The organism is Castellaniella denitrificans (assembly GCF_027214045.1).
GTDB classification, from domain to species: Bacteria; Pseudomonadota; Gammaproteobacteria; order Burkholderiales; family Burkholderiaceae_B; genus Castellaniella; species Castellaniella denitrificans_A.
In genome coordinates, this window is sequence record NZ_JAPWHE010000003.1 from 1 (window position 1) to 57,125 (window position 57,125).

Below are 57,125 nucleotides of genomic sequence, written 5' to 3' on the forward strand. Positions count from 1 at the left end.
GAAAGTAGGTCATCGTCAGGCTTTTATTCCGCAAAACCCCCGCAGAGCTCCTCTGCGGGGGTTTTGTCTTTGTGGCGCCATAAAAAGCCCGAGATCCAAAAGCACAAGATCCGGACGCCCCCCCGCAGAGGACCGGCCTGGACTTCGTTATCTCCCCGCTTCGCGCCTTTTGCCAGGCCCCCAGATTCGACGGACGCGGGCCAGTCCGCTACGGACGGACTCGTGCCCGCGCCCATCCCTGATAGAATGAACTTTTCAAACGCCGGCGCAGGGCCTGCGCCCACGCAGGAGATCTCATGATTCAAGGCGACGATACCCCCGACATGGATAAGGGCCTGAGCCAGCGGCAGCTCGTTCATCTGATGTATGGCCTGTTTGCCGTGGGCATCCTGTCCGCGGGAATTTTCGGTGCGGCCGCGCTGGCAGCCGTGGTGCTGGCCTATCTGAAGCGTGGCGACATGGTCGGCACCGTCTATGCCGGACACATCGACTGGATCATCAGGACGTTCTGGTGGGGTCTGCTGTGGTTGACGTTGAGCGCCCTGGGCAGCCTGATCTTTGTCGGCTTCGTCACGGGCCTGGTTGCCGTGATCTGGATCATCTACCGCATCGCCAAGGGCTGGCTGGCGCATTGGGCGGGGGAAACACCGCTGCCGGGGCTGTGATCAGCCGCTGAACCGCATGGCGGGTTACAGGGCCTTTGCCGCCGTGCCTGGTCATGCAGGCTTTGGTCCCGGCCAGGGGCCGGTCTGGATTCAGCGTGGACAGGCGGGGCTGCCGCGACAGCCCGCCGCAACCCTGCTTATTTCAGGTGTTGGCTGACCAGCTTGGTCAGTTCGAACATCGAAACCTGGTCCTTGCCGAACAGGGGACGCAGCTTGGCATCCGCATTGATGTTGCGACGGTTCGCGGGATCCTGGAGATCATGCTTCTTGATATAGTCCCAGACGCGCTTGGTGACTTCGGTGCGGGGCACGGCTTCGTTGCCGATCACGGCCGCCAGGGTGGCGCTGGGGGTCAGGGGCTTCATGAATGCCGCATTGGGTTTGCGACCGGACTTTTCGGTGGTTGCCATGTACGCAGGCTCCTACAGTGTTGAGTGAATAGCCCTCGCAGCATACCGCGTGTTTCCTCGAAAGACAAAACAGGATTGTCAGACCGTGTCACAGACTTCTGCCCATGTTTCCACGAACCGCGATGCACCCATGGCCGGGCCCTCCGGCCCGGCCGCCCGCATCCGCTTGATCAGGCCTGACGACTGGCATCTGCATCTGCGCGATGGTGCGGTGCTGCGCGACGTCGTGCTGGACTCCGCACGGCAGTTCGGGCGCGCCATCATCATGCCCAACCTGAAGCCCCCTGTGCTGACGACAGCGGATGCGCACGCCTATCGCGAGCGCGTCCTGGCCGGCCTGCGCGAAGCCTGCGAGCGGGTGGGCGTCGACGAGACGCCGTCCTTCGATCCTCTGATGACCTTGTATCTGACGGACCGGACGACGCCGGATGAGATCCGTCGGGCGCGCGACAGCGGTTTCGTACATGGGGTCAAGCTCTACCCGGCCGGGGCAACGACCCATTCGGACGCCGGGGTGACGGATTTGCTGGGACAATGCCGCCGGACGCTCTCGGCCATGCAGGATTGCGGCATGCCGCTGCTGGTCCATGGCGAAGTCACCGATCCGGCGGTCGATCTGTTCGACCGCGAGGCCGTCTTCATCGAACGGGTCATGCTGCCCTTGCGTCGGGCTTTTCCAGCACTGAAAGTGGTGTTCGAGCACCTGACCACGGCGGACGGTGCGGCCTATGTCACCGAAGCGGATGGCCCTGTCGGCGCGACGCTGACGCCACAGCATCTTTTGTATAACCGCAATGCCCTGTTCAAGGGCGGGCTGCGGCCCCACTGGTACTGCCTGCCGGTCCTGAAACGGGAAACCCATCGCCTGGCCTTGCTGAAGGCGGCCACCAGCGGCAACCCGCGCTTCTTCCTGGGGACGGACAGCGCACCGCACCCGCGCGGGGCCAAGGAGCAGGATTGCGGCTGCGCGGGGTGCTACACGGCCCGCCACGCCATGGCGCTTTACGCGACGGCCTTCGAGTCCGTCGGCCGCCTGGACCGGCTGGAGGCCTTCGCCAGCCTGCATGGCCCGGCTTTTTACGGCCTGAAGCCCAACAGCGGTTCGTTGACGCTGGAACGGGCGACCGACCCGATTCCGCAGGAACTGCCGCTGGGCGACGACGTGGTCGTCCCCCTGGCCGCCGGCGAGTCCCTGCAATGGAGAATGAGTCAGGACGCGTGCTAGTCCCCGGGGACTAGCACGCGTCCGGGCGAATCGGAGCGTCTTGCGGGCGGCCGTTCATTCGCCGCGTTTGTCCTCCAGCAGGGTCCAGCGCTCGAACAGGGCTTCCAGCCGGTCCTCCAGTTCGCCCAGGGCCTGCTGGACGCGCTGTGCCTCTTCGGCGCCCTGGCTGTACAGGTCGGGGTCGGACAAGCGCGCCGCCAGTGCGGCCTGCTCCGACTCCAGCGCGGAGATCCGGTCAGGCAATCCCGCCAGTTCTTCTGCTTCCCAGGGGGCCAGGCGGTTCTTGCGCGGTTTTTCGGCGGCTTCGGGCGTGAGCGGCGGCGCATCGGTCGCGCGTTCCTTCGGGGCGGCGGGCGCGGACTGCCGTCCGGGGCGGGCCTGCGTCTGGGTTTCAGGCACGGCGGACCGTGGCCGCTGCGATTCCCAGTCGTCGTAGCCCCCCACGTATTCCCGCCATCGCCCGTCGCCCTCGGCGGCGATGGTCTGCGTGACCACATTGTCCAGGAAGCTGCGGTCATGGCTGACCAGCAGGACGGTGCCTTGATAGTCCTGCAGCAGGCCTTCCAGCAGTTCCAGGGTGTCGATGTCCAGATCGTTGGTCGGTTCGTCCAGCACCAGCACATTGTGGGGCTGGGCGAACATGCGCGCCAGCGCCAGGCGGGCGCGCTCGCCCCCCGACAGGCTGGATACGGGAGAATGGGCGCGCGCGGCGGGAAACAGGAAGTCTTCCAGATAGCTCATGACGTGCTTGCGCTGGCCGCCGATCTCGACCCATTCGCTGCCCGGACTGATGGTGTCTGCCAGGGTGGCGGATTCGTCGAGGCGGTCGCGCATCTGGTCGAAATAACCGATCGACAGATTGGTGCCCAGGCGCACGCTGCCGTGCAGGGGTTGCAGTTCGCCCAGCAGGATGCGCAGCAGTGTCGTCTTGCCGGCGCCATTGGGGCCGATCAGGCCGATGCGGTCGCCGCGCTGGATCAGCGTGCTGAAATCCCGGATCAGCATGCGGTCGCCATAGCCGTGGGTGACGTCCTGCAGTTCGGCCACGAGTTTGCCAGAACGCTGGCCGTCGGCCAGGGCGAAGCGCACCTGGCCTTGCTGGTCGCGCCGCGCGGCGCGTTCGCGGCGCAGGGCCTCCAGGCGGCGGACGCGCCCTTCGTTGCGGGTGCGGCGTGCCTCGATGCCCTTGCGGATCCAGACCTCTTCCTGGGACAGGAGCTTGTCGAAGCGGGCGTTGGCCTGCTGTTCGGCATCCAGCCATTGGGCTTTGCGCGCCTGCCAGGCGGAAAAATTCCCGGGGAAGCTGAGCAGCCGGCCCCGGTCGAGTTCCACGATGCGGGTCGCGACGGCATCCAGGAAGCGGCGGTCGTGGGTGATCAGCACGACCGCCGCACGCGTGGTGCGCAGCAGGTCTTCCAGCCAGGCGATGCCGACGAAGTCCAGGTGGTTGGTCGGCTCGTCGAGCAGCAGCAGATCGGGTTCCTGGACCAGGGCATGGGCCAGGGCCACGCGCTTGCGCGTGCCGCCGGACAGTCCGCGGATGAGTTGGTCGGGGCCGAGACCCAGAGCATCGATCAGCGCTCCGGCGCGCGCCGAACGTGGCCAGTCTTCCGTCGCCAGCAGGTCGCCGGACAGATAGTCGAGGATGGTCTCGTCCTCGGGCAGGTCGGGTTCCTGTTCGACGGTGGCGATGCGCAGGCCGCCGCGCCGCCGGATCTCGCCATCGTCGAGGCGGACGCGGCCGTCCAGGACGCGCAGCAGGGACGATTTGCCCGCGCCGTTGCGGCCGATCAGGCCGATGCGCTCGCCGGCCAGCAGATTCAGGTCGGCGTGATCGAGCAGGGGATGGTGGCCGTAGGCGAGCTGGGCCTGGGAGAGGGCGAGCAAAGTATCGGACATGAGGCGGGCGGCGGTGAGGCGGTCGCTGGTCTCGGCGGCGGGCCGGGACACAAAAGTGTATTGTCGCAGTTTGGCCGGGCGCGTGCCGGCGACGGCCGGCGCTGTCGTACAATGCCGTCGCGGGGCAGATCGGGCGATCGCGGTGCCGTCAGGCATCGAGGAAGGTCCGGACTCCATCGGGCGCGATAGCGGCTAACGGCCGTCCGGCGATCCTTTCGGGGAGAGCCGAGGACCAGGGCCACAGAGACGAGTCTGCCGCGGGGGTGAGCCGCAAGGCGCACACCGGTACGGCCATCTCCGTACCGTCCGTCCGGTTTGTCCGGGCGGTCCGCGGCAGGGTGAAACGCGGCAACCTCTATCGGGAGCAACATCAAATAGGCATGCGCCGGCTTCGTGCCGACAGGGCGGCCCGTCCGAGCATGCGGGTAGATGGCTAGAGCGGTCCAGCAATGGCCCGCCCAGAGGAATGATCGCCCGCCGGGGCAACCCGGCGTACAGAATCCGGCCTATAGATCTGTTCCGCCTTCTTCATAGGGAATTGTGCGCATTCGGCCGCCGTGCCGGCTGTGATACCCTGAATCATCATTTCGAACCGACGGCCCGCGGCGCGGATGCGTGCCGGGTACGCCGGCCGGATTCCTTCATGGAAATCCAGCAGGAGACATCGGTGGCGGATTCGACAGCATCATCCCTGTCGGAAACGGATGTCGGACAGCGGCCTCCGTTGCTCGAAGTCCGTGACCTGACGAAAAGCTTCGGTGGCTTGCGGGCCGTGGATCATTGCTCGTTCCAGGTGGAACAAGGCACCATCACCGGCCTGATCGGGCCCAACGGCGCCGGCAAGACCACGGTGTTCAACCTCATGACCGGTTTCATCCCCCCTGATTCGGGCCGGATCCTGCTGGGCGGCCAGGACATCGGTCATCTGCGTCCCGATCAGATCTTCGCCCGGGGACTGTGCCGCACGTTCCAGATCCCGCGTGAACATGGCACCATGAGTGTTCTTGAAAACCTCATGCTGGTGCCGCCCGGACAGTCGGGTGAACATTGGTGGAACGCCCTGCTGCGCCCGGGCCGTGTCCGGGCCGAGGAGGCCCGCCATCTGGACAAGGCGCGGGAAGTCCTGGAATACCTGCAGCTCACGCCCGTCCGGCATGAATACGCGGCCAACCTGTCGGGCGGCCAGAAAAAGCTGCTGGAAATGGGGCGCATGCTGATGGCGGATCCGCAGATCGTCCTGCTGGACGAACCGGCCGCCGGCGTCAACCGCACCCTGCTGCAAAGCATCGTCCGGAACATCCAGGCCCTGTCCCGCGAGCGCGGCATCACCTTCCTGCTGATCGAGCACGACATGAACATGGTCATGAACCTGTGCGATCCGGTCATCGTCATGAGCGAAGGACGCAAGCTGGCCGAAGGCGCGCCCGACACGGTGCGCGGCGACCCCGCGGTGCTGGAGGCTTACCTGGGAGGGCAATATGCCGCTGCTGCAGGTTGACGCCGTCACGGCGGGCTACGGCGATACCGAGATCCTGCGCGCGGTGTCCCTGCATGTCGAGGCCGACGAGGTCGTCGCCATCATCGGCCCCAACGGGGCGGGCAAATCCACCCTGATGAAGACGATCTTCGGCCTGCTGCATCCCCGCCAGGGGACGATCGCTTTCGACGGACACGACATCACGCATCAGGCACCGCACCGCATCGTGCGGCTGGGCATGTGTTACGTGCCGCAGGTGGCCAATGTATTCACCTCGCTGACGGTCGAGGAAAACCTGGAGATGGGCGCATTCCCAATGGGCAAGGTCGATCTGTCCGACAGCAAGGACCGGGTCTACGCGATGTTTCCAAAACTGCGCCAGCGCAGACGGCAACTCGCGGGCAAGATGTCCGGCGGCGAGCGGCAGATGGTTGCGATGGGCAGCGCCCTGATGATGAATCCCAGGCTGCTGCTGCTCGACGAGCCCACGGCCGCCCTGTCGCCCAAGCTCGTGGCAGAAATCTTCGAGCGCATCGCCGGGATCAACGACAGCGGCGTGGGCATCCTGATGGTCGAGCAGAACGCCCGGCAATCCCTGGGGATGGCTCATCGCGGCTACGTGCTGGCCAACGGCGAGAACCGGCACGAGGGCACGGGCCGGGACCTGCTCGAGGACCCGAACGTCGGGCGCCTCTACCTGGGAGGATGACACGATGATCGATAGGGCGCGGCCTGTGGCGGACGAGGACATGCCGGCGGACGCCCGGGATCCGGGCGGCGCCCGCAGCAGCCGCTTTGTCGGCGGCGTGCTGCTGCTGGTGCTGGCCGGCATGTGGATCGCCGGCTGGCTTTCAGGCACCAGCGCCGAGGACATGCTGTCCCTGACCGCGTGGGGCGTGATGCTGGGAGGCATCATTGCGTTGGGCGGCATCGGTCTCACCCTGTGTTATGGCGTCCTGAAGTTCCCGAATTTCGCTCATGGGGAATTCCTGACCCTGGGGGCGTACGTGACTTACGGCATGGTGCTCGTCCTGCCTCGGTCCGAGCCCATCTGGCGATTCTCTTTTGGATGGGAACTGGTCGTCGGCCTGCCGCTGGCGGCGGCGGTCACCGCCGTCGTGGCGATCACGATCGACCGGCTGCTCTACCGGCCGCTGCGCAGGCACCATTCGCCGCTCGTGCTGCTGGCCATGGCCTCGCTGGGCATGGAATTCCTCCTGCGGGGCATCGTCTACCTCATCTGGGGCTCGGACTTCCATTTCTATTATTCGGGGCGAGCCAATCCGGCACTGTATCTGCCTTTCGGATTGCGCCTGCAGGCGGACCAGATCTTCGTCTTCGCCCTGGCCCTGGTCCTGGTGGCGCTGCTGTATTGGATGCTCACCCGGACACGCATCGGCAAGGCCATGCGCGCGACAGCCGACAATCCCGACCTGGCCCAGGTGCGCGGCATCGACACTGAACAGGTCGTCGCCTGGACCTGGGCCATTGGCGCGGGCCTGGCCGCCGTCGGCGGCGTCATGTACGGGCTGGCCTCTCAGATGCGTCCGGACATGGGTTTCGTTCTGCTGCTGCCCTTGTTCGCCGCGGTGATCATGGGCGGGATCGGCAGCGCCTGGGGCGCGCTGGTCGGGTCGATCATCATCGGGGTCGCCATGCAGTTGACGTCCGCCTTCCTGAATCCGGCCTACGGGCCGGCGGTCGCTTTCGTCCTGATGGTGCTGGTGTTGCTCATGCGGCCCCAGGGGCTGTTCGCCCAGCGCTAGGAGCCGGATCATGGATCTTCTTCACTTCCTCAAGGCCTGCTTCCTGCTGGTTCCCGCTTTCCTGCTGGGCTGCCTGCTGTTCTCGCGCTGGCGCTGGCCGGCGCGCCTGTCGTCGGCCCTGGCGTTCGGCTGTCTCCTGGTGTTCGGTGTGGCGGCCTGGTGGCCGGGCGCCATGGATTACCTGGCGTCCTTCAGCATCGTGGCGATCATCTATTCGATCCTGTCGCTCGGCCTGAACGCGCAATGGGGGTACAACGGCCACCTGAATTTCGGCGTGGCCGGTTTTTTTGCCGTGGGGGCGTTCACCATGGCGCTGTTCGTCACCTCGCCGCCTTCCGGCCTGATGGCGGCCTATGCCCAGCAGTGGTTCGGGCTGGACGCGCCTTATCTGGTCGGCGTGGCGGCAGCCGGCCTGATGGCGGGCGCCGTGGCCTGGCTGATTGCTCAGCCCATCCTGCACCTGCGGGCGGATTTCCTGGCGATCGCCACACTGGGGATCGCCGAGATCATCCGGCTCGTCTTCCAGAACGAGCGCTGGCTGGCCAACGGACCGCAGCCCATGTCCGGGATTCCCCAGCCGCTGTCCTGCGTCTTCGACGACGCGGGCTGCGCCTGGTTGCCCGATGCCCTGCGGTCCGCGCTGTCCGTGATGCAGCCCAGGGATTACGGTTATCTGTACCTGGTGATCGTCACGTTCGCGATGGCCTTGGTGTATGTCGTGCTCGAGGCCATGGTGCGCTCCCCCTGGGGGCGCGCGTTGCGCGCCGTCCGGGACGAGGAAGAATCGGCCGCCATGAGCGGCAAGCACGTCAAGTCGCTGCGTGTGCAGTCCTTCGTCCTGGGCGCCATCGTCATCGGTGTGGCGGGCGCCCTGTACGCGCCGTACATGGTCACGATCGACTACAGCCACTTCAAGCCGCTGTTCGCCACGTTCCTGGTCTGGGTGATGCTGATGCTGGGAGGCAGCGGCAACAACAAGGGTGCCATCCTGGGCGCCTTCGTGATCTGGGCCGTCTGGAGCGGCACGGGATTCGTCACGGATTATCTGCAGGTCGCTTTGCAGGGGGTCGCCCCCGACGTGGCCTCGCGGATGTCCTTCCTGCGCTGGGCCTTCGTGGGGCTGCTGTTGGCGTTGATCGTGCTGTATCGTCCACAGGGCATCCTGCCCGAGCGGAAACGCGTGTCCCGCTTTCTGGACGGAGAGCCGGAAGACTGAGGGCGGTCCCGGGACGTATGATGCACAAGAGGCCGCTTTCCAGGCGGCCTCTTTTTTTGGGGCGCGGCGCGGATCAACTGGCCGGGATGTCCTTGGCGGCGACCATCTTCACCGTTTCGATCTTGTCCCCGGTGTATTTCCAGATGTTGACGGGCGTGATGACGTCGCCGTTCTTGTCGAAGTCGCACGGGCCGGCGACGCCGTTGTAGTTGATTTTCTTTTTGTCCTTCAGCGCCTTGAGCATGGCGGTGACGCGGGCCTGGTCTCCGCCGTCGATCATCTCGCCCGGCGGGTTGGAGACCTTGCGCAGTTCGTCGCGCAGCATCGTGCCCGTGATCCTGGCGGCATCGGTGGCCCCCGCTGCCACAACGGCGGCCATGGCCAGTCCCGCAACCAGGCCGGCGTCGTATGAGCAGGTGGTGAACGGCGGGAAGTGATCGTGCTTGTAGGTGGCCATGTACGTCTTGGCGAAGTCTTGGTAGGACTGTGTGGTGGTGTCTTCGCCGGGGGCCGTGCCGTAGCGGCCGTCCATGTCCTTGGCGCCGACCTCTTTGATGATGTCGATGCTGGCGTTGCCGTCGGTGAACTGCCATTGGGTGAAGTTGAAAGTGTCGCGGGATTCCTTGCAGATGGCGATGGTGTGCGCCGGATAACTGACGATGAGCAACAGGTCGGGCTTGTCCTTGAGTGCCTGTGAAAGCATCGACTTGTAGGTCGGCTGGACTTCTTCCGGATGCGGGACCTCGGCCAGGACGGTGCCGCCGCGCTTTTTGAAGGCGGCGGCGAAAGCGTTGGACAGGCCTTGTCCGTAAGGGTTGTTGATGTAGAGGGTGGCGACGCGCTTGAACTTGTAGTTCGGGTCGATTTCGCCGTTGACGAACTGGGCGGCCACCACCCCCTGCATGGCGTCGGACGCGCTGGTGCGGAACAGCAGGTCGGCCTTGGCGTCGGCGGGCAGCACGCTGACCAGCGGGGACGTGGTGCCGTTCCCGATCTGCAGCACGCCCGATGGGATGGTGACCGAGGTCGCGACGGCGACCGTGACACCGCTGGACCAGCCATTGATGATGACCGGTGTGTGCTGGGTGTCGATCATCTGGCGGGCCGCCTGGACGCCGACCGTCGGCAGGGTGGCGCTGTCGGCCGTGACATGGTGGGCGATGATGGGGCCGCCGAAGACTGCCGTGGCGGCGGTGTTGATCTGATCGACGGCGAGCCGGACCGCGTCGCGGTAATAGGGACCGAACTCGGCTGCGGAGCCCGTCATGGGCAGAACCTGACCAAGATTGATGGCGGGCGGGGCCCCTGCGGCCAGGGCGCGCCGCAACGGCAGGACGCCGCCAAGCATCAGGACGCCGCCGGTGGCCCCGACGGATTGCAGGAAATGGCGGCGTGATTGAGGAAGAGGGGTTGGATCCGACATGTGAAGCACTCCTTTCTGGTGACTGACGAGACGGCAGGCAAACGCAAAAAAGGCTCGGATGCTTTCGAGTCTGGCTCTCGGGCGCGCGGATGTTCCGGCCCGGGATGGTGGAAGTTCATTACATCGGCTGCTCTCCGGCATGTCAATCGGGAATTGGTGCAGGTTCGATCGGCGCCGGTCCGTGGCCGCAAAGGCCCCGACCTGACAAAGGACTTTCAGTTTAGTTCCCAATACATTGATTTTTCAGGTTTTTATTTACAGGTCGATTCGTAAAAACAGTTGTAAGTGCTTGTTGTCATTGAATAAATTTCAATTTTTGCCTTGACCGGCCTCGATCCATCCCGTAGAGTGGGGCAAAGTAGATTTTTGTGTCATGAAGTGGGAGAAACCCCTCGTGTTTCAAGGAAGCAGCGCGCTCACGCTGGATGCCAAGGGCCGGATGTCCATTCCGGCCCGGCATCGTGACGCCCTGCAGACACAGGAACAGGGGCGCCTGACGCTGACACGGCATCCGGACGGTTGCCTGATGATCTATCCACGCTCCACCTGGGAGGCAAAGCGCGAGCAGATCGCGGCGCTGCCGGCCTCGGCGCGGCCCCTGCAGCGTCTGCTGCTGGGCAACGCCCAGGACGTGGACATGGACGGGGCGGGCCGCATCCTGGTCGCGCCCGAATTGCGCATGGCGGCCGGCCTGAGCCGGGACGTCATGCTGCTGGGACTGGGATCGAACTTCGAATTGTGGGATCGCGCCCAATGGGAGGCGCGCTGCATGGCGGACGTGGGCAACCTCGATCCGGCCATTCTTGAACAGATTTCTTTCTGAACCCGCACATGGCGTATTCCCATCGCACCGTTCTGCTGGAACCGGCCATCGACGCGTTGTTGAGCCCCGCGTTCGGCCGCCGGTCGGCTGTGCCGGAGCAGGCGCCGCCGCTCGACGGCGTTTACGTGGACGGGACGTTCGGCCGCGGGGGGCATAGCCGCCTGCTGTTGAGCCGGCTGGCACCGGGGGCGCGGCTGCTGGTGTTCGACAAAGACCCCGCAGCCATCGCCGAGGCCCTGGCGCTGCGCGCCGACGATGCCCGGGTCGAGATCGTCCATGAGGGTTTCGCAGACCTGGCCGCACAGCTCGATCGACTGGGCATTGACCGGGTGGATGGCGTGCTGCTGGACCTGGGCGTGTCCTCGCCCCAGATCGATGAGGCGGAACGCGGATTTTCGTTCATGCGGGATGGCCCGCTGGACATGCGCATGGACACCAGCCGTGGACAGACGGCGGCGCAATGGCTGGCCGAAGCCGACCAGGAACAGATCAAGGAGGTCATCGCAGATTATGGCGAAGAACGGTTTGCTTTCCAGATTGCAAAGGCGATTGTTGCGCGCCGCCAATCCAGGCCGCTGCGCACCACGGGCGAACTTGCCGAGCTCGTCGCCGGTGCCGTCCGTACGCGCGAAAAGGGTCAACACCCGGCCACCCGCACCTTTCAAGCTGTACGGATTCACATCAATGAAGAGCTCGCGCAGCTCGCGCACGCCCTCCCGGCAGCGCTGACCCGCCTGCGCGCGGGCGGGCGCCTGGCCGTGATCAGCTTCCACTCGCTGGAAGACCGCATGGTCAAGCAGTGCTTCGCCGCCGCGGCCCACCCGGGACGCGATCGGGCGCGGCTGCCGATTCCAGAGCGGGACATGCCGCAACCCTACGTGACTTTGCTGGGCCGCGTTCAGGCGGACGCCGCCGAGGTGGCGGACAACGTGCGCGCGCGTTCGGCCGTCCTGCGGGTGGCCGAGCGGACCGCGGTGCCTCTGTCGCTGGACGAGGCCTCCGCTTTCGTCCGCCTGCCCGGTCGTCCGGTTTCGCAGCGCAGGGCGGGGAGGGCGGCGCGATGATCCGGCTGACCCTTTTCCTGGCGTTCATGCTGATGGCTTCGGCCATTTCCCTGGTCACGGTGCGGTTCCAGACACGCGAGCTGTTCGTGGCATCCGAGCGGCTGAAGTCCCGTGCCCATGAGCTCGATTCGGAGTGGAGCCGCCTGCAGCTCGAGCGGGCGGAACTGGCTCGCAATGCCCGCATCGATTCGCTGGCCCGCTCGGATCTGCATCTGGTGTCGGTGACGCCGGACCGCACGATCTACCTGCAGCAGCCGGCCCCCGTTGCGAGGGAGGGCCGGCCATGAAGCGTTTCGGTTTCCACGAAAGCCCCGTGCTGGCGAGCCGTCCGGCCTTCTGGCGCGCGCGGCTGGTGGTGATCATGCTCATGCTGGGTTTCGCCGCGTTGGCGGCCAAGGCGCTGAATCTGCAGATCCTGTCCAATGAATTCCTGCAGCGCCAGGGTGAACGCCGCTATGAGCGTACCCTGGTGCTGCCGGCTTCGCGCGGCAAGATCCTTGACCGCAGCGGCTCGGTGGTGCTGGCTTCCAGCGTGCCGGCGAAGGCGGTCTGGGCGATTCCGGAAGATTTCCACAAGGCCTCCGACGCCCAGGTTTCCGAGTTGGCGCGGCTGCTGGACGTCAAGCCGGCCGAGTTGCGTCAACGCACGCAGGACGAGGACAAGAATTTCGTCTATCTGCAGCGCCAGGTGGCCGTCGACAAGGCCAAGGCCATCCAGCAACTGAAGATCCCGGGGGTCCAGCAACTGGCCGAGACGCGCCGCTTCTATCCGGAAGGCGAGGTCATGGCGCACATCGTCGGCTTCACCAATATCGAGGACCGGGGCATCGAGGGCATCGAACTGGCGTTCAACGACCGGCTGTCGGGGCAGCCGGGGTCCAGGCGCGTGATCAAGGACCGGCTGGGCCGCGTGGTCGAGGACGTTCAGGCCGTGGTGCCGCCGGTCGATGGCCAGAACCTCCAATTGTCCATCGACGCCGGTATCCAGTTCGACACCTATACGGCACTCAAGGCCGCCATGAAAGAGCATCAGGCGCGCGCGGCGGCGGCCATCGTGCTGGATGCCCGTTCGGGCGAGATCCTGGCGATGGTCAATCTGCCGTCCTACGATCCGAACGACACCTCGGCGCGCACGGGCCAGGCGCTGCGCAATCGGGTGGTCACCGACACGTTCGAGCCCGGTTCCATCATGAAACCGTTCACGGCCGCGCTGGCCCTGGACGAGGGCAAGATCACGACGCATACGCAGTTCGACACGGGCAATGGACGCTACAACTATCAGGGCGCCGTGATTTCCGACGTCAGCCGCAAGGGCAACGGCGTGCTGGATGTGGGCGGCATCATCCAGCGTTCCAGCAATATCGGCATGACCATGATCTCGGAGCGGCTGTCGTCCCAGTCGATGTGGGAGAAGTTCTCGGCGCTGGGCTTCGGTCGTGCGCCTCAGACACATTTCCCCGGCATGGTATCGGGCCGCTTGCGGCCCTGGCAGCGCTGGCGGCCGATCGAGCGCGCCACCATGGCCTACGGCTACGGGCTGTCCGTATCCCTGCTCCAGGTCGCGCATGCCTACACCGTCTTTGCCCGCAACGGCGATATGGTCTCGCTGTCCCTGCTGCGGCGCGAGGGCGAACCCACCAGCGTCCAGGTCTACACGCCTGAAATCGCCCGATTGATGCGCGGCATGCTGGAAGCCGCCGCCGGGCCGGACGGCGCCAAGCGGGCGCAGGTCCAGGGATACCGGGTGGCGGGCAAGAGCGGCACCGCGCGCAAGATCGTCAATGGCCAGTACAGCAAGACCAAATACCGCGGGTCTTTCGTGGGTCTGGCGCCGGTGTCCGATCCTCGCATCGTCGTGGCCGTGTCCATCGATGAGCCGAGCGCCGGGGGGTATTATGGCGGCCGCGTGGCCGCACCTGTCTTTTCCGACATCGTTTCAAGCACCCTGCGCCGCCTCGGCGTGCGGCCGGACGCGCCCATGGATTCCCTCGTGGCCGTGGCGGGGCAGGGGGGAAGCACACAATGATCATGTTAGACATCATGGCCTGGCTGGATGAGCGGGTCGATCGCAAGGCGGATCTCTGCCTGGATTCGCGTCAGCTGCGGCCGGGCGATGTATTCTTCGCCTGCCCGGGGATCGCTTCGGACGGACGTGCCTATATGGCCGCCGCCGTGGCGGCGGGCGCGGCGGCCATCGTCCGGCAGGCGGGCGGCGATCACCCTTCGCCCACCGCCGTGCCGGTCCTGGAGGTCGAAGGTCTGGGCGCATTGCTGGGCGAGGTCGCCCACCTGTGGTACGGTCGTCCGTCCGACGCCCTGACTGTGATTGCCGTCACGGGCACCAATGGCAAGACGTCCACCACACAATGGATCGCGGCGGCGCTGAATGCCGAGGACATGCCCTGCGGCACCGTCGGGACGCTGGGCGTGACGCTCGCGGACGGCGGCAATCTGGGCGGCGCATTGACCACCCCGGATGTGCTGACGATGCATCGCAGCCTGGCCGCCATCGTGCGCGCCGGGGGCGTGGCGGCCGCCATCGAGGCGTCCTCGATCGGGATCGAGCAGGGCCGCCTGGACGGCGTCAGCATCCAGGTCGCGGGCTTCACCAACTTGACCCGCGACCACCTGGACTACCATGGCACGGAAGCGCGCTACAAACAGGCGAAGTTCGCCCTGTTCGCGCGCGCGGGCCTGCGCGGCGCGGTCATCAACGCCGACGATGCGGCGGGGCGGGAACTGCTTGCGGGCGCCGCGCCATCGGGGCATCGGGTGGGTTACAGTCTGCGGCGCGACGCCGAAGCGGCCTTCCGGGCCGAAGACATCCAGCATGGCGCCAACGGCCTGGTCTTCAATCTGGTCGCGCCCGACGGCCGCGCCCAGATCCTGACCCATCTGGTCGGGGAACACAATATTTCAAATCTGTTGCTGGTGGCCGGCGTGTTGCGCGAACTGGGCTGGGGGCTGAGTCGCATCGCCCGCGCCCTGGCCGTGCTGCATCCGGTGCCGGGACGCCTGCAGGCGGTCACGGCCTTGGGCGGCGCAAGTGCTTCCCGCCCCCAGCCACTGGTCGTGGTGGATTACGCGCACACACCGGACGCGCTGGAACGGGCGCTGGAGGCGCTGCGGCCGTTGGCACGGGATCGCGGCGGCCGCCTGCGTTGCGTGTTCGGCTGCGGCGGCGACCGGGATGCCGGCAAGCGGCCCTTGATGGGCGCCGTCGCGGCCAGGCTGGCCGATGTTGTCGTGGTCACCACCGACAATCCGCGTACTGAATCGCCCGAAACCATTGTCGAACAGATCGTGGCGGGCATGCCGGAGCGTCCGGAAATCCGGCTCGACCGGGCCGACGCCATCCTCGAGGGCATCTGGGGCGCGGGCGAACGCGATGTGGTGCTGCTGGCGGGCAAGGGCCATGAGACCTACCAGGAAGTCCAGCAGGTGCGCAGCGCCTTCGACGACCGTGAATGGGCGCGTTTCGCGCTGACCTGGCAACAAGGCGCGGAACTTTCCACCGATACCCGCGCGCTGTCCGCGGGCGCTTTGTTCCTGGCGCTCGAGGGCGAGCGCTTCGATGGTCACGATTACCTGGGCGCGGCCGCCGGGGCCGGCGCGCGGGCGGCCATCGTCGCCCGGCGGATTCCCGGCGCCGGCTTGCCGCAGATCGTGCTGGGCGACACACGCCTGGCCCTGAGGCGCGCGGCCACGGCCTGGCGGCGCCGGTTCCGCATGCCGGTCATCGCCGTGACCGGCAGCAATGGCAAGACCACGACCAAGGAAATGATCGCCGCGATCCTGGCGGCCTGGTGCGGCGAGACGGGCCGCCTGGCGACGCGCGGCAATTTCAACAATGAGATCGGTCTGCCGCTGACGGTGCTGCGGCTGCGTCCGGCGCATCGCGCCGCCGTCCTGGAGCTGGGGATGAACCATCCGGGGGAAATTTCCGTGCTGGCCGCCATCGCGCAGCCCACGGTCGCATTGGTCAACAATGCCCAGCGCGAACATCAGGAGTTCATGAGCACGGTCGAGGCCGTGGCGCGCGAGAACGGCGCCGTGCTGCAGGCGCTGTCCGCCGATGGCGTGGCGGTGTTCCCCATCGATGAGGACTACAGCGGCCTCTGGCGGGAGATGGCCGGCGACCGGCGGACGCTGCGCTTCGGTTTTTCGGATGCGGCCGACGTGTACGCCTCGCAGATCCGCGCCGGCACGGCGCAGACGGAATTCCGCCTGCACCTGGGCGCGGAAACAGTTCAGGTCGTCCTGCACGCGCCGGGGCGCCACAATCTGCGCAACGCCCTGGCCGCAGCGGCCTGCGCGTGGGCGGCCGGGGCGCCCGCGGCGGCCATCGCAGCGGGCCTGGCGGCTTTCGCCCCGGTGGGCGGTCGGATGCAGCCACGGCCGTTGTCTGACGGTTTCCAGTTGATCGATGACAGCTACAACGCCAACCCGGATTCCGTTCGTGCCGCCATCGACGTGCTGGCCGGACTGGACGGGCGGCGCATCCTGGTGTTGGGCGACATGGCCGAAGTCGGCGACCAAGGGCCGGCCATGCATGCCGAGGTCGGCGCCTATGCCCGCCAGTGCGGCGTGGATGCGCTGCTGACCCTGGGCCCGGCGGCCCGGGGGGCCGCGCAGGCCTTCGGCCCGCAGGCCCAGGCCTTCGACTCGTTCGACGAACTGCTGCCGCACCTGCTGGCAGCGCGTCCGGGCCACATCCTGGTCAAGGGCTCGCGCAGCATGCGCATGGAGCGCGTGGTGCAGGCGCTCGACACGGACGCGGCCGCGCGGGGGGACGATCATGCTGCTTGAATTGGCGCGCTGGTTGTCCGACGAGCATTTCCGCGCCTTCGGCGTGGTGGAATACATTACGTTCCGCGCGCTGCTGGCCTGCGCCACGGCGCTGGCCATCGGTCTGGTGGCCGGTCCTTGGCTGATCCGCCGGTTGACGGCCCTGAAGATCGGCCAGGCGGTGCGCAGCTACGGCCCGCAGACGCACCTGCAGAAGAGCGGCACCCCGACCATGGGCGGCGCGCTGATCCTGATCGGCATCGGCATCAGCACGTTGCTGTGGGCGGACTGGACCAATCGCTTCGTCTGGGTGGTGCTGCTGGTGACTTTCGGCTTCGGCTGGATCGGCTGGGCGGACGATTACCGCAAGGTCGTGCACCACGATCCGGAAGGCATGCCGGCGCGGCAGAAATTCTTCTGGCAGGCGCTGATCGGCGCCGTGGCCGCCGTCTACCTCAGTTTCGCCGTGTCGGCGCCGGCCAACACGGCGCTCTGGCCGCTGTTTCGTGAATGGATCCTGAGCGGCTTTGCCATGCCGCTGCCCGCGCGCGCCGACCTGATCGTGCCGTTCTTCAAGACCGTCAGTTATCCGCTGGGCGTGTTCGGCTTCGGCGCGCTGACCTGGCTGGTGATCGTGGGCACCAGCAACGCCGTGAACCTGACCGATGGCCTGGACGGCCTGGCGATCATGCCCACCGTGATGATCGGTTCGGCCCTGGGCATCTTCGCCTACGTGGTCGGGCGGGTGGACTATTCGAAGTACCTGCTGTTCCCCTACATTCCCGGCGCCTCCGAGCTGATGGTGATCTGCGCGGCCATCGCGGGCGCGGGTCTGGCTTTCCTGTGGTTCAACGCCTATCCCGCCCAGGTCTTCATGGGGGACGTGGGCGCCCTGGCGCTGGGGGGCGCGCTGGGCACGATCGCCGTCATCGTGCGGCAGGAAATCGTCCTGTTCATCATGGGCGGGGTGTTCGTGGTCGAGACCCTGTCGGTGATGCTGCAGGTCACCTGGTTCAAATACACCAAAAAGCGCTATGGGGAAGGCCGCCGGATCTTCCGCATGGCCCCGCTGCATCACCATTTCGAGGTGGGTGGCTGGAAGGAAACCCAGGTGGTGGTCCGTTTCTGGATCATCACCATGATGCTGGTCATGGTCGGTCTGGCGAGCCTGAAACTGCGATGACGAGCCCCCGCGACTTCCCCTCCCTGCGCCGCGACGGCCTGACCCTGATCCTCGGATTGGGGGAAACGGGCGTGGCGGCGGCGCGCTGGTGCGCCGCGCAGGGCGTCCGCCTGCGGGTGCTGGACACGCGCGCGCGGCCCGGCGGATTGGACGCACTGAAGGCGGACGGCGTCGATGCCGATCTGCGGCTGGGGCCCGATGCCCTGACGGCCGACGCGCTCGACGAAGTGCACACGCTGGTGCTCAGTCCGGGCCTGAGCCCACTCGAGGCGCCCGTGGCCGGCCTGCTGGCGGCGGCGCGCGAGCGCGGCGTCGAAATCCTGGGCGAGATCGAGCTGTTCGCCCGCGCCCTGGGCGACCTGCGCGCACAGGGCTATGCGCCCGCCTTGCTTGCGGTGACAGGCACCAACGGCAAGACCACGGTCACATCACTGACGCGTCATCTGGTCGAGACGTGCGGTCGCCGCGTACGCGCGGCCGGCAATATCGGCCCGGCCGCGCTCGCCAGCCTGAAGGATGCGCTGGAGCAAGACGACCTGCCGGAGATCTGGGTGCTGGAGCTGTCCAGCTTCCAGCTGGAGTCCACTTTCTCTCTGGCGCCCGATGCGGCCACGGTGCTCAACGTCACTCAGGATCACCTGGACTGGCACGGTTCGATGCGTGCCTATGCGGCGGCCAAGGCGCGGCTGCTGGAGATGGCGCGGATCGCCGTCGTCAACCGCGACGACCCGTTGGTGCGGGACATGGTTGGCGACCTGGACGACGAGCGCGTGCGCGGTTTCGGGGCGGATGCGCCGACCCTGGCGGGGGATTTCGGCCTGCTGACGCAACAGGGTCTGGTCTGGCTGGCGACTGCGCCCGAGGTCGAAACCGATCCGGTGGCTCAGGTTCCGGCCCGCCGCCGTCGGGCGGCGCGCGACGAAGCGCCCGCCCGGCGGCCCGCCGTGCCCGCCCAGGCGCTGATGCCAGCCGAGGCGCTGCGTATCCAGGGCACCCACAACGCGCTCAATGCGCTGGCGGCGCTGGCCCTGTGCCGCGCCATCGGACTGGAATGGGCGCCGCTGTTGCACGCCCTGCGCGGGTATCGGGGCGAGGCGCACCGCACGGAATTCGTGCGGGCGATTGCCGGGGTGGACTTCATTGACGACAGCAAAGGGACCAATGTGGGTGCCACGCTGGCCGCCCTGAAGGGGCTGGGCCGGCCGGTGGTGCTGATCGCCGGCGGCCTGGGCAAGGGTCAGGATTTCGCGCCGCTGGCGCCGGCCGTGCGCGCCCATGCGCGCGCCGTGCTGCTGATCGGCCAGGACGGTCCGCTGATCGGCCAGGCGCTGGCGGACTGCGGGGTGCCGTTGCGGGCCTGCGCCACGCTGGAAGACGCCGTGGCCCAGGGCCTGGCACTGGCGCGGCCGGGCGACGCCGTACTGCTGTCGCCCGCCTGCGCCAGCATGGACATGTTCCGCAACTACGCCCATCGCAGCGAATGCTTCGTCGAAGCCGTGCGCGAACTGGCGATCGAGCGTGGAGAGATCGCATGAGCGTGCTCGGCACCCTGAGCGGCGGCGTGAACGCGGTGCGGCCGGGCCGCACGGCCATGCCCAGCGTGGACGTGGGGCTGATCGTGGCGGTCAGCGCCCTGGTCCTGTTCGGCCTGCTGATGGTGTATTCGGCTTCGATCGCCCTGGCGGACGGACCGCGTTATGAAAGCTATGGCCGCTTCTATTTCGTCGGTCGCCATGCCGCATTCATTGTCATCGGCTTGCTGGCCGCGCTGTTCACCGCCAGCATTCCGATGCGGATCTGGCAAAAGGTCTCCATGCCCCTGTTCATCCTGGCGCTGGCCCTGTTGATGGTGGTGCTGGTGCCCGGCATCGGGCGCGAAGTCAACGGCGCCCGGCGCTGGCTGCCCCTCGGGCCGGTGAATTTCCAGCCCTCGGAGCTCATGAAGGCCGCCATCCTGTTGTACGCAGCCGATTACGTGGTGCGCAAGCAGGCTCATCTTCAGGGTTTCGTGCGCGGGTTCGTGCGCGGGTTCGCACCCATGGCGCTGGCATTGATGCTGGTCGGGGTGCTGCTGCTGCTGGAACCCGACCTGGGCGCGTTCATCGTCATCGGCGCCATCGCCGTCGGTATCCTTTTCATTGGCGGAATCAACCTGAAGCTGTTCACCCTGCTGCTGGGCGGGGTGATGTCCAGCTTCCTGATGCTGATCTGGCTGTCGCCCTGGCGCCGCGAACGCCTGTTCGTCTACCTGGATCCCTGGAATCCGGACAATGCCTACGGCAGCGCCTATCAGTTGTCCCATTCCCTGATCGCCCTGGGGCGGGGGGAATGGTTCGGCGTAGGCCTGGGCGCCAGCATCGAGAAACTGCATTATTTGCCGGAGGCGCATACCGACTTCATCGTCGCCGTCATCGGCGAGGAGCTGGGCCTGGTCGGGGTGCTGTGCCTGATCGCCGTGTTTGTCTACGTCGTGATGCGCGGCTTCGACATCGCCCGACAGGCGATGGTGCTGGAGCGGGTCTTCGACGGCCTGGTCGCCCAGGGCGTGGCGCTGTGGATGGGGGTCCAGTCCTTCATCAACGTCGGCGTCTGCCTGGGGCTGTTGCCGACCAAGGGGCTGACGCTGCCGCTGGTCAGCTACGGCGGCTCGGGCATCGTCATGAATCTGGCGGCCATCGCGCTGCTGCTGCGGGTCGATTACGAGACCCGCTGCATGATGCGGGGGAAGCGGCGATGAGCGCGCGCACGATCCTCATCATGGCGGGTGGCACGGGCGGGCACATCATGCCGGGCCTGGCCGTGGCGGAGGTCCTGGGCGCCGCCGGCTGGCGTGTGCTGTGGCTGGGCGATCCGGCGCGCATGGAAGGCCGCCTGGTGCCGGCGCGCGGCATCGAACTGCTGCCGCTGCGCTTCGGGGGCGTGCGCGGCAAGGGTGCCGGCGCGCTGCTGAAGCTGCCGTTCACCCTGGGCGCGGCCTGCCTGCAAGCGCGCCGGCTGCTGCGTGTGCATCGTCCCGACGTGGTGCTGGGCATGGGCGGCTACGCGGCCTTTCCGGGTGGCCTGATGGCGCGCCTGGCGGGCATCCCCTTGGTCGTGCACGAGCAGAACGCCGTGGCGGGCACCGCCAATCGCGTCCTGGCCCGTTTCGCCAGCCGGGTGCTGTGCGGTTTCCCCGGGGCGCTGCCCGACGCCCTGATGGTGGGCAATCCGGTGCGCGCCGCGCTGAAATCGCTCGTCCCTCCAGGCGAGCGCTACGCCGGCCGTCAAGGTCCGCTGCGCGTGCTGGTGGTGGGTGGCAGCCTGGGGGCGGCCCGTCTGAACGAACTGGTGCCCGAGGCCCTGGCGCTGTTGCCAGCGGCGTCCCGGCCGCTGGTGCGCCATCAGGCGGGGGAGCGCCACGCCGAGGCCGTGCGCCGGCACTACGAGCGCCTGGGTGTGACCGGCGAGGTCGCGGCCTTCATCGACGACATGGCCGAGGCCCTGGGCTGGGCCGACCTGGTCGTCTGCCGGGCGGGCGCCATGACGGTGGCCGAGGTCGCGGCCGTGGGCGTTGCGGCCCTGTTCATTCCATTGCCGCACGCCATCGACGACCACCAGACGGCCAATGCCCGCTATCTGTCCGAGTGCGGCGGCGGCTGGATGATGCCGCAGTCCGGTCTGGACGCGTCCGGACTGTCGGACTGGCTGGCTTTGCGCCAGCGGGCCGAACTGTCCGCCGTGGCCACCCATGCCCGTGAACATGCAAGTCTGAACGCCGCGCAGTTGATCGCCGATGCCTGCGTCCATAGTCTGGAGGAATCGGCATGAAGCATCGCATCCGCAACATTCATTTTGTCGGCATCGGCGGTTCGGGCATGAGCGGCATCGCCGAGGTTCTGCTGAATCTGGGCTATTCGATCAGCGGCTCCGACGTCCAGGAGACCGCCGTGACGCGGCGGCTGGCGTCGCTGGGCGCGCGCATTCTGATCGGGCATGCCGCCGAAAACATCCAGGGCGCAGGCGCCCTGGTCACGTCCACCGCCATCCACGCGGACAACCCGGAAGTCCTGGCGGCACGCGCCGCGCGCATCCCCGTGGTACCGCGCGCACTGATGCTGGCCGAGCTGATGCGCCTGAAGCGCGGCATCGCTATCGCCGGCACGCACGGCAAGACCACCACCACCAGCCTCGTGGCCAGCGTGCTGGCGGCGGGCGGGCTGGATCCCACCTTCGTCATCGGCGGGCGGCTGAATGCGGCCGACGCCAACGCGCGGCTGGGCCAGGGCGATTACATCGTCGTCGAGGCCGACGAGTCCGATGCCTCATTCCTGAACTTGTTGCCGGTGATGGCCATCATCACCAACATCGACCTCGACCACATGGACACCTACGGGCATGACGTGGCGCGTCTGAAGAGCGCCTTCGTCGAGTTTACCCAGCGGCTGCCGTTCTACGGCAGCGCGGTGCTGTGCGTGGACGATGCCAATGTGCGCGAGATCATTCCATTCGTGTCGCGACCCGTGACGACCTATGGCATCGACATGCCGGCCCAGGTGCGCGCCCGCAACCTGCGCGCCGACGGCACCGTCATGTGTTTCGAGGTCGAGCGCCAGGGCGCCCAGGGCGATATGCCACCCTTGTCCGTGCGGCTGAACCTGCCGGGCCGGCATAACGTGCTCAACGCGCTGGCCGCCATCGCCGTCGCCACCGAGCTGGGTGTTCCCGACGAGACGATCGCCGAGGCGCTGGCCCAGTTCCGTGGCGTGGGCCGCCGCTTCACCCAGGTGGGCCGCTTCCCGGTGTCGCCGAAGCACGGCGGCGGCGTGTACGCCGTGGTCGACGACTACGGCCATCATCCGGTCGAAATGGCGGCGACTCTGGCCGCCGCGCGCGGCGCCTGGCCGGACCGGCGCATCGTCCTGGCCTTCCAGCCGCATCGCTATACGCGCACGCGCGACTGTTTCGAGGATTTCGTGCGTGTCCTCGGTTTGGCCGATGCGGTGCTGCTGACCGAGGTCTATGCGGCCGGCGAGGCGCCATTGATCGCCGCCGACGGCCGCGCGCTGGCGCGCGCGTTGCGGGTTGCCGGCAAGGTCGAGCCGGTCTTCGTCGAAGACGTGGCCGACATGGCGGCCGCGATCGGGGATTTCGCCCGCGACGGGGATGTCGTGATCATCATGGGGGCCGGCTCCATCAGCCGCGTCCCCGCACAACTGGGGAGTCCGCTATGAGCCAGGCATTCGGCCGCGTGGGCGTGCTGTACGGCGGCAGTTCCGCCGAGCGGGAAGTCTCGCTGATGTCGGGCGAGGGCGTCTGCGCCGCGCTGCGCGAGGAGGGTGTCGATGCCCACCTGTTCGATACCGGGGAACGCAGCCTGGCGGATCTGGCGGCGGCGGGCTTTGACCGTGTCTTCATCGCCTTGCACGGGCGTTATGGCGAAGATGGCACGCTGCAGGGCGCGCTGGAATTGCTGCGGATTCCGTATACCGGCAGCGGCCCTCTGGCTTCCTGCCTGGCCATGGACAAGATCGCCACCAAGCGCCTGTGGCTGCAGCTCGGACTGCCCACGCCGCGCTTCGCCGAGTTGGCCTGCGATGCCGATCCGGCGGATCTGGCCGGCACCCTGGGCCTGCCGCTGATCATCAAGCCGCCGCACGAAGGCTCCACGCTGGGCCTGACACGGGTCGAGTCGGCAGGCCAGCTGCGCGAAGCGCAGGCGCTGGCCTGCCGTTTCGACGACCTGGCCCTGGCCGAGCAGTTCATCCGCGGCCGCGAGCTGACCGTGCCGGTCCTGGGCGCGGGCGCGGCCGCGCGCGCGCTGCCCGTGATCGAAATCATCGCGCCGCAGGGCAACTACGATTACGAACACAAGTACGTATCCAACGATACCCGTTATGAATGTCCGGCCCGCCTGCCGGATGAACTGACCCGCCATGTCCAGGATCTTGCCGTCCAGGCCTATCGGGCGCTGGGTTGCGAAGGCTGGGGTCGCGCCGACGTGATGCTCGACGAGCAGGCACGCCCCTGGTTGCTGGAAATGAACACCTCGCCGGGCATGACGAGTCATTCGCTCGTGCCCATGGGCGCCCGGGCCGCCGGCATGAGCTATGGCCGGCTGTGCGTGGAAATTCTGTCGACGGCGCGCTGCAAGCTGCGTCGGACGGACTGAGGGAGGACCCGGACGTGTTCGCCGAAGCCCGACTGACCAATCTGATCGCCAACCTGCTGGCCCTGCTGGCGGTGTTGTCGATCGTGGTCGGGGCCGTCGTCTGGACCATCCGTCGGCCGTATTTCTCGATTTCGCGGATCGAGCTGGCCCCGGCGGCCGGCTCGACCCTGCAATATGTTACGCCGCTGAGCCTGCAGACCGCCCTGGCGGGCCAGGTGCGAGGCAATTTCTTTCTGATGGATCTGGATGCGGCCCGGCGCCGCATCGAATCCGCGCCCTGGGTGCGTCACGCCATCGTCCGGAGAGTCTGGCCGGCGACGCTGCAGGTGCGCATCGAGGAACAGCAGCCGCTGGCCTACTGGAATGAGAACCAGATGATCAACACCTGGGGCGAGGCCTTCACGGCCAACCAGGGTGAACTGCCCGACGATCTGGACTTGCCTCAGTTGAACGGTCCGGTGAATTCGGAGCGGCTCGTGGTGCAGCGCTACGCCGAGATCGCACGTTGGTTCGCCCCGCTGGGCCTGAGCGTGCGAGAGGCGACCTTGACGCCCCGCTACGCCTGGGAAGTCACGCTGTCCGACGACGTCCGCCTGACGCTGGGCCGGGATCCGGCCGCCGACGTCGCCGACCCCCACGGGCGCTCCGGCGCACTGCCGTTCGCCGCCCGAATCGAACGCTTCGTCCAGGCTTGGCCGGAACTGACCCGGCGCCTGGGCGGCCGCATGATCGCCAGCGCCGACCTGCGCTATCCGAACGGATTCGCCATCACGCTTTCTCCCGAAACCTCAGCATCCTCCCGATCGACCAGACCATGACCCGTGACATCAAAGACCTGATCGTTGCACTCGATATCGGCACCAGCAAGGTGGCCGCCGTCGTTGCCGAAATCCTGCCCGACGGCGGGTTCGAGGTGCTGGGCCTGGGGCAGCACGAGTCCGAAGGCATGCGCAAGGGCGTGGTGGTCAACATCGAGTCCACCGTGAATTCGATCCAGCGCGCGCTGGAGGAAGCCGAACTGATGGCCGATTGCAAGATCCGCGAGGTCTACACCGGCATCGCCGGCAGCCACATCACCAGTTTCAATTCCAGCGGCATGGTGGCGGTCAAGGACAAGGAAGTCACCGCCACCGACGTCGCGCGCGTCATCGAGACGGCCAAGGCGGTCAACATTCCGACCGACCAGCAGGTGCTGCATGTGCTGACCCAGGAGTTCATCGTCGACGCCCAGGAGGACATCCGCGAGCCGATCGGCATGAGCGGCATGCGCCTGGAAGTGCGCGTGCACATTGTCACGGGCGCGGTCAGCGCGGCCCAGAACATCGTCAAATGCGTGCGCCGTTGCGGCCTCGAGGTCCAGGACCTGATCCTGCAGCCGCTCGCCTCCAGCCTGTCCTGCCTGACGACCGACGAAAAGGAACTGGGCGTGGTGCTGGTGGACATCGGCGGGGGCACCACCGATATCGCCATCTACACCGGCGGCGCGATTCGCCACACCTCTGTGATCCCGATCGCGGGCGACCAGGTCACCAGCGATATCGCCGCCATGCTGCGCACCCCGACGCCGGACGCCGAGGAAATCAAGCTGCGCCATGGCATCGCCAAGCAGGCCCTGGTCGACGCCGAGGAAATGATCGAGGTGCCGGGCCTGGGTGACCGCCCCAATCGCAGTGTCAAGCGTCAGGCCCTGGGCGCGGTGATCGAGCCGCGCATGGAGGAACTGTTTGGTTTCGTGCAACAGGTGGTGCGCGAATCCGGTTACGAAGAATTGCTGTCTTCCGGGGTTGTGCTGACCGGGGGGACGGCGCTCATGCCGGGCATGGTGGAACTGGCCGAGGACGTGTTCCTCAAGCCGGTTCGCGTCGCCGTGCCCATGTACGAGGGCAGTCTGGCAGACGTGATGCGCAATCCGCGCTTCTCGACGGTGATGGGTTTGCTGACCGAGGCGCGCATGCAGCGCGCCCGCGGCCGCAAAGTGGCGCAACAGAAGGGAAAGGTCAAGTCCGTTCTGGCGCGCATGAAGGAGTGGTTCATGAACTGAGGCGGCGCCAAGGCCGCCCGGAACGTGGGCTTTTCAGGGGAAGTTGTTCGTTTTTCCGTATGTGAGGGAGTCAATCATGATGAATTTCGAAATGCTGGATACCAGCAGAAACGGCACCGTGATCAAGGTCGTCGGTGTGGGCGGGGCGGGCGGCAACGCCGTGGCCCATATGATCCGTTCGGGCGTGCAGGGAGTGGAGTTCGTCTGCGCGAACACGGATTCCCAGGCGCTGGTCACCAGCGAGGCGCCGGTCCAGATCCGCCTGGGCCGCACCGGCCTGGGCGCCGGCGCCAAGCCCGAGCAGGGCCGTGCCGCCGCCGAGACCGCGCGCGAGGAAATCCGCGCGGCGCTGAACGGCGCCCACATGGTGTTCATCACCGCCGGCATGGGCGGGGGCACCGGGACGGGGGCCGGCCCCGTGGTGGCCGAAGTCGCCAAGGAACTGGGCATCCTGACGGTGGGCGTGGTCACCAAGCCCTTCGTCTTCGAGGGCGGCAAGCGCATGCGCATGGCCGAGGAAGGCATCCGTGAACTGTCGCGCCATGTCCATTCGCTGGTGGTCGTGCTGAACGAAAACCTGTACGAACTGATGGACGAGGACGCCACGCAGGAAGACTGCTTCCGCGCGGCCGACGACGTGCTGCACAATGCCTGCGCCGGAATCGCCGAGATCATCAATGTCGAAGGCAACGTCAACGTCGACTTCGAAGACGTGAAGACCATCATGGGCGAGCAGGGTCAGGCCATGATGGGGACGGCCGTGGCGTCCGGCGCCGACCGCGCCCGCATCGCGGCCGAACAGGCGATCGCCTGCCCGCTGCTGGAAGGCGTGGATCTGCACGGCGCGCGTGGCGTGCTGGTGAACATCACCGCCAGCCGTTCTTTGAAGATGCGCGAGACCCGCGAGATCATGGACACGATCGGAAGCTATGCCTCGGCCGACGCCACGGTGATCTTCGGCACGGCTTACGATGAGTCCATGGGTGAAAACCTGCGCGTCACGGTGGTCGCCACCGGCCTGGGCGCCGCAGCGGCCCGTCCGCAGCTGGTGTCGAACAACGCCGAGGCCCAGCGCACCGGTACGGACAACATGCCGGTGGGCGTCGGGCACGATTTTTCCGGTACGGATGTGCCGTCGGTGATCCGCAATCCGCGCACCCACGCCTCGGCCCAGGTCCGGGCACTGGAAACGGCCGGCATGGATCATTTCGACATTCCGGCGTTCCTGCGCAAGCAGGCCGACTGACCGGGCCCGCTTCGCGCGCAACCTCACATCGCGGCTGTCGTACAGCAGTTCGCGGCGCCTGGCGCGTCTTCCCCTGCCCCTGGGGGAAGGCGCGCCTTCGCTTTGGTTTTGCTTGCATCCATTTCCGGCCATGTTGCATTCGACTATCGTGGAAAACCCGGATATTGATTACAATACGTGAGATCAAGCCATGCGGACCGCGTTCCGCAGGGCCGTTTTCACGTCGAAAAAGAATCTCATGCTCCTGCAGCGCACCATCAAACAGTCCGTGTCTACCACCGGGGTCGGCTTGCACTCGGGTCGCCGTGTGGAAATCACCCTGCGCCCGGCCGAGCCCAATACCGGCATCGTGTTCCATCGCGTGGACCTGCCCGAAGTCGTGGATCTGCCCGCGCGCGCCGATGCCGTGGGCGACACCCGCATGGCCTCGGTCCTGCAGCAGGGCTCCGTGCGCGTGTCCACCGTCGAGCACCTGATGTCGGCCCTGGCCGGTCTGGGTGTGGACAATCTGCACGTCGATCTCGACGCCGAGGAAGTCCCCATCATGGATGGCAGCGCGGGCACGTTCGTCTACCTGCTGCGCAGCGCCGGCCTGCTGGAGCAGGCCGCGCCGAAGCGCTTCCTGCGGGTGCTCAAGCCCGTCGAAGTCCGTGAAGGCGAGGGCCCCGCCGCCAAATGGGCGCGGCTGGAACCCCACGACGGCTTCGCGCTGTCCTTCTCGATCGATTTCCGGCATCCCGCCATCGATTCCACGGCCAACGCGGCTGAAATCGACTTCGCCCGGGATTCCTACGTCAAGACCATCGCCCGCGCGCGCACCTTCGGCTTCGCCAGCGAAGTCGAGGCCCTGCGCTCCATGGGCCTGGCGCGCGGCGGCAGCCTGGACAACGCCATCGTCATGGACGAATACCGTGTCCTGAACGCCGACGGGCTGCGCTATGACGACGAATTCGTGAAACACAAGATCCTCGATGCCATCGGGGATCTGTACCTGGCCGGCAATCCGCTGGTGGCGCGCTACGTCGCCTGCAAGTCCGGCCATGGCCTGAACAATCAGCTGGTGCGTGCGCTGCTGGCCCGCCAGGATTGCTGGGAACTGGTCAGCTACGAGTCGCGCGACACCGCGCCCGCCGCTTTTACCCGCGACTGGCAGCTTGCCTGATTGCGGCTTGCCGTCGCCGGGCCTGAAGTCCTTTCACGAACGGTGGTGGCGCAGCAGCCGCCCAATGGCGTCGGCCAGCGGGCCGGGTGCCACTTGACGCTTCAGGTCTTCGAAAGACCGCAGAGCGTTTTCTCCCAGGGGTTGGGCTTCCCGCCTGGGCTTTTGTGTCCAGGTCCGGTCCATGCCGGCGTCGATCTGGACGACAATCCGTTCGACGGGCCAGCCGGCGTCCCGGATCCTGCGGGCCGCGGCTTCGGTCGTCTGGCGCAGCCGCGCAGCGTGCGCGGGTCCGGGAACCATCACGGTGATTTGCGGTCCATCAATCCGGGCGACCCGGATCCGGCGCGCCAGGGCGGGCGGCAGCGTGCCGGCCAGCGCAGCCTGGATGGCCAGCAGTTCGCGCGCCGTGCGCATCATGAGCGCGCCCTGGGGGGTGCGGTCCAGCCACTCCAGGGCCGGGGTGCCGGATGATCGGTTCCGCCGGGGCGGCATCGCCATGGACATGAGGAATTTTGAGTGACGAAATCGGAACACACTGCGCTCACCGCGCGCTGGCTTCATTCTAACGCGCGCCGCTTGCGCTGGCTGGGCGGGGCCTGCGCCCTGGCGCTGGCAGCCTGGAGCGGCGCCCAGTGGCAGGCCTGGCGCGCGCCAGTCCTGGATCCCGGTCAGCGCGAGGCGATCGATTCCCGGCTGCGGCAGGATACGGCGGTGCTGCAGGGCAGCATCGCGGGCCTGGCGGGCAAGCTGGGCGAACTGCAGGGGCGCGTGCTGGCCATGGAATCCGTGCGTGCGCGCGTCACCCAGGCCGCAGGCCTGAGCTACACCGCGCCGGAACTCGCCGCCTCGCCGGGCAGCGGTGCGGCGGGCGATGGCGGCACCTCGCATGACGATACGCAGGTGATGGACGACATTCCCGCCCAGACCCTGCCGGAGCCCGTCATCGGTTCCGCGGAACTGCTGGGGCGGCACATCGACGCGCTGGGGCGGCGCCTGGAGAACCAGGAGGACACCTTCGCGCTGGTGGATGCGGCCCTTTCCCGCCAGGCGGGCTTCCAGGCCAGCCTGCCCACCCTGTCGCCGGTCGACTACCCTGCGCTCAGCTCTTCGTTCGGCTGGCGCCGCAATCCGGTCAGCGGCCGCCATACGATGCACGAAGGCCTGGATTTCGTCGCTCCTCGCGGCACACCCATCCGGGCGGCCTCCGGCGGGCTGGTGACGCGGGCGGGTACTTGGCACGGCTATGGCCGGATGGTCGAGATCGACCATGGCAACGGCCTGCGCACCCGCTACGCCCATGCCTCCAGCGTGCTGGTGAAGACCGGCGACATCGTGCGCCAGGGCCAGTTGATCGCCCGCGTGGGCAGCACCGGCCGGTCCACCGGGGCGCACCTGCATTTCGAGGTGCGAATGGCGGATTATCCCCTGGATCCGGCGCTGTTCATCCAGGATGACGCCCGTACACGCCTGGCGATGTCGGATGATCGGGTGGCGCAGGCCGCATCCTCCGCCAATGCGCAGGCTTCCTCGCTGCGTTAAACTGCATCGTTTATCTGCGTTCGCCATGCGGCGTCCGCGCTTCACCACAATCTTTCGGTGTCCGATCCCCGCTCGGGCCCGCAGCGACGACACGATATGGTTTCTCTGCTCAAAAAAATCATCGGCAGCCGCAACGACCGGCTGTTGAAGCAGTACCGCAAGCAGGTCGCGCAGATCAATGCGCTCGAACCCTCGATGCAGGCCCTGTCCGACGACGCGCTGAAGGCCAAGACCGATGAATTCCGTCAGCGGATCGCGGAAGGCAAGTCCGTGAATTCATTGCTGCCCGAGGCCTTCGCCGTGGTGCGCGAGGCCAGCCGGCGCGTGTTCGGCATGCGCCACTTCGATGTCCAGATGCTGGGCGCGATCGCCCTGCACAATGGCAAGATCGCCGAAATGCGCACCGGCGAGGGCAAGACCCTGATGGCCACGCTGGCGGTCTACCTGAACGCCCTGAGCGGTCGTGGGGTCCACGTGGTGACGGTCAACGATTACCTGGCCCGCCGGGACGCCGAATGGATGGGTCGGCTCTACAACTTCCTGGGCATGACGGTCGGCGTGGTGGTGCCCCAGCAGGACAACGAGGAAAAGCGCGCCGCCTACCAGGCCGACATCACCTACGGCACGAACAACGAATACGGCTTCGACTATCTGCGCGACAATATGGAATTCCGTCCGGAAGACCGTCGCCAGCGCAGCCTGGCCTATGCCATCGTCGACGAGGTGGACTCGATCCTGATCGACGAGGCCCGCACGCCGCTGATCATTTCCGGCCAGGCCGAGGACAATACCGAACTCTATATCCGCATGAATGCGGTGCCGCCCCTGCTGACGCGCATGGCGGAAGAACCCAAGCCCCACGAGCCCGAGCCCGAGGGCGATTTCTGGGTGGACGAGAAGGCGCAGCAGGTGCACCTCTCGGAAGCCGGCCAGATCAAGGCAGAGGAAATCATGACGCGCCAGGGCATCCTGCCCGAAGGCGAGTCGCTGTACGACCCGCGCCATATCTCGCTGATGCACCACCTGCTCGTGTCCCTGCGGGCGCACAACCTGTTCCACCGCGACCAGCAGTACGTCGTCCAGGACGGCGAGGTCGTCATCGTCGACGAGTTCACGGGCCGCCTGATGGCGGGCCGCCGCTGGTCCGACGGCCTGCACCAGGCGGTCGAGGCCAAGGAAGGCGTGCGCATCCAGAACGAGAATCAAACGCTGGCCTCGATCACCTTCCAGAACTATTTCCGCATGTACGACAAACTGTCGGGCATGACGGGGACGGCCGACACCGAAGCCTACGAGTTCCAGGAAATCTACGGTCTGGAAACGGTCATCATCCCGACGAACCGACCCATGGCGCGCCAGGACCAGAACGACCAGGTCTTCAAGACCGACGCGGAAAAATACCGTGCGATCCTGGCCGACATCGTCGACTGCCACAAGCGCGGCCAGCCGGTGCTGGTGGGCACGACCAGCATCGAGAACTCCGAACTGCTGTCCAACGCGCTGAAGAAAGAAGGCCTGCCGCACGAGGTGCTGAACGCCAAGCAGCACGCGCGCGAGGCCGAGATCGTCGCCGAGGCGGGCAAGCCCGGTCACATCACGATCGCCACCAACATGGCAGGTCGCGGCACGGACATCGTGCTGGGCGGCAGCGTGGACAAGCAGATCGATCTGGTGCGCGCCAATCCCGACCTGTCCCCCGAGGACAAGGACGCCCGCATCGCCGCCATCCGCGCCGAATGGGCGCCGGCCAACGAGGCCGTCAAACAGGCCGGCGGCCTGCGTATCATCGGCACGGAGCGCCATGAATCGCGGCGCATCGACAACCAGTTGCGCGGCCGCGCCGGCCGTCAGGGCGACCCGGGCTCCTCGCGCTTCTACCTGTCGCTGGACGATTCGCTGATGCGGATCTTCGCCGGGGACCGGGTGCGCGCCATCATGGACCGCCTGCGTCTGCCCGAAGGCGAACCGATCGAGGCGCGCATGGTGTCGCGTTCGATCGAATCCGCGCAGCGCAAGGTCGAGGGCCGCAACTTCGACATCCGCAAGCAATTGCTTGAATACGACGACGTGGCCAACGACCAGCGCAAGGTGCTGTATGCCCAGCGCAACGAGGTCCTGGAAGCGGAGTCGGTCGCCGACACGATCGCCAACCTGCGTGACGCGGAGATCACGTCGGTGTTCCGCCGCTACGTGCCGGAAGAAACGATGGAAGAGCAGTGGGACGTCCCGGGCCTGCAGTCGTCCCTGGAGTCCGACTGGGCGATCGCCCTGCCGCTGGCCGACATGCTGGAAAAGGAACCCAACCTGACGGACGATGATCTGCTGGAGCGGGTGCTGGCCGAGGCCAGGCGGCTGTATGACGAGAAAGTCGCCCTGGTGTCCGAGGCGGGCTGGCGGCCGTTCGAGCGCTCGGTGCTGCTGCAGGCGCTGGACACGAACTGGCGCGCCCATTTGGCGTCCCTGGACCATCTGCGCCAGGGCATCCACTTGCGCGGCTATGCGCAGGTGGACCCGAAGCAGGCCTACAAGCGCGAGGCGTTCACGCTGTTTTCGGACATGCTGGACCGCGTGCGCAACGAGACGATCCGGGTGCTGATGACGGTGCGCATCCAGTCGCGCGAGCAGGTCGAGGTCGAGGAGCCGGCGTCGCCGGTGGAAAACGTGCGCTATCACCACGCCGACTACGACGCGGCGCTGCGCGGCGAGGACCTGGGCCTGGACGAGACGCCGGCGCCCGGCCAGAAGGCGGCGACCCCGGCTGGCGCGGTGCCCCGCGTAGGCCGCAACGATCCTTGCCCGTGCGGCAGCGGGAAGAAGTACAAGCACTGCCATGGGCAGTTGAAGTAAGGCTTCTTCGGGTGAGTGGAAAGGCCGGGCGCTGTGTCCCGGCCTTTTTCATTTCTGGTGCGCGGGCGTGTGGACGCGTTCCGGTCTGGAGGGTGTCGACTGTCGGTGCGCTTTTGCGAGGCCTCGGCGACGTCCTGTGGCCGCCGCTGCCAGTCATCCAGCAAGTTTCAGCTTTTCATCCCGAAGGTCGTGTGTGGGTCGATATCTCGGCCTGGGTTGCATGGCTCGTCGGTCGTGCATCTGTCAGACGGTTGGGCAGGCGATTTTCTACGGAGGTCATCATGGCGCTCCAGATCGAGAGCCCGAACTGGAAATCACGTCGGACCGCATGGCCCTCTTCCGGACGCGCTGTTCGAACCCGCCAGGCGGAGGGTCGATAGCCGGGAGGCAAGCGAGCCATCGTTCAAGCGGGACGCTTGTGATTCGTCCGGGGGACGAATCGCCCCGCGCGTTTGGCGAGCGGTCGAGATACAGCACAACAGACACTACCGTACAAGAGCCGCTACGCATGAAGCACGTGCCGCCCGCAGCCAAAAACTACAGCAAAAACAACGTCGCCAGTCCCAGGAACAGGAAGAACCCCAGCGAATCCGTGGCAAACGTCAGCAGCACCGACGAGCCCATGGCGGGGTCCTTGCCGAAGCGGTCGCGCAGCAGCGGGATCAGCACCCCCAGCGTTGCGCCGATCAGCATGTTGCCGACCATGGCCGCCATCATCACCCCGGCGACCGCGTAGGAGCCCGAGATCACCCAGGCGAAGGTGGCCGCCACCAGGCTGCCACAGGACCCCACCAGGAACGTCACCTGCAGTTCGCGCTTGACCAGTTGCGCGATGTTCGCGCCGGTGACGCGGCCCGTGGCCATGGCGCGGATGATCATGGTCATCGTCTGGTTGCCGGAATTGCCGCCGATGCCGGCCACGATGGACATCAGGAAAGCCAGGATCACGATGTGGCTGACCGTATCCTCGAAGCGCGACGCCACCAGCGAGGCGATCGAGGCCGTGCACAGGTTCACCAGCAGCCAGGGCGCGCGGTTGCGCAAGGCCGCCAGGACGGGCGCGAAGATGTCCTCTTCCTGCAGGCCGGCGCGCGACAGTTCCTGCTCCTGGGAGTCTTCCTGCAGCACGTCCACGACCTCGTCGATCGTCACGCGGCCGATCAGGCGGCCCTGTTCATCCACCACCGGGGCCGACACCAGGTCGTAGCGCTCGAAGGCGTTGGCGGCGTCGATGTCGGCGTCCATCGGGTTCAGGCTGAGGACGTCGGGCTCCATGACCGCGTTGACCAGGGTTTCGGGCTCGCTGAGCAGCAGGCGCGACAGCGACAGCGTGCCGCGCAACTGGTCTGCGCGGTCCACCACGAAGATTTGATCGGTGTGGTCGGGCAATTCATGCAGCCGGCGCAGGTAGCGCAGTACGACCTCCAGGGTCACGTCCTCGCGCACCCGCACCATGTCGAAGTCCATGATGGCGCCGACGGTGTCTTCCGGGTAGCCCATGGCGGCGACCAGTTGGGCGCGCTCGGCATCGGTCAGGCCCTTCTGGACCTCGGCGATGACGTCGGGGGGCAGGTCGGGTGCGAGATCGGCGATCTCGTCGGCATCCATGGCGCCCGTGGCCGCGATCAGATCGTCGTGGTCCATGGACTCGATCAGCGATTCGCGGACCCAGTCCTCGACCTCCAGCAGCACGTCGGCGTCGTGTTCCTGGCTGACCAGTTGCCAGACCGCCTGGCGTTGCTGCACCGGCAGGGATTCGAGGATGAAGGCGATGTCGGCCGGATGCAGCGTATTGACGATCTGGCGGATCTCGTCCTCGTGCTGGCGCTGCAACATGCCTTCCAGCAGGTTCGAGCCGTCCTCGTCCTCTCCTTCGTGCTGGCGCTGGGCGAGGGCGTCCACGACCTCCTGGCGTTTCAGGATGGCCTGCAGTTCCTGCAGCGCCAACTGGGCGTCTTCCGGGTCCAGGCGGCGTGGAATGACGACCGGGATGGCGGTCTCGTCGACGACGGGCAGATCGGCCATCGGTGCGGGCTCCTCAGATCGGGGGCAGGGGGCGGCTGTGGCGATCCTCGTCGGTGGCGACGTAGGTCAGTGTGGCCTCGGTGACCTTGACGACCTCGGCCTCCAGGCGCTGGCGTTCGGCGTAGACTTCGACCGACACGGTGACGGAAGTCCGGCCCGTGTGGGTGATCTCGGCGTAGAAGCTGAGCAGGTCGCCGACGAAGACGGGCTGTTTGAAGGTGAAGGCGTTGACGGCCACAGTGGCGACCCGTCCGCCCGCGCGTCGCGTGGCCGGGATGGAGCCGGCAATGTCCACCTGGGACATGATCCAGCCCCCGAACACGTCGCCATGGACGTTGGCGTCGGACGGCTGGGGCATGACGCGCAGCGTGACCGGGCGATCTGAGGAGGGCAGGGTAGTGGACATGGCGGCCTCGGGATGGATGCCGGGGCGCCGCGTCCGGATCGGAAGGCGCGCGTCGGCAAAGCGCGTATTTTAACCGTTCGGCATGAAAGGCTCATGACGATGGGCGGCCTTTTTCCGGGGTGTGGCCCGGTGGCCGAAACGCCCGGGCGCGGACCGGTCAGGCGGCGGAATCGAGAAAACGGCGCGACAGCAACACCCAGTAGGCGGCGCCGAGCGGGATGATGGCGTCGTTGAAGTCGTAGCTGCCGTTGTGCAGGGTGCAGGGCCCCAGGCCGTGGCCCGTCGTGCGGTGGTCGCCCGTGCCGTTGCCGATCCAGACGTAGCATCCTGGGCGGGCCTGCAGCATGAAGGCGAAGTCCTCCGCCCCCATGGAGGGCCGGACCTGGGCGTCGACCCGGTCGGCGCCGACCAGCTCGGTCAGTACCCGGGCGCAGAGGGCGGCCTGCTCGGGGTGATTGACGGTGGCCGGGTATTCGCGGTGGAAGCTGAAATCCGCCTCGCAGCGCAGCGCCTGCGCGAGTGGGCCCGCCAGGTCGCGCATGCGGGTCTCGATCAGGTCCAGCGTGTCCTGCGATAGCGTGCGCACCGTGCCGCGCAACACGGCCAGGTCCGGGATGACGTTGTCGGCCGAGCCGGTGTGGATCTGGGTCACGCTGATGACGCCGGATTCCAACGGGTCCAGGTCGCGGGTCAGGATGGTCTGGAAAGCCAGGGTGAGCTGGGCGGCCGCGACTACCGGGTCCACACCCAGGTGGGGCATGGCGCCGTGGGCGCCCCTGCCCCGCAGCGTGATCTCGAAGGTGCTGCTGGAGGCCATGATGGGACCGTCGGTCAGGCCGAAAGCGCCGGCGGGCAGGCCGGGCCAGTTGTGCATGCCGAACACTGCGTCCATGGGGAACTGTTCGAACAGGCCGTCCTCGATCATGTGGCGCGCGCCGCCCCCGGCCTCCTCGGCGGGCTGGAAGATCACGTGCACGACGCCGTCGAAGTCGCGGTGTCCGGCCAGGTAGCGGGCTGCGCCCAGCAGCATGGCGGTGTGGCCGTCGTGGCCGCAGGCGTGCATGACGCCCGGGTTGCGGCTGGCGTGCGGGAATGTGTTGGTCTCCGGCATGGGTAAGGCGTCCATGTCGGCCCGCAGGCCGATGGACCGGCCCGGGCCGCGTCCCGCGATGCGGCCCACCACGCCGGTCTCGCCCAGGCCGCGATGGACCTCGATGCCCCAGGACTCCAGCAGGCGCGCCACGGTGTCGGCGGTGCGGGCCTCCTGGAAGGCGAGCTCGGGCCAGGCGTGGATCGCGCGGCGGATGTCGGTCAGGTCGGGCAGCCAGCCGCCCAGGGTGTCGAGGAGCTGTCGTGTCATGTCATGTGTGTTTCTGGATCAGGTCGTCCAGCGCGGTGGCAATGTGCGGATTGCCGGCGTAGACGTAGCCGCCCTCGGGCCAGGGTTCCTGGTGGCGGATGTCTTCGCAGACCCCGCCCGCCGCACGGACCAGCGCCGTGCCGGCGGCCACGTCCCAGGGTGCCAGACCCATTTCCCAGTAGCCATCGTAGCGCCCGCAGGCCGTCCAGGCCAGGTCCAGGGCCGCCGAACCCTGGCGGCGGATGCCGCGGGTGGCGTGGATGGCGTCGTGCAAGGTCGGCATGTAGAGGGCTTCGAAGGAAAAGTCGCGGAAAGGAAAGCCCGTGGCCAGCACCGCCTGATCCAGCGTCGGCGTGGTGGAGCATTGGATGCGGCGCCCGTTGAGCCAGGCGCCCAGGCCATGCAGCGAAGAGAACAGTTCTTCCCGGTTCGGGTCGTAGACCACGCCGATCAGCGGGGTGTCCCGGGGCAGCGGATCACCGCCGTTCGCACGGCAGCCCGCGTGGCCGATCAGGGCGATGGACACGGCGTAGTGAGGAATGCCGCTGATGAAGTTGGTGGTGCCGTCCAGCGGATCGATGCACCAGGTTGCCTGGGTACCCGGCTGGCCGCCGGATTCCTCGGCGACGATGCCGATTTCCGGGGTACGGGCGCGCAGGATGTCGATGATGGCCTGTTCGGCCTCGCGGTCGGCCTGGGACACCAGGTCGTTGCGCATCTTGTGGTCGACCACCAGATCCGCGCGGTGCAGGGCGTGGGTTTGTAGAATGGCGGCTGCGGCATGCGCCGCCGTGACGGCGGCGTCCAGGCAGTCAGCCGACAGGAAGTGCGAACTGGACATGACGCGCTGATTCCCGTGATGCGCCCGCGAGGCCGCCAGCCGGCCCGCGTGGCGTGTTCATCCCATTGTACGTGACCATCGGACGAGTGTCCCCGCATGTCGGATTCCTATCAGATCCTGAAACCCGCCGCCTGGCACGAAGACGCGCGCAGCGTGCCGCGCAGTCTGGAATACGGGGACTTCTATCACGGCGAGGCCGGGGCGCTGCCCCAGGCGCGGCATGTCTTTCTGGGCGGCAACGGCTTGCCTGGCCGCTGGCGTGGCCGCGCGGCGTTCACGATTGCCGAGACCGGTTTCGGGCTGGGACACAACTTTCTGGCGGCCTGGCGGGCCTGGCTGGACGACCCTGAGCGCAGCGGCCAGCTGCATTATCTGGCGTTCGAGGCGCATCCCTTCACGGTGGCGGACCTGCGGCGGGCCTGGAGCCGGCTGCCGGCCGACCATCTGAATCTGGCCTGGGAACTGGCCGGGCACTGGCCCGCCCTGCTGCCGGGCGTCCATCGGCTGGATCTGCAGGAAGGCCGTGTCACCCTGACGCTCCTGTTCGGTGACATCCGCCGCCTGGCGCGTCAGGCGCAAGCCTGCGTCGACGCCTTTTTCCTGGACGGCTTCGCGCCCCGTGTCAATCCCGACATGTGGTCGCCCGCCGTCTTCGGCCAGTTGCGGCGCCTGGCGGTGAGCGGCGCCACGGTTGCCACCTGGTGCTCGGCCGGGCAAGTGCGGCGCGATCTGCGTGACGCCGGTTTCCTGGTGGAGAAGGTGCCGGGCATCGCCGGCAAGCGCGACATGACGGTGGCCGTGCTGCGTCCCGGCCTGGGCGCCGCGCCGCCCGACATGGTCCGGCGCCGGGTGGCGGTGGTGGGCGGCGGTCTGGCGGGTGCCGGGGTGGCGCAGGCCCTGGCCGGGCGGGGCCACCAGGTCGAGGTCTGGGATCCGCAGTGCGCCCTGGACGTCGATCCGGCCTTGCGGCGGCGCGGGGCCGCCGCCCTGGTGCCCGCCCTCAGTCCGGACGACGACACGCGCTCGCGCCTGAGCCGCGCCGGTCTGGCCCGGGCGCGGGCCCGTTGGTTGGATTTGGCCGAAGCGGCCCGGCCGCAGGCCTGCGGCGCGCTGGTCTGTGCGCAATCGGCGGCGCAGGCCGAAGCGCAGCGGCATGCTTTGGCGCGGCTGGGATTTCCCGAAGACTGGGTGCGCTGGCTCGATCCCGCCGGGGCGCGCCTGCGGGCGGGTGTCGGGGTGCCCGGGGGCGGCCTCTGGTTTCCGGATGCCCTGAGGGTATGCCCCGGCGAACTGATCGCCGCTTTGCTGAGCCTCCCGGGCGTGACGCGGCGGGCCGCAGCCGTCGGCGCGCTGGTCCCGGCGGACGGCGGCGGCTGGTCGCTGCAGGATGCGGGGGGGCGGGAACTGGGGCGTGCGGACCGGGTCGTGCTGGCCAATGCCCTGCACGCGCGGACCCTGCTGGCCACCGTGATGCCGGTCGAGCGCCTGCCGGTCCTGTCCGGGCTCGCGCCCCTCGCCGGCCAGGTCAGCCTGTATCCGGCCGGGGCGTCCGATGTGCCGCGCTGCGTCCTGTCGGGACACGGCTACTGCCTGCCGCCCCGGCAAGGCTGGGGCGTGGCCGGCAGTACGTACCGGCCCGACGCGGACGAGGCCGTGGCGGACGAGGCGGGTCATCGGGACATCCTGGCCCGTGTGCGGGACTGGGTCGACGCGCGGGACATCCCCTGGCTGGGGCGTGGCGCGGCCGCCGGCTGGGCCGGCTGGCGGGCCGCCACGCGCGACCATTTGCCGCTGATCGGCGCGGTGCCGGATCGGCCGGGTCTGTGGCTGGCGTGCGCCTATGGGTCACGCGGCCTGAGCTGGTCAGCCCTGGCGGGGGACCTGATCGGCGCCTGGATGGATGGCGAGCCCGTGCCCGTCGAGCGCGAACTGGTCCGGCGCATTGGCCTTCGCTGAATCAGGGATTTTATTTTATGGCGCAAATCCGTCAGAATAACGTCCTTTGCAAGACGCTTGCGGGTAGAGTGCCCAGAGGATCACGCTGTGTCGCCCACCATCGAATTGGCGGACCAAATTTTCGAGACCGGCCCGGTCGTTACGACGCCCTCTTGCGTCGAATGGGCGTTTCATGCCGATGAATGGCGTCTGCGGGTCGAGGCCCACGCGCCCGGGGTGTTCAGGCTGCGCTGTGGCCCGCGCGCCTGGCTGGAACCCGGAAAGCAGACGCTGCGCGCGCAACGCCAGGCCGATATGCTGCTGGCTCGTCAGGAACCCGTCGGGGAAATGGAATGCCATGCCCTGGCCTCGGGCGGCTGGCGCCTGACGCAGGGCGAGGCAGGCCTGGAGGTCGGCGGCGCCGATGCCGGTCTGCGCCTGTCCCGGAGCGACCAATGCGTGGCCCGGGCCAGACTGCCGATCCGGCCGTCCGGCGACGGCGGCGAAGGCCGCTGGTCGCTCGACTGGACGCTGGAATCCGACGAGGGGCTGTATGGCCTGGGCGAATCCTGCACCGCACTTGACCGACGGGGCGTCCGCCTGGTGTCCGATCTGCCGGCGGACCGGACCTTGCCCCTGGTCTGGAGCCCGCGCGGCTGGGGCGCGCATGTCAACACGCTCGATCGCGTGGAACACGATCTGCGCGCCGAAGGCGTCTATGCCGTCCGGGCGCGGGGCGCAGGTCTTGACCTGTTCCTGTTCGTCGGCGACCCGTCCGAAATCCTGAATCAGTACACGGCGCTCACCGGACGCGCCGGCCAGCCCAATCTGTGGCCCATGGGGGTCTGGCTGGACCAGGCGCCGGGCCAGTCCGTCGAATCCAGCTTGCAGCAGGTCCGCAGCCTGCGCGGCCAGGGCATGGCGCTTGACGCGCTGTTGCTGGCCGACCCGGCCATCCTGGGTTTCCAGGCCGACAAGCCCGTTTTCGAATGGTCCGACCGCGTCCCCGACTGGCGCGGCTTCGTGGCGGCGGCGTCCGCGCTCGACATCCATCTGGCCGGCGCCTGCATTCCCGGCGTCCTGCGCGGCACGCCGCTGTTCGAGGAATGGGAGGACCGGGGCTGGTTGCTGTCCGATGCCGAAGGGGAACCCTGGGTCTGTCCCGGTACGCCGGCTTCCGGCGGACACCCGTTCGGGCTGCTGGACCTGACACACCGGGATGCGGCCCGGCTGTGGACGGAACGTCATCTGCAGGCTGTCGAAGAGGGCTTGGCCGCGCCTGTCTGCCAGGCGCAGTTCGACTTGCCCGACGGGGTCGAGGCCCGGGGCGGAGAGACCGGCGCGGTGCTGCGCACGGCCTATCCCCATCTGACGCGCCGCGCCCTGTTCGACGCCGTCGCCGGCCCACGCACGCCCCAGGAGGGCGTCATGCTCAGCCGCGACCTGTTTCCCGGGGTGCAGCGCTTCGCCTGGCAGCAAGGGCCGTCCGTGGAGAATGACTGGGACGGCTACGCGGCCACCTTGCGAGCCGCCCTGACGGTGGGCAACAGCGGCGTAGCCGTGCAGGCTCACTGCCTGGGCAACGCCGGGCGCCCGACCGGCGCCATGACGCCCGAACTCTACCTGCGCTGGCTGGCGATGGGCGTGTTTTCCGCCAATTTCAGCTTTCAGGGGCTGCCGGCGCTGATGCCGGACGCCTTCGACGCCGACACACGGGCCCTGATCGCGCATTGGCTGCAATGGCGCTACAGGCTGCTGCCCTACGTCGCCGGGATCATCGACGACGCCGTGCGCACCGGCCTGCCGGTTCAACGGTCCATGGCGCAGGCCTTTCCCGCCGACATCGATGCGCATGTCTGGGATACACAGTATCTGTTGGGGCCCGCGCTGCTGGTGGCGCCGGTGATGCGGCCCGGCGGTGTGACGGAAGTCTATCTGCCCAAGGGAGACGCCTGGTGGGACCTGAACACGGGCTGGCGCTACGAGGGCGGCACCCGCTGGACGGTGCGTCCGGGCCTGGACACGCTGCCGGTGTTCGGTCGCGAGGGCCATATGTTGTGCCTGGGGCCTGCGGCCCAGCACACCGGAGAGATCAATTCGGCCCGCATCCTGGAAGAAGTCTGGATGTTCGGCATGCCGGAACACAATCCGGTGGTCATGCGCAACAAGATCCGTGTCATGCAGATGCAGGGCTCCAGCTACATCAAGGGCCTGGAAGGCCTGCGGATCCTGCCGTCAGAGGGGCTGGAGGTCAAGCGGCGCGGCGCCGAGGTCAGGATTTCCCGGGCCCGATAGGGCCCCCACGCTGCGCAGCCCAGGGCTGCTTGCTGCCCCCCCAAGGGGGCGCTTTTTGCCTTGGGGCGGCCCGGCGGCAAAAAGAGTCCCCCACGCTGCGCAGCCTACGCCCTCAGTGCTTCGGCGCGGCGGGGGACGTCGATACACAGCCCCGGGTCGAAGTCCGGGTTCTCGTTCGTCCCGTCGCGGCAGTAGCCGCGCGGATTGCAGATGACGCGGGCGCCGTATACCGAGTAGTCGAAGCTGTCGTGCGTATGGCCGTGAATCCAGAGATCGGCCCGGCCCAGCAGGCTCGCGCATTCGGACACGAAACCCGCGCTGACCAGGGATTCGGCGAAACGCGGATGGACGCTGCGCATGTTGGGGGCGTGGTGGGTGATGACCACCGTCGGTCCCGGATGGGGGGTGTCCAGTTGTGCGTCGAGCCAGTCGTATTGTTCGCGGAACAGCGCGGCGGCGTCCCGGGGAGTGAATCGTGAGCCATCGCCGTTGCCGATGACCTGGAAGTCGCGCATGAATTCCGCCGTGCGCTCCATGGCCAGGTCGCGCAGTTCCGCGCCGAACAGTTCGAAATCCGTCCATAGGGTGGCGCCCAGGAAGCGCACCTCGCCGATCACCACGGACCGCTGGTCAAGCAACTGGACGTCATGGGCCCGCGCCTGATCGGCCAGTTCGGCGCGCACGGCGGGAATGGTGCCGCCATAGAATTCGTGGTTGCCCGGCACGTACAGCACGGGGCGCGGGATCCGTCCAGCCCAGTCCATCGCCGCGCGGGGCCGGGCGATGTCGCCAGCGAGGATGGTGACGTCCGCCTCGATGTCGGGCAGATCCAGGCCCTGCTGGCTGAGATGCAGGTCGGACAGGATGTGCAGCCGCAGGGATGAACGGTCGGTCGGATCGGGCATGGGAATCTCTCGGGTTTCGGGGATCTGGTTTCCTGATGCTTGACGCTCTATGGATGCGATGTCAGAATATAGGGCTTAGTGGGTCGTTAGCTCAGTCGGTAGAGCACCGGACTTTTAATCCGTTGGTCGCGCGTTCGAGCCGCGCACGACCCACCAGATTTTCCTTGCGGATCAAACACGGACGCCTCCTTCACGGAGGCGTCCGCGTTTTTCGCGGTCGCTTTGCCGCAGGCCTGGCGTCACGCATGAGTCAGCCCATGTGGCAACCGAGGTCATTGTGCGACCGGCTTCGGGTGCTGTGTATCCGTACTTCCGCGCATCCTCCCGTCCGGCGCGGGCGCCGACCCGATCCGCGGCCGCTATCGCGGCGCGTGTGCCGTGCCGCTTGATCATTATTTTCAGTAATATGCTATCGAAATAATCCACCAAATCGGCATGGTAAATTCTTGTTTCGCATCCCGCTGATCCGGGATCGCGCCATTTAAGCGACTCCGTATCTTGATCGATCTCGAGAACATCCGTAAAACGTACGAATCCGCCGGCCGGGCGGTGAACGCGCTCGTCGACGTCAATCTGAACATCCGCGAGGGCGAGGTCTTCGGCATCATCGGGCGTTCGGGCGCGGGCAAGAGCACACTGATCCGCATGCTCAATTTGCTGGAGCGCCCCACTGCGGGCAGCGTGCGGGTGGACGGGCGCGACATCACGGCGTTTTCCGACGCCCAGTTGCGCGAATACCGGCGTTCGGTGGGCATGGTGTTCCAGCATTTCAACCTGCTGCGCTCGCGCACGGTGATGGACAACGTGTGCTTCCCGTTGCGCCTGTCGGGCATGCCGCGTCCGGACCGCGAGGCGCGCGCCCGCGAGGTGCTGAACCTGGTCGGCCTGGCCGACCAGGCGCACAAATACCCGGGGCAGTTGTCCGGCGGTCAGCAGCAGCGCGTGGGCATCGCCCGCGCGCTCGCCAGCAAGCCCCGTTTGCTGTTGTGCGACGAGGCGACCTCGGCCCTGGATCCCGAAACCACCCAATCCATTCTGCGGTTGCTGGGCGACATCAATCATCGTCTGGGACTGACCATCGTGCTGATCACGCATGGCATGGATGTGATCCGGGCGGTCTGCGACCGGGTGGCGGTGATCGAAGGCGGGCGCATCGTCGAGGCTGGCCAGGTGCTGGATGTTTTCCTTCATCCCCGGCATGACGCGACACGGGCGCTGCTGTCCGAGAGCGGCCTGGATGGAGGCGAGGGCTGGCGGACCCTGGCGCAGGGCGTACCGGGCCGTCTGCTGCGGCTGAGTTTCCGGGGCGACAATACGGCCAGCCCGCTGCTCAGCCGTCTGAGCCGCGACCTGGGCCTGGACCTGAGCATCCTGCAGGGGTCCGTGGGCCGGATCAAGGATACCCCCTACGGCCAGTTGGTCGTGGCGGCCGAAGGGGCCGCGGCCGGTCTGGACGGGCTCGCCCCCGCCCTGGACGCGGCGGGCGTCGATTACGAGGTGTTGCGGCCATGATGGCGAACGTGGATTGGTGGATGATCGGCGAAGCCACGATCGACACCTTGCTGATGACGGGCTTTTCCCTGCTGTTCACCGTGCTGATCGGGCTGCCGGTGGGCGTGCTGCTGTTCCTGTCCAGTCCGGGGCAGGCCATGGACAACCGCGCTGTCTACCAGACGGTCGCCTTCGTGGTGAACGTGCTGCGTTCGGTGCCGTTCCTGATCCTCCTGATCGTGATGATCCCGTTTTCCCGCCTGGTGGTGGGTACGGCGCTGGGGGTCCAGGGTTCGATCCCGCCGCTGGTGGCCAGTGCGGCGCCGTTCTTCGCCCGGCTGGTCGAAAACGTGTTGCGCGAGCTGGACCCCGGGGTCAACGAGGCCTGCCGCGCCATGGGCGCCACGTCCCGCCAGACGGTGCTGTGGGCGCTGCTGCCGGAGGCGACCACCGGCATCCTGGCGGCGATCGTGGTCACCGCCATCACCCTGGTCGGCTATTCGGCCATGTCCGGCGTGATCGGCGGCGGCGGCCTGGGCGACCTCGCGGTGCGCTACGGCTACCAGCGCTACCAGGGCGACGTCATGGCCGTCACGGTCGTGATCCTGGTGATCATGGTCCAGGTTTTCCAAGTGTCTGGCGACCGCTGGGTGGCCAGGCTCAACAGACGGTAGTTCCCGGAATTTTCAGGAGATCTCTCATGTTCAAGAAATTCGCGCCGGTCCTGGCGCTGGCATTGCCCCTGGCCTTCGCCGCTCCGGCTCAGGCCGCCACGCTGTCCGTGGCGGCCACTCCCGTGCCGCACGCCGAGTTGCTGGAATTCGTCAAGCCCGACCTGGCCAAGCAAGGCGTGGACCTGGACATCAAGGTGTTCACCGACTACGTCCAGCCGAACCTGCAGGTCTCCGACAAGCAGATCGACGTCAATTTCTTCCAGCATCAGCCCTACCTGGACTCCTTCAACAAGGAACACGGCACTCATCTGGTGTCGGTGGGCCTGGTCCACGTCGAGCCCTTCGGCGCCTACTCGCAGAAGATCAAGAACATCAAGGACCTGAAGGACGGCGCCCAGGTCGCCATCCCGAACGATCCCTCGAACGGTGCCCGCGCCCTGCTGCTGCTGCAAAAACAGGGGCTGATCAAGCTGAAGGATCCGGCCAACATCCTGGCGACCGCCCGCGACGTGTCGGAAAACCCCAAGCACCTGAAGTTCCGCGAACTGGAAGCCGCCACGCTGCCGCGTGTGCTGCCCGATGTGGACGTCGCGCTGATCAACACCAACTACGCGCTCGAGGCCGGCCTGAACCCGGTCAAGGACGCCCTGTTCATCGAGGACAAGGATTCCCCCTACGCCAACATCGTGGTCGCCCGCGCCGACCGCAAGGACGATCCCGCGATCCGCAAGCTGGTCGACGCCTTGCATACCCCCAAGGTCCGCGACTACATCCTGGAGCACTACAAGGGCGCCATCGTCCCCGCGTTCTGATCCGGCTGGAATGTGAATCCGGTGTCTGGGAAATCCCTGAAATCTTTAGGGGATTTCCCGAAAATCGCAGCCCGTGCCGGTAATTCCGGCCCTTCGGGCCACGGGCGCCAAGGGCATTTCAGTTAACATGGAAAATGACGCGGCGAATCGGCCGCAGCAGACGAATCCCACAAGGAGACTTCAATCATGATGCTGTCCAAGACCTTCAAGGCCGCCCTGGCGGGGCTGGCCCTCACCCTGGCGCTGCCGATGACCCAGGCCTCCGCCAAGGATCTGGTCGTTGCGACCGACACCGCCTTCGTGCCGTTCGAGTTCAAGCAGAACGGCAAGTACACCGGCTTCGACATCCAGCTCTGGGAAGCCATCGCCAAGCAGGCCGGCCTGAAATACCGCCTGCAGCCGATGGATTTCAACGGCATCATCCCGGGCCTGCAGACGCGCAACGTGGACGTGGCCCTGGCCGGGATCACCATCCGCGAGGACCGCGCCAAGGTCATCGATTTCTCCGAGCCCTACTATGAATCCGGTCTGGCGATCCTGGTCGCCAGCGACAGCCCCATCCAGACCGCGAAGGACCTGGAAGGCAAGACGGTGGCCGTGAAGATCGGCACCGCCACGGTGGACTACATGAAGGCCAACGTGCCTTCGGCCAAGCTCAAGCTCTTCCCGAACATCGACAACGCTTTCCTGGAACTGGCCACGGGACGCGTGGACGCCGTCGTGCACGACACGCCCAACGTCCAGTACTACGCCAAGACCGCCGGCAATGGCAAGGTCAAGGTCGTGGGCTCCCTCAAGAGCGGCGACTTCTACGGCATCGCCTTCCCCAAGGGCAGCGAACTGGTGCCTGTCGTCAACAAGGCCCTGTCCGAACTGAAGTCCAACGGCACCTACGACAAGCTGTACGAGACCTGGTTCGGCAAGAAAGCCAGCGCCATGAACTGAGCGCGGGCGATTGATCCGACGGCGGCGGCCGGATGCATGCATGCGTCCGTCCGCCGTTTTTCATCATTGATGAGGAAAGACCGTGACTTTTGAATGGTCCGCCATATGGGCCGCCTGGCCCGACCTGATGGCTGGTTCGTGGATGACGATCCAGATCACCCTGCTCGGCCTGATCGGCGGCACGATCATCGGCGCCCTGTCCGGGGTCGTGGTGACGTACGTGCCGGTGCCCGTGACACGCCGCACCCTGGCCTGGGGCGTCGTGGTCCTGGTGGCCGCCGTGGGGCTGCTGCGGCTGGCGTCCTGGCTGGGCGACGGCCCGCTGGCCGGCGTGCCCGACGGGGTCTGGTGGGCCCTGCGGCTGGCGGTGCTCGCCCTGCTGGCCTGGCGTTTCCTGTCCAGGATCCCGCTGGTGCTGTCCTTTCTGGCCCAGGTCTACATCCTGGTGATCCGGGGCACGCCGATCGTGGTCCAGGTGATGTTCATCTATTTCGCGCTGCCGTTGCTGGTGAGCCTGCGCATCGACGGCTTCACGGCCGCGACCGTGACGCTGATGATCAATTCGGGCGCCTACATCGCCGAGATCGTGCGCGCCGGCCTGCTGTCGGTACCCAAGGGTCTGTACGAGGCCGGCCAGGCCATGGGCCTGCCGTTCCACAAGATCCTGGCCCGCATCATCGGCCCGGTGGCGCTGCGGCGCATGATCCCGACCATGGGCAACCAGTGCATCATCAGCCTCAAGGACTCGTCCCTGTTCATCGTGATCGGAGTGGCCGAGCTGACACGCCAGGGCCAGGAAATCATCGCCGGCAACTTCCGCGCGGTGGAAATCTGGGGCGCGGTGGCGGTGATCTATCTGATCATGACGGGCTGCATCGCGCTGGCGTTGAAATTCATCGAACACAGGACGCGCATCGTATGAGCATCGTCGAATTCAAGAACGTCACCAAGCGATTTGGCGACAACATCGTGCTCGACGGCATCGACCTGAGCATCGACGCGGGCGAGGTGGTGGTCGTGGTCGGGCCTTCCGGGTCGGGCAAGTCCACGTTCCTGCGCTGCATCAACGTGCTGGAGACCATCCAGGGCGGAGACATCATCGTCAATGGCCACAGCGTCCTGGGGCCGCCGGCCCAGGTGCGCGAACTGCGCCGCGAGGCCGGCATGGTGTTCCAGCAGTTCAATCTGTTTCCGCAGCTCACGGCGTTGGAGAACGTCATGTTCGGCCCTCTCCATACCCGGGGCACGCCCCGGCCTCAAGCCCGGGAACAGGCGCTGGAGTTGCTGTCCAAGGTCGGGCTGGCCGAGCGGGCCGGCCATTACCCGGGGCAGTTGTCCGGCGGCCAGCAGCAACGCGTGGCCATCGCCCGCGCGCTGGCCATCAAGCCACTATTGATGCTGTTCGACGAGCCGACCTCGGCGCTGGACCCGGAGCTGCGCCATGAGGTCCTGAAGGTGATGCAGGACGTGGCCGAGGAGGGCATGACCATGATCGTGGTCACCCACGAAATGGAATTCGCCCGCAAGGTCGGCAGCCGGCTGATTTTCATGGACGCCGGCAAGATCGCCGAGGATGGCGATCCCGCGACGTTGCTCAGCCAGCCGCCCAGCCAGCGCCTGAAGGATTTTCTGCAGCACGTGACCTGACCGCGACGTCCGGTCCGCCGGAACATCAGGCGTCTTGGATCAGCGACCGGCTGAAACGAGGAAGGTGCGCGTGGCGATGACCTTGTCGGATCCGTCGGCCATGATCTGGATGGTGACCTGACGCGGCCGGAAGGTCTTGTTCGGCAGTTCCGCGCGGCCCGAGACGACAATGTAGCGGCCCATTTCCAGGGGCTGCGTGACCAGTTCGACGTGGGCCGCGTTGCCGTTGGGATAGGATCCCTGGGCGATCAGTCTGATCTGGCCCTTCAGGGTAGGCGCCTCGGACTGGCCTTCTGGCAGATCCTGGATCAGCAGGATGCGGTAGTCCACGCCTCCATCACGCGCGGTCATGTCGGCGCCGCGGATGCCGGGCGACGTCCCGCGCGGATCGGGGGGGATGGCCTCGATCAGGCTGGCGACGCCGGCCGCCATGTCGGCGGCCTGTTTGCGCGCCTGCTCGGCCAGGACGGTCTGTTCTTGCCGGTCCTGCAGCGCCTGCTTGATCTGGGACCGGATTTTTTCCGATTCGATGGACAGGCGCTGGTTTTCAAGGTTGGCGGTGTTCAGGTCCGTGCGCAGTTGCTCGGATTGCTCGACCGTGAGGCGCTGCGGGCCATAGCTGCGCTGCAGAAACAGCACGCCGCCGGCCCCCAGGACCACGCCGGTGATCAGCAGCAGCAGCCAGCGGGGGATCCCGCGACTGCGTCTGGTGTAGCCGTAGGGCGTGGGTTTGAAGGTGGGGCGTTTGGGGCCGAGCGACATGACGAAATTCCCGAATTGCTTGAAGCTTTCATGAAGCGCCGCGCAAAGCGCGCGGGTGCGAAACCAATTAGGATAAACGCTTTCGCGATCCCGCTGGGACGGCGCCTACATCCGGTTGCGATTTTACGGACGTGGTCAGACGTCCCGGGAGGCGTCCTCGCGATCCGTGAGTCCGGCGTCCAGCGCCGCCAGGCGTGCGGGTGTGCCGACGTCGACCCATTCGCCGGCGTGCCGTTCGCCGTCCACGGCGCGCGCCGTCATGGCCTGGCGCAGCAGCGGCGCCAGCGGGGCGGGCTGGTCCGGATCTGTGGCGGCGAACAGGGCGGGGCGGTAAATGCCGATGCCGGCGAAGGTCAGCGCCGGGCTTGCGGCGTCCTGGCGCGGCGTGACGAGCCCGTCGGCACGCAGGGTGAAGTCGCCTTCCGGATGATGGTCGGGATTGTCCACCAGGACCAGATGGGCCAGACGGTCCGGCGGCCAGGCGGCCACGAACCGGAGCGCCCGCGCCGGGTTCCAGTCGCACCAGACGTCGCCGTTCATGACCAGGAAGGGTCGGTCCTGGAAGAACGGCAAGGCGCGCGCGATGCCTCCCGCCGTTTCCAGTGCCGGGGATTCAGCCGAATAGCGCAGCCGCACGCCGTATGCGCGGCCGTCGCCCAGCGCGGCCTCGATGCGTTCGCCCAGCCAGGCGTGGTTGATCAGGATGTCGGTGATGCCGGACCGGGCCAGGCGTTCGAGGTGCCATGCGATCAGCGGTTTGCCGCCCGCCGGCAGCAGGGGCTTGGGGCAGGTGTCCGTCAGCGGGCGCATGCGTTCGCCGCGCCCGGCGGCCAGGATCATGGCGCGCATCAGAACGAGTACCCGTCCGCCCGAGGCACGCGTCCGGCCTGGTCCAGCAGCCGCAGCAGCGGGTGGAAGACCGCATAGCGGCCCGCGACCTGGCGCACGTAGGTCAGCACTCTGGGGATGTGGTCCAGATAGTGATGCTTGCCATCGCGGTGCGACAGGCGGGCGAAGACGCCGAGGATGCGCAGGTTGCGCTGCAGACCCATCCATTCGTAGTCGACGTGGAAGCTGGCGAAGTCCTCCGGGACCGGCAGTCCGGCCGCCCGGGCGTATTCCCAGTAGCGGATGGCCCAGTCGAGCTGGCGGGCCTCGTCCCAGGTCGTGCGGGCATCCATGGCCAGCGAGGCGATGTCGTAGCTGATCGGTCCGCTCAGCGCGTCCTGGAAGTCGATGATGCCGGGGGCGGAGTCTGGCGTATCGGCCCCGAGCATCAGGTTGGGCGAATGGAAGTCCCGATGCACGAGGACGCGCGGCTGCGCGGCCGCTCGCCGTGCCAGTAGATCGAAGATGTTCGCCAGCGCGGCCTCGGCGGTGTCGTCGGGAGTGTGACCCAGGTGGGTGCGCAGGAACCAGTGCGGAAAGACGGCCAGTTCCTCGAGCAGGCGGGCTTCGTCGTAGGGCGACAGGCCGTCGGCCGGGCATCGCTGCAGGGCGACCAGCGCGCGCAGGGCGCCCCGGTAATGGCGCTGCAAGGCGGCTTCGTCCCGGTCCAGGCCGTCTCGCAGGGCCTCGTAGAAGGTGCGGTCCCCCAGGTCGGACAGCAGCAGGAATCCCTGGTCGAGATCCTGGGCCAGGATATCGGGCACGCGCAGGCCGCCCCGGGCCAGCAGGCCGGCGATGCGCACGAAGGGCGCGCAGTCCTCGTGGGGCGGCGGGGCGTCCATGGCGATCACGGTGCCGTTCGCGGCATGCAGGCGGAAATAGCGTCGGAAGCTGGCGTCGCCGGAGACGGGGACAAGACTGTCCGGGACCAGTCCCAGACGGTCGGCGTGCAGGTCCAGCCAGCGGCGCAGGGAGTCCAGGCGGAGGTCCGGATGAGGTGTGGGGGTCATGCGCGGGTTTCGGAAAGAATTCGGGGAAATGAAGAAAAGACGGATCGCCCGGACGCGAGGTCGGGACACGATGCCGCCCGGCTTCTCTATAATACTGGGTCGCTGGTCGTCGCGGGTGGGCCGATCAGCCGTCGTCTCTCTCAACCATTTCGGGGAACCGGGTCTTGACGCATTGGATCGGTCGCATCATCTTCCTGGGCTTGTGCCTGCCGGCGCCGGTCCTCGCGGCGCAGCCCTCGCCGGATGCGAACGGTATGCGGATGGTCGGCAGCTTGCGGCTGCACCCTGGCCTCAAGGCCGATGAGCTGCCGTCGTTCCTGATCGGCGACGACATCAACCGCGACGCCCAGGGGCGGGTGATCCTGCGCGGCAACGCCCAGGTCCGCCGGCTGGATGCCGTGATCAAGGGCGATCGCATCGATTATCTTGAATCCACGGGCGAGGTCGACGTCCGCGGGAACGGCCTGGTGGTCCGCGATGGCAACATCGTGCGCGGGCCGCACCTGCGCTACAACGTCGATTCCGAACAAGGCCTGGTCGAGCAGCCGCGTTTCTGGCTGGGCGGTTCGGCCGGGGCAGGGAAGGCCGCCGAGGCGGAAATCCTCAGCCGCCAGCACATGCGCCTGAAGAACGTGCGCTACAGTGGCTGGACGGGGCCGGATCCGGCCTGGTACATCGATTCCAGCCGCGTCGATCTGTATCTGGACGAGAACGAGGGTGCGGCGCGCAATGGCGTGCTGTATTTCAAGGGCGCGCCGATCCTGTATTCGCCCTACCTGACGTTTCCGCTGGGCAAGGACCGCAAGACCGGTTTCCTGCTGCCGACCTACGGCACATCCAGCAACGGCGGGGTCGAGATCACCACCCCGTACTACCTGAACCTGGCGCCCAACTACGACGCGACCCTGTATCCCCGTTATCTCAGCAAGCGCGGCCTGCTGCTGGGCACCGAATTCCGTCATCTGAGCGCCGATTCCCATTCCGAACTGTTCGGCACCTACATCATGCGCGACCAGCAGACGGGCGACAAACGCTGGATGTATTCGGTGCAGCATACCCAGACGCTGGGCAAGGGTTTCAGCGCCTACCTGGATGCGCGCAAGGTCTCGGACGACAATTACTTCCGCGACTTCTCGTCTTTCGGTCTGACGGATGCGGCCATCACCTACATGCCCAGCCAGGCGATGCTGTCCTGGTCGGACAACCGCTACCTGTCCGGCTTCCTGCAGTTCTACCGCTATCAGACCTTGCAGGACAGCACCGGATCCTTTCTGGCGCCGCCCTACGACACCCTGCCCAAGCTCAGTTTCACCGCGCAACGCTATGGTTGGCACGGCCTGGACGTGGTGTCGGAAAACACCGCCGCGCGTTTCATCGCGCCGATCTATCGCGGCGACGCCTTTCCCGGCATGTCCGGCCAGCGCCTGATGCCCAATGGCTCGCGCCTGACTTCCTATACTTCGGTCGCGCGGCCCTTCATCCTGCCCGGCGCCTACCTGACACCGAAGATCGGCCTGCACATGACCCAGTACGAGACGGAATGGTTCTCCGGTACCCCGGGTATGGAAAAATTCGCCGGTCGTCCCCACAGCCAGTCCCGGGTGCTGCCGATCGCCTCGGTGGACAGCGGCCTGACATTGGAACGCGACGCCTCGCTGTTCGGCAACGCCGCCATCCAGACGCTGGAGCCGCGCCTGTACTACCTGTACGTGCCCTACCGCGACCAGTCCGACCTGCCCGTATTCGACACGGGCCTGGCGACCTTCAACTATCAGCAGGCCTTCGATGAGAACATCTTCAGCGGCGGCTGGGATCGCATCGCCAATGCCAATCAATTGACCGTCGGACTGACCAGCCGATGGCTGGACGCCGACACCGGGTTCGAACGCCTGTCCCTGTCGCTTGCCCAGCGCTTCTATTTCGACTCGCAGAAAGTGACCCTGTCGAGCGAGACACCGCGCAATGACACCCAGTCGGATTATCTGGTCGGCGCCAAGGCGGCGCTGACCGACAAGTTCTCGGTGTATTTCGACGGCCTGTTCGACCACGAGACCCAGAAGCGCAACCGGCTCAGCAGCGGCGTGCGCTGGACGCCCAAACGCCTGGCCACGGTGTCGCTGTCCTATCGCTACGAGCGCGACATCAACAGCTATGCCGATCCCTACGGGGTGCTGCCGTCGGGGACCGTCCCGACCAGCCGCGAACAGGTCAGCCTGAGCGCCCAGTGGCCTCTGTCCGTGCGCTGGTACGGGGTGGGCCGGTATGATTATTCACTGGCTGAAAAACGCAGCACGCAGTCCATCATGGGGCTGGAATACCGGGGCGACGGCGGCTGGGCCGCGCGCGTGGTGATGCAGCGCTACGCCGTGTCGGCCCAGAAGACCAACACAGCGCTGTTCCTCCAGCTGGAACTCACCGGCCTGGGTTCCCTGGGCACCGATCCGATGTCCCTGTTGACCGATCGCGTCATCGGCTATAAACCCGTGACGCCTCCTACGCCTGAAAAAACCGTTTTCGAGAGGTACGAATGATGTCTGGCTTGCGTCATCCCGTCCGCGCCTTGTCGCTGGCCATCGTGCTCAGCGTCTGGGTGTCGGCGTCCGCCCTGGCGGCCGGCAAGCCGGCGCCCCGCCCGGCCCCCGCCCAGGCCGCGTCCGAGCAATTCGTGGACGGCATTGCCGCCATCGTCGACAAGGAAGTCATCACGCTGGCCCAGGTCGACGCCAAGGCGGTCCAGGTGCGCCGCCAGATGGAGCAGCAGCGCATCCCGGTACCCGAGGCGTCCGTGCTGCGGCGCCAGGTGCTGCAGCAGATGATCAACGCGACCCTCCAGGATCACGAGGCCAAGCGTGTCGGCATTCGCGTGTCCGACGCTCAAGTCGATCGCGCCGTGCAGACCATCGCCCAGCGCAACCGCATCACGGTCGACCAACTGCGGCGTGAAATCGCCAACAGCGGCATGAGCTGGGACGATTACCGCGCCGACCTGCGTGCCCAGATCCAGGACGACATCCTGCGTCAGCGATTCGTCGAGGACCGCATCACCATCAGCGACAGTGACGTCGACGCCTTTCTGGCCATGAACGCCGGCCAGCCGATGGTCGCGCCGCGCGCCGCCGCGCCCACGAGCGAACCCGCGCCCGCGCCGACCGGTCCCGAGCTGGTCGAACTGGCGCAGATCCTGATCGAGGTCCCCGATTACGCCGCCGACAGCGTCGTCCAGGAAAAACGCAAGCAGGCCGAGGCCATCCTGCGCAAGCTGAAGTCCGGCGCCGATTTCGCCGGCGTGGCCGCGGCCTCGTCGAACGGGCCGCAGGCCCTGCAGGGCGGCAACATGGGCATCCGGCCGTTGCACGACTGGCCCGACCTGTTCTCGCAGGCCATCGCGAACACGCCGGCCGGCGGCATCAGCGGCGTCGTGCAAAGCGGTCGCGGCTTTCACATCCTGAAGGTCCTGCGCCGGGGCTATGCCCAGCGTCCCGCGCCCCAGTCCGCCCAGGCCGCGCCCGCCCGGTCCGCACAGGCGCCGGCCCCGGAGACCGACGCGACCCGCGCGCCGTCGCCCTCGGGTCCCATGATGGTCACGCAGACCCATGCCCGCCACATCCTGATCAAGACCTCCAAGGTCGTTGACGATGCCAAGGCGCGCGCCATTCTCGAAGGCCTGCGCACCCGCATCGAACATGGCGAATCCTTCGCCGAGCTGGCCAAGCGCTATTCCGAGGACGCGTCCGCGCCTCAGGGCGGCGACCTGGGCTGGCTCAATCCCGGCGAAACCGTGCCGGCCTTCGAGCAGGCCATGAACGCCTTGCAGGACGGCCAGGTGAGCGAACCGGTCAAATCGCCATTCGGCTGGCACCTGATCCAGGTCGAGGGCCGCCAGACCAAGAACATGGAGCAGGAATTCCGCCGCATGCAGGCGCGCCGTGAACTGATGCAACGCCGCATCGGACCGGCCTACGAGGATTGGCTCGACCAGCTGCGCGCCCAGGCCTACATCGACAATCGCCTGGAAAAGGTGGCCGGCGGGGAGCGCTGACATGGCTCATCAGGCGCGCAAACGCTTCGGCCAGCACTTCCTGGCCGACGAGTCGGTGGTGGACGCCATCGTGCGCGCCATCGATCCGCAGCCCGGCGACGCCATGATCGAGATCGGTCCGGGCCTGTCGGCGTTGACGGCGCCGCTGCTGGATCGGCTGGATCGGCTGACCGTGGTCGAACTGGACCGCGACCTGGCCCGGCGGCTGCGAAGCCGGTGGGGCGAAGACCGTCTGCGGGTGGTCGAGGCCGACGCCCTGACCGTGGATTTCGGCGATCTGTCGCCCTCAGCCGACGCTGGATCGGGTCCGGGCGCGGCGAACGCGCCCCGTCTGCGGGTGGTCGGCAACCTGCCCTACAACATTTCCAGTCCGCTGCTGTTTCATCTGCTGCACTGGGCCGGCCAGATCCGCGACCAGCATTTCATGCTGCAGCGCGAGGTCATCGACCGCATGGTGGCCCGCCCAGGCGACAGCCAGTACGGACGCCTGTCCGTCATGCTCCAGGCGCGCTACCGGATGACGCATCTGTTCGACGTGCCGCCAGAGGCCTTCGATCCGCCGCCGCGGGTCATGTCGGCCGTGGTGCGCATGCGGCCGCTGGCGACCGACGCGCTGCGCCGCCCCCGCGACGCGCGGGTGTTCGAACGGCTGGTGGCGCGGGTCTTCGAACAGCGTCGCAAGATGATCCGGGGCAGCCTGGGCGCCTGGGCGGAATGGCTGGACTGGGACGCCCTGGGCGTGGCGCCGACGGCGCGGCCCCAGGAATTGACGGTGTCGCAGTTCATGGACATGGCCGACGCCCTGTCGGCCGCCGGGGTGATCCCGACCGTCTGAGCGCAAGCGGCCTTTAGTCTTCGCGACCCGAGCGCTGGATCAGTTCGATCTTGTAGCCGTCGGGATCCTCGACGAAGGCGATCACGGTGGTGCCGTGCTTCATGGGGCCGGCTTCGCGCACGACCAGGCCGCCGCGCGCCTTGATGGTGGCGCAGGTATCGTAGGCGTCCTCGACCTCGATGGCGATGTGGCCGTAGCCGGTGCCGATCTCGTAACGGTCGGTGTCCCAGTTATGGGTCAGTTCGATGACGGCGCCGTCGGACTCGTCCTGGTAGCCCACGAAGGCCAGGGTGAAGCGGCCTTCCGGGTAGTCCTTGCGGCGCAGCAACCGCATGCCAAGGGTTTCCGTATAGAACATCAGTGAACGGTCCAGGTTGCCGACACGCAGCATTGTGTGGAGCAGGCGCATGATGGGATCCTCCGGTTGCGCAGCAATACGACATCATACTCAGATCAGCGGCAAAGTATCCGGGGGCTGGCGCCGCAGCGTGTCGCGCGCCGCCCTGAAATCCGGACACAGGCGTTCGACCTCGCGCCAGAAGGCCGGGCCGTGGTTCATTTCCTTCAGGTGGGCGATTTCGTGGGCGACCACGTAGTCAATCAACGCCGGGGCGAAATGGATCAGGCGCCAGTTCAGGCGAATGCGCCCCTGGCTGCTGCACGAACCCCACCGCCCCTGGGCGGATGACAGTCCCCAGCCGGCGATCGATCGTCCCGACAGGTCCAGGCAGCGCTGCAGACGCGCCTCGAAATCGATCCGCGCGCGCGCCTGCAGCCAGGCCTGTGCGCGCTCTTGTACGCGGCCGGTGTCGGCCGTGTCGGGCAGCGGCAGGAACAGCCGGTCGCCCTCGGCGGGGGCGGCGGGATCGCCGTCATAGCGGGCCGGCCGGGCGCCGTCCAGACGCAGTTCGATGGCGATGCCCAGGTAGGGGATGCGGCCGCCCGGGCGCCATTGGCCGGCTTGCAGGGCGAGTTGTTCCAGCCTCCGGTCGCGGTCCTGGAGCTTGTTCCGGATCCAGGTGGCCTTGTGGCGGATGGCGTCCTCGATCTGTGCGCGCGTGGCCCAGGCGGGGGCCTGGATCGCGAGGCCGGCGTCGCGGATGTGCAGCCCGATGGTCTTGCGGCGCGCCCGGCGCAGCACGTAGCCCAGCACCCCTCCATCTTCCAGTTCGAGCGTCAGCCAGCGCGCGCCCTGGGGCAGCGCGGACGGCGGCTGAGGGGGCGGGGTGGCGTCGGGGCGGCGGTGCGCGGGCGCCACCCGCTGACGGGCGGGTGGTTCGTGCATCGGATGAGGCGCGGGCCTGCCGGTGCCGGGACTGGCTGCGGGGTCTTC

Annotated in this window: 48 protein-coding genes, 1 tRNA gene and 1 other RNA gene (1 of these 50 running past the window's edge); 36 read left to right on the plus strand and 14 right to left on the minus strand. The window is 67.2% G+C overall.

Going from position 1 to position 57,125, the window contains the following annotated elements:
* Positions 1-296: 296 nt before the first annotated feature.
* Positions 297-665: a DUF4870 family protein gene (locus O4H32_RS05815; protein WP_269357579.1), complete on the plus strand. Its 369-nt coding sequence runs from the start codon at positions 297-299 to the stop codon at positions 663-665.
* Between the two features lie 137 nt (positions 666-802).
* Here the strand turns inward: O4H32_RS05815 and O4H32_RS05820 are convergent, their stop codons facing one another.
* Positions 803-1,075: an SWIB/MDM2 domain-containing protein gene (locus tag O4H32_RS05820; protein WP_043684703.1), complete on the minus strand. Its 273-nt coding sequence runs from the start codon at positions 1,073-1,075 to the stop codon at positions 803-805.
* Between the two features lie 130 nt (positions 1,076-1,205).
* On the opposite strand from O4H32_RS05820, the gene pyrC reads away from it, so the two are divergent.
* Positions 1,206-2,300: a dihydroorotase gene (gene pyrC, locus O4H32_RS05825; protein ID WP_269357910.1), complete on the plus strand. Its 1,095-nt coding sequence runs from the start codon at positions 1,206-1,208 to the stop codon at positions 2,298-2,300.
* 54 nt (positions 2,301-2,354) lie between these two features.
* Here the strand turns inward: pyrC and O4H32_RS05830 are convergent, their stop codons facing one another.
* Positions 2,355-4,199: an ATP-binding cassette domain-containing protein gene (locus tag O4H32_RS05830; RefSeq protein ID WP_269357582.1), complete on the minus strand. Its 1,845-nt coding sequence runs from the start codon at positions 4,197-4,199 to the stop codon at positions 2,355-2,357.
* A 121-nt stretch (positions 4,200-4,320) separates the two neighbouring features.
* On the opposite strand from O4H32_RS05830, the gene rnpB reads away from it, so the two are divergent.
* From rnpB to O4H32_RS05855, 5 genes are all read left to right on the plus strand, one after another.
* An RNA gene (gene rnpB, locus O4H32_RS05835) (RNase P RNA component class A) lies at positions 4,321-4,724 on the plus strand.
* Positions 4,725-4,842: 118 nt separating this feature from the next.
* Positions 4,843-5,697, plus strand: coding sequence for an ABC transporter ATP-binding protein (locus tag O4H32_RS05840; protein WP_269357584.1), 855 nt, complete (start codon positions 4,843-4,845; stop codon positions 5,695-5,697).
* The gene (locus tag O4H32_RS05845) at positions 5,678-6,385 is read left to right on the plus strand and encodes an ABC transporter ATP-binding protein (RefSeq protein WP_269357586.1); all 708 of its coding nucleotides are present in this window, start codon (positions 5,678-5,680) and stop codon (positions 6,383-6,385) included. The genes O4H32_RS05840 and O4H32_RS05845 overlap by 20 nt, the downstream gene beginning before the upstream one ends.
* 4 nt (positions 6,386-6,389) lie before the next feature.
* Complete coding sequence (locus O4H32_RS05850) at positions 6,390-7,442, plus strand: branched-chain amino acid ABC transporter permease (RefSeq protein WP_269357588.1); 1,053 nt, start codon at positions 6,390-6,392, stop codon at positions 7,440-7,442.
* A 10-nt stretch (positions 7,443-7,452) separates the two neighbouring features.
* The gene (locus O4H32_RS05855) at positions 7,453-8,658 is read left to right on the plus strand and encodes a branched-chain amino acid ABC transporter permease (protein ID WP_269357590.1); all 1,206 of its coding nucleotides are present in this window, start codon (positions 7,453-7,455) and stop codon (positions 8,656-8,658) included.
* 73 nt (positions 8,659-8,731) lie between these two features.
* Here O4H32_RS05855 and O4H32_RS05860 read toward each other — a convergent pair whose 3' ends face one another.
* Positions 8,732-10,081 carry an ABC transporter substrate-binding protein gene (locus tag O4H32_RS05860; protein WP_269357591.1) on the minus strand — a complete coding sequence of 450 codons (1,350 nt, stop codon included), beginning with the start codon at positions 10,079-10,081 and terminating at the stop codon, positions 8,732-8,734.
* A 394-nt stretch (positions 10,082-10,475) separates the two neighbouring features.
* Between O4H32_RS05860 and mraZ the strand changes: the two genes are divergently transcribed.
* The 15 genes from mraZ to lpxC all read left to right on the plus strand — a co-directional run bounded on the left by mraZ (position 10,476) and on the right by lpxC (position 28,536).
* A complete protein-coding gene (mraZ, locus tag O4H32_RS05865; RefSeq protein ID WP_269357593.1) occupies positions 10,476-10,904 on the plus strand; it encodes a division/cell wall cluster transcriptional repressor MraZ in 429 nt (142 codons plus the stop codon).
* Positions 10,905-10,912: 8 nt separating this feature from the next.
* The gene (gene rsmH / locus O4H32_RS05870) at positions 10,913-11,968 is read left to right on the plus strand and encodes a 16S rRNA (cytosine(1402)-N(4))-methyltransferase RsmH (RefSeq protein ID WP_269357595.1); all 1,056 of its coding nucleotides are present in this window, start codon (positions 10,913-10,915) and stop codon (positions 11,966-11,968) included.
* Entirely contained in the window at positions 11,965-12,255 is a 291-nt protein-coding gene (gene ftsL / locus O4H32_RS05875) for a cell division protein FtsL (protein WP_269357597.1), read from the plus strand. The genes rsmH and ftsL overlap by 4 nt, the downstream gene beginning before the upstream one ends.
* A complete protein-coding gene (locus O4H32_RS05880; protein WP_269357599.1) occupies positions 12,252-13,994 on the plus strand; it encodes a peptidoglycan D,D-transpeptidase FtsI family protein in 1,743 nt (580 codons plus the stop codon). The genes ftsL and O4H32_RS05880 overlap by 4 nt, the downstream gene beginning before the upstream one ends.
* A gap of 2 nt (positions 13,995-13,996) precedes the next feature.
* Positions 13,997-16,777, plus strand: coding sequence for a bifunctional UDP-N-acetylmuramoyl-L-alanyl-D-glutamate--2,6-diaminopimelate ligase MurE/UDP-N-acetylmuramoyl-tripeptide--D-alanyl-D-alanine ligase MurF (gene murF / locus O4H32_RS05885; protein ID WP_269357601.1), 2,781 nt, complete (start codon positions 13,997-13,999; stop codon positions 16,775-16,777).
* Positions 16,767-17,939, plus strand: coding sequence for a phospho-N-acetylmuramoyl-pentapeptide-transferase (gene mraY / locus O4H32_RS05890; RefSeq protein ID WP_269357603.1), 1,173 nt, complete (start codon positions 16,767-16,769; stop codon positions 17,937-17,939). The genes murF and mraY overlap by 11 nt, the downstream gene beginning before the upstream one ends.
* Entirely contained in the window at positions 17,936-19,474 is a 1,539-nt protein-coding gene (gene murD, locus O4H32_RS05895) for a UDP-N-acetylmuramoyl-L-alanine--D-glutamate ligase (protein WP_269357605.1), read from the plus strand. Before mraY ends, murD begins: the two co-directional genes overlap by 4 nt.
* Positions 19,471-20,676: a putative lipid II flippase FtsW gene (gene ftsW, locus O4H32_RS05900; protein ID WP_269357607.1), complete on the plus strand. Its 1,206-nt coding sequence runs from the start codon at positions 19,471-19,473 to the stop codon at positions 20,674-20,676. Before murD ends, ftsW begins: the two co-directional genes overlap by 4 nt.
* Positions 20,673-21,746: an undecaprenyldiphospho-muramoylpentapeptide beta-N-acetylglucosaminyltransferase gene (murG, locus tag O4H32_RS05905; protein ID WP_269357609.1), complete on the plus strand. Its 1,074-nt coding sequence runs from the start codon at positions 20,673-20,675 to the stop codon at positions 21,744-21,746. Before ftsW ends, murG begins: the two co-directional genes overlap by 4 nt.
* The gene (gene murC / locus O4H32_RS05910) at positions 21,743-23,149 is read left to right on the plus strand and encodes a UDP-N-acetylmuramate--L-alanine ligase (protein WP_269357611.1); all 1,407 of its coding nucleotides are present in this window, start codon (positions 21,743-21,745) and stop codon (positions 23,147-23,149) included. The genes murG and murC overlap by 4 nt, the downstream gene beginning before the upstream one ends.
* On the plus strand, positions 23,146-24,087 hold the full coding sequence (locus O4H32_RS05915) for a D-alanine--D-alanine ligase (protein WP_269357613.1): 942 nt from the start codon (positions 23,146-23,148) through the stop codon (positions 24,085-24,087). The genes murC and O4H32_RS05915 overlap by 4 nt, the downstream gene beginning before the upstream one ends.
* Before the next feature lie 14 nt (positions 24,088-24,101).
* The gene (locus O4H32_RS05920) at positions 24,102-24,905 is read left to right on the plus strand and encodes a cell division protein FtsQ/DivIB (protein ID WP_269357615.1); all 804 of its coding nucleotides are present in this window, start codon (positions 24,102-24,104) and stop codon (positions 24,903-24,905) included.
* Positions 24,902-26,128 (plus strand): cell division protein FtsA, encoded by a 1,227-nt coding sequence (gene ftsA / locus O4H32_RS05925; protein ID WP_269357616.1) that lies wholly within the window; start codon positions 24,902-24,904, stop codon positions 26,126-26,128. The genes O4H32_RS05920 and ftsA overlap by 4 nt, the downstream gene beginning before the upstream one ends.
* A gap of 76 nt (positions 26,129-26,204) precedes the next feature.
* Positions 26,205-27,374 carry a cell division protein FtsZ gene (gene ftsZ / locus O4H32_RS05930; RefSeq protein WP_269357618.1) on the plus strand — a complete coding sequence of 390 codons (1,170 nt, stop codon included), beginning with the start codon at positions 26,205-26,207 and terminating at the stop codon, positions 27,372-27,374.
* A 238-nt stretch (positions 27,375-27,612) separates the two neighbouring features.
* The gene (lpxC, locus tag O4H32_RS05935; RefSeq protein WP_269357619.1) at positions 27,613-28,536 is read left to right on the plus strand and encodes a UDP-3-O-acyl-N-acetylglucosamine deacetylase; all 924 of its coding nucleotides are present in this window, start codon (positions 27,613-27,615) and stop codon (positions 28,534-28,536) included.
* 33 nt (positions 28,537-28,569) lie between these two features.
* Here lpxC and O4H32_RS05940 read toward each other — a convergent pair whose 3' ends face one another.
* Positions 28,570-29,040: a DciA family protein gene (locus tag O4H32_RS05940; RefSeq protein ID WP_269357620.1), complete on the minus strand. Its 471-nt coding sequence runs from the start codon at positions 29,038-29,040 to the stop codon at positions 28,570-28,572.
* 12 nt (positions 29,041-29,052) lie between these two features.
* Here O4H32_RS05940 and O4H32_RS05945 point away from each other — a divergent pair, with 12 nt between their 5' ends.
* Together O4H32_RS05945 and secA are read left to right on the plus strand one after the other, a co-directional pair.
* The gene (locus tag O4H32_RS05945; protein WP_269357621.1) at positions 29,053-30,075 is read left to right on the plus strand and encodes a M23 family metallopeptidase; all 1,023 of its coding nucleotides are present in this window, start codon (positions 29,053-29,055) and stop codon (positions 30,073-30,075) included.
* A gap of 96 nt (positions 30,076-30,171) precedes the next feature.
* Entirely contained in the window at positions 30,172-32,922 is a 2,751-nt protein-coding gene (secA, locus tag O4H32_RS05950; protein ID WP_269357623.1) for a preprotein translocase subunit SecA, read from the plus strand.
* Positions 32,923-33,459: 537 nt separating this feature from the next.
* Here secA and mgtE read toward each other — a convergent pair.
* From mgtE to O4H32_RS05970, 4 genes are all read right to left on the minus strand, one after another.
* Complete coding sequence (gene mgtE, locus O4H32_RS05955) at positions 33,460-34,947, minus strand: magnesium transporter (protein ID WP_269357625.1); 1,488 nt, start codon at positions 34,945-34,947, stop codon at positions 33,460-33,462.
* A gap of 13 nt (positions 34,948-34,960) precedes the next feature.
* Complete coding sequence (locus O4H32_RS05960; RefSeq protein WP_269357627.1) at positions 34,961-35,353, minus strand: acyl-CoA thioesterase; 393 nt, start codon at positions 35,351-35,353, stop codon at positions 34,961-34,963.
* Positions 35,354-35,510: 157 nt separating this feature from the next.
* On the minus strand, positions 35,511-36,713 hold the full coding sequence (locus O4H32_RS05965; RefSeq protein ID WP_269357629.1) for a M20 aminoacylase family protein: 1,203 nt from the start codon (positions 36,711-36,713) through the stop codon (positions 35,511-35,513).
* Position 36,714: 1 nt separating this feature from the next.
* Complete coding sequence (locus O4H32_RS05970; RefSeq protein WP_269357630.1) at positions 36,715-37,554, minus strand: inositol monophosphatase family protein; 840 nt, start codon at positions 37,552-37,554, stop codon at positions 36,715-36,717.
* Between the two features lie 96 nt (positions 37,555-37,650).
* Between O4H32_RS05970 and mnmC the strand changes: the two genes are divergently transcribed.
* Entirely contained in the window at positions 37,651-39,510 is a 1,860-nt protein-coding gene (gene mnmC / locus O4H32_RS05975; RefSeq protein ID WP_269357631.1) for a bifunctional tRNA (5-methylaminomethyl-2-thiouridine)(34)-methyltransferase MnmC2/FAD-dependent 5-carboxymethylaminomethyl-2-thiouridine(34) oxidoreductase MnmC1, read from the plus strand.
* Positions 39,511-39,627: 117 nt separating this feature from the next.
* Positions 39,628-41,784, plus strand: coding sequence for a glycoside hydrolase family 31 protein (locus O4H32_RS05980; protein WP_407932627.1), 2,157 nt, complete (start codon positions 39,628-39,630; stop codon positions 41,782-41,784).
* A 104-nt stretch (positions 41,785-41,888) separates the two neighbouring features.
* Here O4H32_RS05980 and O4H32_RS05985 read toward each other — a convergent pair whose 3' ends face one another.
* Entirely contained in the window at positions 41,889-42,689 is an 801-nt protein-coding gene (locus O4H32_RS05985) for a metallophosphoesterase (protein WP_269357633.1), read from the minus strand.
* 80 nt (positions 42,690-42,769) lie between these two features.
* Between O4H32_RS05985 and O4H32_RS05990 the strand changes: the two genes are divergently transcribed.
* From O4H32_RS05990 to glnQ, 7 genes are all read left to right on the plus strand, one after another.
* Positions 42,770-42,845: transfer RNA gene (locus O4H32_RS05990), tRNA-Lys, on the plus strand.
* A gap of 342 nt (positions 42,846-43,187) precedes the next feature.
* Complete coding sequence (locus tag O4H32_RS05995) at positions 43,188-44,201, plus strand: methionine ABC transporter ATP-binding protein (RefSeq protein WP_269357635.1); 1,014 nt, start codon at positions 43,188-43,190, stop codon at positions 44,199-44,201.
* Positions 44,198-44,854, plus strand: coding sequence for a methionine ABC transporter permease (locus O4H32_RS06000; RefSeq protein WP_269357637.1), 657 nt, complete (start codon positions 44,198-44,200; stop codon positions 44,852-44,854). Before O4H32_RS05995 ends, O4H32_RS06000 begins: the two co-directional genes overlap by 4 nt.
* Before the next feature lie 26 nt (positions 44,855-44,880).
* A complete protein-coding gene (locus O4H32_RS06005; protein WP_269357638.1) occupies positions 44,881-45,666 on the plus strand; it encodes a MetQ/NlpA family ABC transporter substrate-binding protein in 786 nt (261 codons plus the stop codon).
* A 189-nt stretch (positions 45,667-45,855) separates the two neighbouring features.
* Positions 45,856-46,611, plus strand: a complete 756-nt coding sequence (glnH, locus tag O4H32_RS06010) for a glutamine ABC transporter substrate-binding protein GlnH (protein ID WP_269357912.1) — start codon at positions 45,856-45,858, stop codon at positions 46,609-46,611.
* Between the two features lie 82 nt (positions 46,612-46,693).
* Entirely contained in the window at positions 46,694-47,533 is an 840-nt protein-coding gene (locus tag O4H32_RS06015; RefSeq protein WP_269357639.1) for an ABC transporter permease subunit, read from the plus strand.
* Complete coding sequence (gene glnQ / locus O4H32_RS06020) at positions 47,530-48,258, plus strand: glutamine ABC transporter ATP-binding protein GlnQ (RefSeq protein ID WP_269357640.1); 729 nt, start codon at positions 47,530-47,532, stop codon at positions 48,256-48,258. Before O4H32_RS06015 ends, glnQ begins: the two co-directional genes overlap by 4 nt.
* A gap of 39 nt (positions 48,259-48,297) precedes the next feature.
* Here glnQ and O4H32_RS06025 read toward each other — a convergent pair whose 3' ends face one another.
* From O4H32_RS06025 to O4H32_RS06035, 3 genes are all read right to left on the minus strand, one after another.
* On the minus strand, positions 48,298-49,020 hold the full coding sequence (locus tag O4H32_RS06025) for a hypothetical protein (RefSeq protein WP_269357642.1): 723 nt from the start codon (positions 49,018-49,020) through the stop codon (positions 48,298-48,300).
* Positions 49,021-49,155: 135 nt separating this feature from the next.
* Positions 49,156-49,869, minus strand: coding sequence for an N-acetylmuramate alpha-1-phosphate uridylyltransferase MurU (gene murU, locus O4H32_RS06030; RefSeq protein WP_269357643.1), 714 nt, complete (start codon positions 49,867-49,869; stop codon positions 49,156-49,158).
* On the minus strand, positions 49,869-50,918 hold the full coding sequence (locus O4H32_RS06035) for an aminoglycoside phosphotransferase family protein (protein WP_269357644.1): 1,050 nt from the start codon (positions 50,916-50,918) through the stop codon (positions 49,869-49,871). The genes murU and O4H32_RS06035 overlap by 1 nt, the downstream gene beginning before the upstream one ends.
* Positions 50,919-51,082: 164 nt before the next feature.
* Between O4H32_RS06035 and O4H32_RS06040 the strand changes: the two genes are divergently transcribed.
* The 3 genes from O4H32_RS06040 to rsmA are packed head-to-tail and all read left to right on the plus strand — an operon-like array spanning position 51,083 to position 55,792.
* Entirely contained in the window at positions 51,083-53,449 is a 2,367-nt protein-coding gene (locus tag O4H32_RS06040; protein WP_269357646.1) for an LPS-assembly protein LptD, read from the plus strand.
* Entirely contained in the window at positions 53,446-54,957 is a 1,512-nt protein-coding gene (locus O4H32_RS06045; RefSeq protein WP_331284278.1) for a peptidylprolyl isomerase, read from the plus strand. The genes O4H32_RS06040 and O4H32_RS06045 overlap by 4 nt, the downstream gene beginning before the upstream one ends.
* 1 nt (position 54,958) lies before the next feature.
* Positions 54,959-55,792 carry a 16S rRNA (adenine(1518)-N(6)/adenine(1519)-N(6))-dimethyltransferase RsmA gene (rsmA, locus tag O4H32_RS06050; RefSeq protein WP_269357648.1) on the plus strand — a complete coding sequence of 278 codons (834 nt, stop codon included), beginning with the start codon at positions 54,959-54,961 and terminating at the stop codon, positions 55,790-55,792.
* 13 nt (positions 55,793-55,805) lie between these two features.
* Here the strand turns inward: rsmA and gloA are convergent, their stop codons facing one another.
* Positions 55,806-56,201, minus strand: coding sequence for a lactoylglutathione lyase (gloA, locus tag O4H32_RS06055; RefSeq protein WP_269357649.1), 396 nt, complete (start codon positions 56,199-56,201; stop codon positions 55,806-55,808).
* Between the two features lie 39 nt (positions 56,202-56,240).
* Positions 56,241-57,125, minus strand: partial view of a M48 family metallopeptidase gene (locus tag O4H32_RS06060; protein ID WP_269357651.1) — the 3' portion only. The gene runs 45 nt beyond the window's last position; only the last 885 of its 930 coding nucleotides appear in the window; its start codon lies off the right edge, out of view; the stop codon is at positions 56,241-56,243.

Bases quoted from the DNA above. Each gene is read 5' to 3' on its own strand.
- O4H32_RS05815 (WP_269357579.1), top strand. From the start codon at position 297: ATGATTCAAGGCGACGATACCCCCGACATGGATAAGGGCCTGAGCCAG.
- O4H32_RS05820 (WP_043684703.1), bottom strand. From the start codon at position 1,075: ATGGCAACCACCGAAAAGTCCGGTCGCAAACCCAATGCGGCATTCATG.
- pyrC (WP_269357910.1), top strand. From the start codon at position 1,206: ATGGCCGGGCCCTCCGGCCCGGCCGCCCGCATCCGCTTGATCAGGCCT.
- O4H32_RS05830 (WP_269357582.1), bottom strand. From the start codon at position 4,199: ATGTCCGATACTTTGCTCGCCCTCTCCCAGGCCCAGCTCGCCTACGGC.
- O4H32_RS05840 (WP_269357584.1), top strand. From the start codon at position 4,843: ATGGAAATCCAGCAGGAGACATCGGTGGCGGATTCGACAGCATCATCC.
- O4H32_RS05845 (WP_269357586.1), top strand. From the start codon at position 5,678: ATGCCGCTGCTGCAGGTTGACGCCGTCACGGCGGGCTACGGCGATACC.
- O4H32_RS05850 (WP_269357588.1), top strand. From the start codon at position 6,390: ATGATCGATAGGGCGCGGCCTGTGGCGGACGAGGACATGCCGGCGGAC.
- O4H32_RS05855 (WP_269357590.1), top strand. From the start codon at position 7,453: ATGGATCTTCTTCACTTCCTCAAGGCCTGCTTCCTGCTGGTTCCCGCT.
- O4H32_RS05860 (WP_269357591.1), bottom strand. From the start codon at position 10,081: ATGTCGGATCCAACCCCTCTTCCTCAATCACGCCGCCATTTCCTGCAA.
- rsmH (WP_269357595.1), top strand. From the start codon at position 10,913: ATGGCGTATTCCCATCGCACCGTTCTGCTGGAACCGGCCATCGACGCG.
- ftsL (WP_269357597.1), top strand. From the start codon at position 11,965: ATGATCCGGCTGACCCTTTTCCTGGCGTTCATGCTGATGGCTTCGGCC.
- O4H32_RS05880 (WP_269357599.1), top strand. From the start codon at position 12,252: ATGAAGCGTTTCGGTTTCCACGAAAGCCCCGTGCTGGCGAGCCGTCCG.
- murF (WP_269357601.1), top strand. From the start codon at position 13,997: ATGTTAGACATCATGGCCTGGCTGGATGAGCGGGTCGATCGCAAGGCG.
- mraY (WP_269357603.1), top strand. From the start codon at position 16,767: ATGCTGCTTGAATTGGCGCGCTGGTTGTCCGACGAGCATTTCCGCGCC.
- murD (WP_269357605.1), top strand. From the start codon at position 17,936: ATGACGAGCCCCCGCGACTTCCCCTCCCTGCGCCGCGACGGCCTGACC.
- ftsW (WP_269357607.1), top strand. From the start codon at position 19,471: ATGAGCGTGCTCGGCACCCTGAGCGGCGGCGTGAACGCGGTGCGGCCG.
- murG (WP_269357609.1), top strand. From the start codon at position 20,673: ATGAGCGCGCGCACGATCCTCATCATGGCGGGTGGCACGGGCGGGCAC.
- murC (WP_269357611.1), top strand. From the start codon at position 21,743: ATGAAGCATCGCATCCGCAACATTCATTTTGTCGGCATCGGCGGTTCG.
- O4H32_RS05915 (WP_269357613.1), top strand. From the start codon at position 23,146: ATGAGCCAGGCATTCGGCCGCGTGGGCGTGCTGTACGGCGGCAGTTCC.
- ftsA (WP_269357616.1), top strand. From the start codon at position 24,902: ATGACCCGTGACATCAAAGACCTGATCGTTGCACTCGATATCGGCACC.
- ftsZ (WP_269357618.1), top strand. From the start codon at position 26,205: ATGATGAATTTCGAAATGCTGGATACCAGCAGAAACGGCACCGTGATC.
- lpxC (WP_269357619.1), top strand. From the start codon at position 27,613: ATGCTCCTGCAGCGCACCATCAAACAGTCCGTGTCTACCACCGGGGTC.
- O4H32_RS05940 (WP_269357620.1), bottom strand. From the start codon at position 29,040: ATGTCCATGGCGATGCCGCCCCGGCGGAACCGATCATCCGGCACCCCG.
- secA (WP_269357623.1), top strand. From the start codon at position 30,172: ATGGTTTCTCTGCTCAAAAAAATCATCGGCAGCCGCAACGACCGGCTG.
- mgtE (WP_269357625.1), bottom strand. From the start codon at position 34,947: ATGGCCGATCTGCCCGTCGTCGACGAGACCGCCATCCCGGTCGTCATT.
- O4H32_RS05960 (WP_269357627.1), bottom strand. From the start codon at position 35,353: ATGTCCACTACCCTGCCCTCCTCAGATCGCCCGGTCACGCTGCGCGTC.
- O4H32_RS05965 (WP_269357629.1), bottom strand. From the start codon at position 36,713: ATGACACGACAGCTCCTCGACACCCTGGGCGGCTGGCTGCCCGACCTG.
- O4H32_RS05970 (WP_269357630.1), bottom strand. From the start codon at position 37,554: ATGTCCAGTTCGCACTTCCTGTCGGCTGACTGCCTGGACGCCGCCGTC.
- mnmC (WP_269357631.1), top strand. From the start codon at position 37,651: ATGTCGGATTCCTATCAGATCCTGAAACCCGCCGCCTGGCACGAAGAC.
- O4H32_RS05985 (WP_269357633.1), bottom strand. From the start codon at position 42,689: ATGCCCGATCCGACCGACCGTTCATCCCTGCGGCTGCACATCCTGTCC.
- O4H32_RS06000 (WP_269357637.1), top strand. From the start codon at position 44,198: ATGATGGCGAACGTGGATTGGTGGATGATCGGCGAAGCCACGATCGAC.
- O4H32_RS06005 (WP_269357638.1), top strand. From the start codon at position 44,881: ATGTTCAAGAAATTCGCGCCGGTCCTGGCGCTGGCATTGCCCCTGGCC.
- glnH (WP_269357912.1), top strand. From the start codon at position 45,856: ATGCTGTCCAAGACCTTCAAGGCCGCCCTGGCGGGGCTGGCCCTCACC.
- glnQ (WP_269357640.1), top strand. From the start codon at position 47,530: ATGAGCATCGTCGAATTCAAGAACGTCACCAAGCGATTTGGCGACAAC.
- O4H32_RS06025 (WP_269357642.1), bottom strand. From the start codon at position 49,020: ATGTCGCTCGGCCCCAAACGCCCCACCTTCAAACCCACGCCCTACGGC.
- murU (WP_269357643.1), bottom strand. From the start codon at position 49,869: ATGCGCGCCATGATCCTGGCCGCCGGGCGCGGCGAACGCATGCGCCCG.
- O4H32_RS06035 (WP_269357644.1), bottom strand. From the start codon at position 50,918: ATGACCCCCACACCTCATCCGGACCTCCGCCTGGACTCCCTGCGCCGC.
- O4H32_RS06045 (WP_331284278.1), top strand. From the start codon at position 53,446: ATGATGTCTGGCTTGCGTCATCCCGTCCGCGCCTTGTCGCTGGCCATC.
- rsmA (WP_269357648.1), top strand. From the start codon at position 54,959: ATGGCTCATCAGGCGCGCAAACGCTTCGGCCAGCACTTCCTGGCCGAC.
- gloA (WP_269357649.1), bottom strand. From the start codon at position 56,201: ATGCGCCTGCTCCACACAATGCTGCGTGTCGGCAACCTGGACCGTTCA.